At 68.8% G+C, this 57,208-nt stretch carries 44 protein-coding genes and 3 pseudogenes; 26 read left to right on the forward strand and 21 right to left on the reverse strand.

Annotation, left to right across the window (positions count from 1 at the left end):
- Positions 1-205 precede the first annotated feature (205 nt).
- Together A9X04_RS26010 and A9X04_RS26015 are read left to right on the forward strand one after the other, a co-directional pair.
- Positions 206-595: pseudogene (locus tag A9X04_RS26010) on the forward strand (DUF222 domain-containing protein); the annotation flags it as partial.
- A gap of 17 nt (positions 596-612) precedes the next feature.
- Positions 613-1,113 carry a histidine phosphatase family protein gene (locus A9X04_RS26015; protein WP_102416925.1) on the forward strand — a complete coding sequence of 167 codons (501 nt, stop codon included), beginning with the start codon at positions 613-615 and terminating at the stop codon, positions 1,111-1,113.
- A 4-nt stretch (positions 1,114-1,117) separates the two neighbouring features.
- Here A9X04_RS26015 and A9X04_RS26020 read toward each other — a convergent pair whose 3' ends face one another.
- Both A9X04_RS26020 and A9X04_RS26025 read right to left on the reverse strand, forming a co-directional pair.
- Positions 1,118-1,660 carry a DUF3558 domain-containing protein gene (locus A9X04_RS26020; protein ID WP_067927043.1) on the reverse strand — a complete coding sequence of 181 codons (543 nt, stop codon included), beginning with the start codon at positions 1,658-1,660 and terminating at the stop codon, positions 1,118-1,120.
- On the reverse strand, positions 1,657-2,169 hold the full coding sequence (locus A9X04_RS26025; protein WP_156764543.1) for a DUF3558 domain-containing protein: 513 nt from the start codon (positions 2,167-2,169) through the stop codon (positions 1,657-1,659). The genes A9X04_RS26020 and A9X04_RS26025 overlap by 4 nt, the downstream gene beginning before the upstream one ends.
- 181 nt (positions 2,170-2,350) lie before the next feature.
- On the opposite strand from A9X04_RS26025, the gene A9X04_RS26030 reads away from it, so the two are divergent.
- The 4 genes from A9X04_RS26030 (at position 2,351) to A9X04_RS26045 (ending at position 9,105) form a co-directional block, all read left to right on the forward strand.
- A complete protein-coding gene (locus A9X04_RS26030) occupies positions 2,351-4,108 on the forward strand; it encodes an ABC transporter ATP-binding protein (protein ID WP_067927048.1) in 1,758 nt (585 codons plus the stop codon).
- Positions 4,105-6,003 carry an ABC transporter ATP-binding protein gene (locus A9X04_RS26035; protein ID WP_067927052.1) on the forward strand — a complete coding sequence of 633 codons (1,899 nt, stop codon included), beginning with the start codon at positions 4,105-4,107 and terminating at the stop codon, positions 6,001-6,003. Before A9X04_RS26030 ends, A9X04_RS26035 begins: the two co-directional genes overlap by 4 nt.
- A 41-nt stretch (positions 6,004-6,044) precedes the next feature.
- A complete protein-coding gene (locus tag A9X04_RS26040; protein WP_067927055.1) occupies positions 6,045-7,187 on the forward strand; it encodes a BTAD domain-containing putative transcriptional regulator in 1,143 nt (380 codons plus the stop codon).
- 157 nt (positions 7,188-7,344) lie between these two features.
- Positions 7,345-9,105, forward strand: a complete 1,761-nt coding sequence (locus A9X04_RS26045; RefSeq protein WP_067927058.1) for a serine/threonine-protein kinase — start codon at positions 7,345-7,347, stop codon at positions 9,103-9,105.
- Positions 9,106-9,165: 60 nt separating this feature from the next.
- Here the strand turns inward: A9X04_RS26045 and A9X04_RS26050 are convergent, their stop codons facing one another.
- Together A9X04_RS26050 and A9X04_RS26055 are read right to left on the reverse strand one after the other, a co-directional pair.
- Complete coding sequence (locus A9X04_RS26050; protein WP_067927061.1) at positions 9,166-9,750, reverse strand: hypothetical protein; 585 nt, start codon at positions 9,748-9,750, stop codon at positions 9,166-9,168.
- A gap of 313 nt (positions 9,751-10,063) precedes the next feature.
- Complete coding sequence (locus A9X04_RS26055; RefSeq protein WP_067927064.1) at positions 10,064-11,182, reverse strand: adenylate cyclase regulatory domain-containing protein; 1,119 nt, start codon at positions 11,180-11,182, stop codon at positions 10,064-10,066.
- 129 nt (positions 11,183-11,311) lie between these two features.
- Between A9X04_RS26055 and A9X04_RS26060 the strand changes: the two genes are divergently transcribed.
- Positions 11,312-11,806: a DNA-deoxyinosine glycosylase gene (locus A9X04_RS26060; protein ID WP_067927067.1), complete on the forward strand. Its 495-nt coding sequence runs from the start codon at positions 11,312-11,314 to the stop codon at positions 11,804-11,806.
- Here the strand turns inward: A9X04_RS26060 and A9X04_RS26065 are convergent.
- Positions 11,801-13,204 (reverse strand): amidase, encoded by a 1,404-nt coding sequence (locus tag A9X04_RS26065; protein WP_255396503.1) that lies wholly within the window; start codon positions 13,202-13,204, stop codon positions 11,801-11,803. The two genes, A9X04_RS26060 and A9X04_RS26065, sit on opposite strands and share 6 nt — an antisense overlap.
- Before the next feature lie 37 nt (positions 13,205-13,241).
- On the opposite strand from A9X04_RS26065, the gene A9X04_RS26070 reads away from it, so the two are divergent.
- From A9X04_RS26070 to A9X04_RS26080, 3 genes are all read left to right on the forward strand, one after another.
- Entirely contained in the window at positions 13,242-13,670 is a 429-nt protein-coding gene (locus tag A9X04_RS26070) for an HIT family protein (RefSeq protein ID WP_067927147.1), read from the forward strand.
- A 10-nt stretch (positions 13,671-13,680) separates the two neighbouring features.
- Entirely contained in the window at positions 13,681-14,127 is a 447-nt protein-coding gene (locus A9X04_RS26075) for a nitroreductase family deazaflavin-dependent oxidoreductase (RefSeq protein ID WP_067927069.1), read from the forward strand.
- 91 nt (positions 14,128-14,218) lie between these two features.
- Positions 14,219-18,160 carry a bifunctional diguanylate cyclase/phosphodiesterase gene (locus tag A9X04_RS26080; protein ID WP_082975259.1) on the forward strand — a complete coding sequence of 1,314 codons (3,942 nt, stop codon included), beginning with the start codon at positions 14,219-14,221 and terminating at the stop codon, positions 18,158-18,160.
- 4 nt (positions 18,161-18,164) lie between these two features.
- Here the strand turns inward: A9X04_RS26080 and A9X04_RS26085 are convergent, their stop codons facing one another.
- From A9X04_RS26085 to A9X04_RS26095, 3 genes are read right to left on the reverse strand one after another with little or no spacing between them, the layout of a single operon-like run.
- Entirely contained in the window at positions 18,165-19,196 is a 1,032-nt protein-coding gene (locus A9X04_RS26085) for an LLM class flavin-dependent oxidoreductase (protein WP_067927072.1), read from the reverse strand.
- A 57-nt stretch (positions 19,197-19,253) separates the two neighbouring features.
- Positions 19,254-20,384 carry an FAD-binding protein gene (locus A9X04_RS26090; protein WP_067927075.1) on the reverse strand — a complete coding sequence of 377 codons (1,131 nt, stop codon included), beginning with the start codon at positions 20,382-20,384 and terminating at the stop codon, positions 19,254-19,256.
- Entirely contained in the window at positions 20,381-21,208 is an 828-nt protein-coding gene (locus A9X04_RS26095; protein WP_067927077.1) for a uracil-DNA glycosylase, read from the reverse strand. Before A9X04_RS26095 ends, A9X04_RS26090 begins: the two co-directional genes overlap by 4 nt.
- Positions 21,209-21,290: 82 nt before the next feature.
- Here A9X04_RS26095 and A9X04_RS26100 point away from each other — a divergent pair, with 82 nt between their 5' ends.
- From A9X04_RS26100 to A9X04_RS26115, 4 genes are all read left to right on the forward strand, one after another.
- Complete coding sequence (locus A9X04_RS26100) at positions 21,291-22,538, forward strand: MFS transporter (RefSeq protein ID WP_067927080.1); 1,248 nt, start codon at positions 21,291-21,293, stop codon at positions 22,536-22,538.
- 11 nt (positions 22,539-22,549) lie between these two features.
- The gene (locus A9X04_RS26105; RefSeq protein ID WP_067927084.1) at positions 22,550-23,917 is read left to right on the forward strand and encodes an FAD-binding oxidoreductase; all 1,368 of its coding nucleotides are present in this window, start codon (positions 22,550-22,552) and stop codon (positions 23,915-23,917) included.
- Between the two features lie 116 nt (positions 23,918-24,033).
- Positions 24,034-25,275, forward strand: coding sequence for a cytochrome P450 (locus A9X04_RS26110; RefSeq protein WP_197509409.1), 1,242 nt, complete (start codon positions 24,034-24,036; stop codon positions 25,273-25,275).
- Positions 25,275-25,853 carry a TetR/AcrR family transcriptional regulator gene (locus A9X04_RS26115; RefSeq protein WP_067927088.1) on the forward strand — a complete coding sequence of 193 codons (579 nt, stop codon included), beginning with the start codon at positions 25,275-25,277 and terminating at the stop codon, positions 25,851-25,853. The genes A9X04_RS26110 and A9X04_RS26115 overlap by 1 nt, the downstream gene beginning before the upstream one ends.
- A 13-nt stretch (positions 25,854-25,866) precedes the next feature.
- Here the strand turns inward: A9X04_RS26115 and A9X04_RS26120 are convergent, their stop codons facing one another.
- Positions 25,867-27,006, reverse strand: coding sequence for an acyltransferase (locus tag A9X04_RS26120; protein WP_067927089.1), 1,140 nt, complete (start codon positions 27,004-27,006; stop codon positions 25,867-25,869).
- Complete coding sequence (locus tag A9X04_RS26125; protein ID WP_067927090.1) at positions 27,003-28,703, reverse strand: DEAD/DEAH box helicase; 1,701 nt, start codon at positions 28,701-28,703, stop codon at positions 27,003-27,005. Before A9X04_RS26125 ends, A9X04_RS26120 begins: the two co-directional genes overlap by 4 nt.
- A gap of 119 nt (positions 28,704-28,822) precedes the next feature.
- Here A9X04_RS26125 and A9X04_RS26130 point away from each other — a divergent pair, with 119 nt between their 5' ends.
- Positions 28,823-29,422: an LppP/LprE family lipoprotein gene (locus tag A9X04_RS26130; protein WP_067927091.1), complete on the forward strand. Its 600-nt coding sequence runs from the start codon at positions 28,823-28,825 to the stop codon at positions 29,420-29,422.
- A gap of 44 nt (positions 29,423-29,466) precedes the next feature.
- Positions 29,467-32,886, forward strand: coding sequence for a TM0106 family RecB-like putative nuclease (locus A9X04_RS26135; protein ID WP_067927094.1), 3,420 nt, complete (start codon positions 29,467-29,469; stop codon positions 32,884-32,886).
- A gap of 9 nt (positions 32,887-32,895) precedes the next feature.
- On the opposite strand, the gene A9X04_RS26140 is transcribed toward A9X04_RS26135, so the two are convergent.
- Positions 32,896-34,863 (reverse strand): MFS transporter, encoded by a 1,968-nt coding sequence (locus A9X04_RS26140; RefSeq protein ID WP_067927097.1) that lies wholly within the window; start codon positions 34,861-34,863, stop codon positions 32,896-32,898.
- 223 nt (positions 34,864-35,086) lie between these two features.
- On the opposite strand from A9X04_RS26140, the gene A9X04_RS26145 reads away from it, so the two are divergent.
- The 4 genes from A9X04_RS26145 (at position 35,087) to A9X04_RS26160 (ending at position 41,621) form a co-directional block, all read left to right on the forward strand.
- Complete coding sequence (locus tag A9X04_RS26145) at positions 35,087-35,866, forward strand: hypothetical protein (RefSeq protein ID WP_197509411.1); 780 nt, start codon at positions 35,087-35,089, stop codon at positions 35,864-35,866.
- A 188-nt stretch (positions 35,867-36,054) separates the two neighbouring features.
- Positions 36,055-39,789 (forward strand): multifunctional oxoglutarate decarboxylase/oxoglutarate dehydrogenase thiamine pyrophosphate-binding subunit/dihydrolipoyllysine-residue succinyltransferase subunit, encoded by a 3,735-nt coding sequence (locus A9X04_RS26150; protein WP_067927110.1) that lies wholly within the window; start codon positions 36,055-36,057, stop codon positions 39,787-39,789.
- Positions 39,790-39,872: 83 nt separating this feature from the next.
- The gene (locus tag A9X04_RS26155) at positions 39,873-40,700 is read left to right on the forward strand and encodes an SDR family oxidoreductase (RefSeq protein ID WP_067927115.1); all 828 of its coding nucleotides are present in this window, start codon (positions 39,873-39,875) and stop codon (positions 40,698-40,700) included.
- A 69-nt stretch (positions 40,701-40,769) separates the two neighbouring features.
- A complete protein-coding gene (locus tag A9X04_RS26160) occupies positions 40,770-41,621 on the forward strand; it encodes an SDR family oxidoreductase (RefSeq protein ID WP_067927117.1) in 852 nt (283 codons plus the stop codon).
- Positions 41,622-41,628: 7 nt separating this feature from the next.
- Here the strand turns inward: A9X04_RS26160 and A9X04_RS26165 are convergent, their stop codons facing one another.
- The 3 genes from A9X04_RS26165 to A9X04_RS26175 all read right to left on the reverse strand — a co-directional run bounded on the left by A9X04_RS26165 (position 41,629) and on the right by A9X04_RS26175 (position 44,751).
- Positions 41,629-42,492: a glycine betaine ABC transporter substrate-binding protein gene (locus tag A9X04_RS26165; protein WP_067927120.1), complete on the reverse strand. Its 864-nt coding sequence runs from the start codon at positions 42,490-42,492 to the stop codon at positions 41,629-41,631.
- Positions 42,489-43,688: an NADP-dependent malic enzyme gene (locus tag A9X04_RS26170; protein ID WP_067927123.1), complete on the reverse strand. Its 1,200-nt coding sequence runs from the start codon at positions 43,686-43,688 to the stop codon at positions 42,489-42,491. Before A9X04_RS26170 ends, A9X04_RS26165 begins: the two co-directional genes overlap by 4 nt.
- 73 nt (positions 43,689-43,761) lie before the next feature.
- The gene (locus A9X04_RS26175) at positions 43,762-44,751 is read right to left on the reverse strand and encodes a malate dehydrogenase (RefSeq protein WP_067927126.1); all 990 of its coding nucleotides are present in this window, start codon (positions 44,749-44,751) and stop codon (positions 43,762-43,764) included.
- Between the two features lie 190 nt (positions 44,752-44,941).
- Here A9X04_RS26175 and corA point away from each other — a divergent pair, with 190 nt between their 5' ends.
- Positions 44,942-46,045 carry a magnesium/cobalt transporter CorA gene (gene corA / locus A9X04_RS26180; protein WP_067927155.1) on the forward strand — a complete coding sequence of 368 codons (1,104 nt, stop codon included), beginning with the start codon at positions 44,942-44,944 and terminating at the stop codon, positions 46,043-46,045.
- 13 nt (positions 46,046-46,058) lie between these two features.
- On the opposite strand, the gene A9X04_RS26185 is transcribed toward corA, so the two are convergent.
- From A9X04_RS26185 to A9X04_RS26210, 6 genes are read right to left on the reverse strand one after another with little or no spacing between them, the layout of a single operon-like run.
- The gene (locus A9X04_RS26185; protein ID WP_067927129.1) at positions 46,059-46,652 is read right to left on the reverse strand and encodes a suppressor of fused domain protein; all 594 of its coding nucleotides are present in this window, start codon (positions 46,650-46,652) and stop codon (positions 46,059-46,061) included.
- On the reverse strand, positions 46,649-47,827 hold the full coding sequence (locus A9X04_RS26190) for an ABC transporter ATP-binding protein (protein ID WP_067927132.1): 1,179 nt from the start codon (positions 47,825-47,827) through the stop codon (positions 46,649-46,651). Before A9X04_RS26190 ends, A9X04_RS26185 begins: the two co-directional genes overlap by 4 nt.
- 4 nt (positions 47,828-47,831) lie before the next feature.
- On the reverse strand, positions 47,832-48,683 hold the full coding sequence (locus A9X04_RS26195; protein WP_067927158.1) for a carbohydrate ABC transporter permease: 852 nt from the start codon (positions 48,681-48,683) through the stop codon (positions 47,832-47,834).
- Positions 48,673-49,602, reverse strand: coding sequence for a carbohydrate ABC transporter permease (locus A9X04_RS26200; RefSeq protein WP_067927133.1), 930 nt, complete (start codon positions 49,600-49,602; stop codon positions 48,673-48,675). The genes A9X04_RS26195 and A9X04_RS26200 overlap by 11 nt, the downstream gene beginning before the upstream one ends.
- Positions 49,599-51,008 (reverse strand): extracellular solute-binding protein, encoded by a 1,410-nt coding sequence (locus tag A9X04_RS26205; RefSeq protein WP_067927161.1) that lies wholly within the window; start codon positions 51,006-51,008, stop codon positions 49,599-49,601. Before A9X04_RS26205 ends, A9X04_RS26200 begins: the two co-directional genes overlap by 4 nt.
- Positions 51,009-51,034: 26 nt before the next feature.
- Complete coding sequence (locus tag A9X04_RS26210; protein ID WP_067927134.1) at positions 51,035-51,559, reverse strand: general stress protein; 525 nt, start codon at positions 51,557-51,559, stop codon at positions 51,035-51,037.
- Positions 51,560-51,731: 172 nt separating this feature from the next.
- Between A9X04_RS26210 and A9X04_RS26215 the strand changes: the two genes are divergently transcribed.
- From A9X04_RS26215 to A9X04_RS26235, 5 genes and pseudogenes are all read left to right on the forward strand, one after another.
- Positions 51,732-52,361 (forward strand): DUF4190 domain-containing protein, encoded by a 630-nt coding sequence (locus A9X04_RS26215; RefSeq protein WP_082975260.1) that lies wholly within the window; start codon positions 51,732-51,734, stop codon positions 52,359-52,361.
- 70 nt (positions 52,362-52,431) lie between these two features.
- Complete coding sequence (locus A9X04_RS26220) at positions 52,432-53,739, forward strand: magnesium transporter MgtE N-terminal domain-containing protein (RefSeq protein WP_067927137.1); 1,308 nt, start codon at positions 52,432-52,434, stop codon at positions 53,737-53,739.
- Entirely contained in the window at positions 53,736-54,278 is a 543-nt protein-coding gene (locus tag A9X04_RS26225; RefSeq protein WP_067927138.1) for a DUF1003 domain-containing protein, read from the forward strand. Before A9X04_RS26220 ends, A9X04_RS26225 begins: the two co-directional genes overlap by 4 nt.
- Before the next feature lie 106 nt (positions 54,279-54,384).
- A pseudogene (locus A9X04_RS26230) lies at positions 54,385-55,533 on the forward strand (lytic transglycosylase domain-containing protein); the annotation flags it as partial.
- Positions 55,521-55,694: pseudogene (locus A9X04_RS26235) on the forward strand (Sec-independent protein translocase TatB); the annotation flags it as partial. The pseudogenes A9X04_RS26230 and A9X04_RS26235, both read left to right, overlap by 13 nt.
- A gap of 178 nt (positions 55,695-55,872) precedes the next feature.
- Here A9X04_RS26235 and A9X04_RS26240 read toward each other — a convergent pair.
- The gene (locus tag A9X04_RS26240) at positions 55,873-57,018 is read right to left on the reverse strand and encodes an Mrp/NBP35 family ATP-binding protein (RefSeq protein WP_102419852.1); all 1,146 of its coding nucleotides are present in this window, start codon (positions 57,016-57,018) and stop codon (positions 55,873-55,875) included.
- Positions 57,019-57,208: the final 190 nt, after the last annotated feature.

The following is a 57,208-nucleotide window of genomic DNA, read 5'->3' on the forward strand; positions in this document are numbered from 1 at the left end:
GCCTCAAACGACGCCTCTCCGACGCGGTCTACCGACAACTAACCCGCGATGCCCACCCAGACGAGGCGGACCCGGGAGGACACTCGGGGGCGACTCTGTTGTCTCGCGCGATCGGCTAATACCCCGTACACCGACACTTCAGACAAGTCACTTCCCGGGCCCGCAATCACACGCTACAACCAACACCCTTGACACAGAGAGGCGTCACTACTTGGCCGTCTTCGACAACGCCAAACCCCTGGCCCTGTACCACACCAAACGCCTGGCCTCCCCCGGTCAGCGAATTGTGCTGTACGCCAAGGACCGCGGATGTACGGCGCCGGGCTGCACCGTGCCCGGCTACCTCTCCGAAGTCCACCACGTCACCGACTGGGCCCAATGCCGGCGCACCGACATCACCGGCCTCACCTTCGCCTGCGGACCCCACCATCGCATGCTCAAACCCGACGGCTGGACCACCCGCACAAACACCAAGGGCCACACCGAATGGATCCCCCCACCCCACCACGACCGCGGCCAACCCCGCACCAACACCTACCACCACCCCGAAAAACTGCTCCACCACGACGACGACGATGACGACGACGCGGCATAGGGGTTAGCGTGGCTCCCGTGAAAGATCAGCGCACATTGCTGTTGATGCGCCACGCGAAATCCGACTACCCGCCCGGGGTCGCCGACCACGAGCGGCCGCTGGCGCCCCGCGGCGTCAAGCAAGCGGGACTCGCCGGCGATTGGCTGCGCGCCAACGCTCCAGCCATCGACGCCGTGCTGTGTTCCACCGCAACCCGTACGCGGCAGACGTTGGCCAACGCACGAATCGACGCGCCCGTGCGCTACAGCGAGCGGCTTTACGGCGCCACGCCCGGCATCATGATCGAAGAAATCAACACGGTCGGCGGCGAAGTCGAGACACTGCTGGTCGTCGGTCACGAGCCGACGATGTCGGACCTGGCTCTCGGCCTGGCCGGCAGTGGCACCGACTCGGCTGCCGCCGAACGGATCTCGGCGAAGTTCCCGACGTCGGCGATCGCGGTGCTGACCGTGCCGTTCGGGTGGAAGGACCTCGAGCTCGGCCGCGCTGCGCTGATCGGCTTCGAAATCCCGCGCTGAACGGCTACGAGTTCGTGGCCAGCGTCAGCTCCATCAACTTGAGCGCCTGACCGCACGCGTCGATGCCCGGCGCCTGGGGGTTGACCCACCACCCGACCACGCCCGCGGCGTCGCTGGCCACTCCGCACGCGCCGTTCGGGTCATCCGGGCGCATCACGATCGAATCGATCCCGGCGATGTTGCGGGACTCGACCTTGTACTTCAGGAAGTCGGCGACCTTGCGCTCGTTGCTGAGGCTGCCCTGCTCGAACCAGAACCGGGTGATGTCGATCAGCCCGGCGGGGTTGGCCGCCTGCCACCGGCAGATCGCGCCGACGAACGTGCTCTGGATGTCGAGCGGGTCGGCACCCACCGTCTTGGCCAGGATGTCGCTGGTGAGCACCTCACACTCCTTGAGCAGGTTCGGATACTGCTGCTGGGAGTTGTTGTTGCGGGTCGGGCCGCCCGCCTTGACGGCGTTGCCGGCGACGGACCTCGAACAACCCGTGATGACCACCAGGGCAGAGATCAAGATGGCTACAACCGCGCGAACGCTTCTCGTGGTCATTTCGAGTTCGCAATCGACTGACGCGCCAGCTCCTTGGCGATGTCGCACGGCGGCGGGAACGGCTTTTGGCTGAAGCTGATCGACCATTCGAAGAAGTCGTCCTGGAATTGAATGCCCACCTCGCAGAGTGAGTCCCCCAAATTCGGCTCGTTGCCGATGGCGATGAACCCGCTGTGTCCGTTGATGTTGATGTCGTCGACGCTGGCGCGCGACAACTCCTCGGTCTTGCGTTCACGTCCGATCGGGCTGCCGCGATACCAGGAGAAGGAGAAGTGCGGACCAAGGATGCCGCCGCCCGCCAGCCATTGGCAGCCGACCGAGTTCCGGGCGGTGTTGATCAGGCCCGTCACCTTCGTCAGTTCCGCCACGGTCTGATCGGTGATGCCCCCGCACTGGGGGAACATCGGGCCGTGGTGGCCCTCCGCGTTCCCCGGCGCCGACGAGGACGTCGCACCTGGCTTATTGCCGCCCGAGTCGGAGCACGCCGCCACCGTGAGCACCAGGATCATCAAGGCTGACGCCCCAGCGACGAGCGCCCTCGCGTTACGCCGCACCGCTACCCTGCTCTTGCTCAGCCTGCTCCCGGTCCACACGATGCACTGTAGCGGCAGCTCAGCGGGTCAACCACCGACGCGCCTGAGCAGGCGTTTCAGTTACACCGCCGGACGCGCCGTGTGCGACAGTTACGAAATGCTCCTGGCACTGCTGCGCCAGTACATCCGGCCGTACCGGCGGCTGGTCGCGGTGCTGATGGTGTTTCAGGGCATCAGCACCCTGGCGTCGCTGTACCTGCCGACGGTCAACGCCGCGATCATCGACGAGGGCGTGGCCAAGGGCGACACGTCCACGATTGTCAGGCTCGGCATGGTGATGCTCTCGGTCACCGGGCTGCAGGTGTTGTGCGCGGTCGGGGCGGTCTACTTCGGGTCGCGAACCGGGATGGGCTTCGGTCGCGACCTGCGCGCGGCGATGTTCGAACACATCACGACCTTCTCCGAGCACGAGACCGCCCGCTTCGGCGCGCCCACGCTGTTGACGCGGAGCACCAACGACGTCCGCCAGATCCAATACCTGGTTCAGATATCGAGCACCGTGCTGGTCACCGCGCCCATCATGTGCGTGGGCGGAATCCTGATGGCCATCCACCAGGAGGCCGCGCTGACCTGGCTGCTGCTGGTCAGCGTTCCCATCATGGCGTTGGCCAACTACTGGGTGATGGCACACATGCTGCCCCTGTTCCGCAGGATGCAGGGCCTGATCGACGGCATCAACCGGGTGATGCGCGACCAGCTGTCCGGCGTCCGCGTCGTGCGCGCGTTTGCCCGTGAACGCTATGAGCGCGACCGGTTCGCCCGCGCCAACGCCGCGCTGTCGTACACCGCGCTGACCGCCGGGAACTGGCAGGCGGTGATGCTGCCGGTGACCACGTTGACCGTCAACGTGTCCAGCGTCGCGCTGATCTGGTTCGGCGGGCTGCGCATCGACCGGGGCCAGATGCAGGTCGGCTCGCTGACCGCGTTCCTGGCGTACTTCACCCAGATCCTCATGGCGGTGCTGATGGCCACGATGACGCTGGTGGTGCTGCCCCGAGCATCCGTGTGCGCCGAACGGATCACCGAGGTGCTCTCCACCCGGGCCGCGGTGACCGATCCGCAGCGGCCGGTGTTCCCGGCCGGCGGGATCACCGGGGTGGTGCGCCTCGACAGCGCCACCTTCACCTATCCGGGCGCCGATCGCCCCGTGCTGCAGGACGTTTCGTTGACCGCACATCCCGGCACCACCACGGCCATCGTCGGCAGCACCGGGTCGGGCAAGTCGACGCTGGTGTCGTTGATCTGCCGGCTCTACGACGTGACCGGCGGCGCCGTGTTGGTCGACGACATCGACGTCCGCGACTACCACACCGAGCGACTGTGGTCGGCGATCGGGCTGGTTCCCCAGCGCGGCTATCTGTTCTCCGGCACCGTCGCGGACAATCTCCGCTACGGCAAGGCTGACGCGACCGACGAGGAAATGTGGGAAGCGTTGCGGGTGGCCGACGCCGACGGATTCGTGCGCGCACACGACGACGGGCTCCGCATGCGGGTGGCCCAGGGCGGCATCAACTTCTCCGGCGGTCAGCGGCAACGACTGGCGATCGCCCGCGCGGTCATCCGCCACCCCGCCATCTACCTCTTCGACGACTCGTTCGGCGCGCTCGACGTCCACACCGACGCACGGGTCCGCGCGTCGGTGAGGCAAATAGCGGCCGCCGCCACCGTCATCGTTGTCACCCAACGCGTTTCGACCGCCGCCGAGGCCGACCAGGTGATCGTTGTCGACAACGGGAAACTGGTGGGCAGCGGCACCCACGACTCGCTGCTCGCCGACTGCCCCGCCTACGCCGAATTCGCCGACTCGCAGTCGGTGAGCGCGGTGCAATCCGGCCAGGCCGGGGGCACGTCATGACGGCGCCGGCCACCCGCGGCTTGGCCCCGGCACCGGCCGGGCGGTCCCGTGACTTCTGGGGGTCGGCCACCCGGCTGGCGAAAAGGCTTGCCCCACAACGCCGGCTCAGCGTCGCGGTGATCGGCCTCGGGATCACCGGGACGGTGATCGGGGTCATCGTCCCGCGCATCCTCGGCCACGCCACCGACCTGCTGTTCAACGGCGTCATCGGGCGACAGCTCCCCGCGGGCATCACCAAGGCGCAGGCCGTCGCCGCGGCCCGCGCGCGGGGCGAGGGCACCTTCGCCGACCTGCTGTCGGGAATGAGCGTGGTGCCGGGGAAGGGCGTGGACTTCGGCGCGGTGGCGCGAACGCTGGCGCTGGCGTTGGGCCTTTATCTGGTTTCGGCACTGTTGATCTGGGCCCAGGCGCGGCTGCTCAACGTCACCGTGCAGCGCACCATGGTCGCGCTGCGTTCGGACGTCGAGGACAAAATCCACCGGCTGCCGCTGTCCTACTTCGATGGGCGCCAACGCGGTGAGCTGTTGAGCCGGGTGACCAACGACATCGACAACGTGCAGTCGTCGCTGTCGATGACCATCAGCCAGTTGGTGACGTCGATCCTGACCGTGGTGGCGGTGCTCGCGATGATGGTGACCATCTCGCCGCTGCTAGCACTGATCACCGTGGCGGCGGTGCCGCTGACCCTGCTGGCGACACGCGCGATCGCGCGGCGCGCACAGCGCCTGTTCGTGGCGCAGTGGACGAGCATCGGTCGCCTCAACGCCCACATCGAGGAGACCTACAGCGGCTTCACGGTGGTCAAGACGTTCGGCCACCAGGCCGCGGCGCGCGGCCACTTTCGCGACTGCAACGACGACGTCTACCAGGCGAGTTTCGGCGCGCAGTTCTTCTCGGGCCTCGTGGCGCCCGCGACGGGGTTCATCGGCAACCTCGGCTACGTGGCCGTCGCCGTGGTGGGCGGCCTGCAGGTGGCCACCGGCCGCATCACCCTCGGCGGCATCCAGGCTTTCATCCAATACGTCCGGCAGTTCAATGCCCCTCTCGGCCAGGTGGCTGGGATGTACAACACCCTGCAGTCCGGGGTGGCCAGCGCCGAGCGAGTGTTCGATCTGCTCGACGAGCCCGAGGAATCGCCGGACGCCGAGGCCACCCTGGCCCGGCCCGGCGCGGCCCCCACCGGCCGAGTCGAGTTTCAGCACGTCAGCTTCGGCTACCGCCCGAACACCCCGGTGATCCACGACCTGTCGATGGTGGCCGAGCCCGGAACCACGGTGGCGATCGTCGGGCCGACCGGGGCCGGCAAGACCACCCTGGTGAACCTGTTGATGCGGTTCTACGACGTCGATTCCGGCCGGATCCTGGTCGACGGCACCGATATCACGACCGTGAGCCGGCAGTCGCTGCGTTCGCGGATCGGCATGGTGCTGCAAGACACCTGGCTCTTCGACGGGACGATCGCGGAGAACATCGCCTACGGGCGGCCCGACGCCAGCGCTGATGAGGTGGTGCGGGCCGCGAAGGCGGCCTACGTCGACCGGTTCGTGCACACCCTGCCAGCCGGCTACCAGACGCGGGTCAGCGGCGGCGGCGGCAACATCAGCGCCGGCGAGAAGCAGCTCATCACCATCGCCCGCGCATTCCTCGCCCGGCCCCGGCTGTTGATCCTCGACGAGGCGACCAGTTCGGTCGACACCCGGACCGAGGCACTCATCGCCCGCGCCATGTCGGAGCTCCGCCGCGACCGCACGAGTTTCATTATCGCGCACCGGCTTTCGACGGTCCGAGAGGCAGACCGCATCGTCGTGGTCGAGGCCGGACGGATCGTCGAACAGGGCAGTCACGCCGAGTTGCTGGCCAGGCGGGGCGCCTACTACGCCATGACAAGGGCATAGCCACAATGGCAAGCACAATGGGCCGGAAGGACCGATAGTCGATGGTGGACAAGCGTCTCGAACTCGGTCTGCTCGGACCGTTGGAGATGAGCGTTGACGGCACCCCGGTGGCCCTGGGCACCCCCAAACAGCGGGCGGTGCTGGCCATGCTGCTGATGAACCGCAACAGCCCCGTCGGGGTCGACCGGCTCATCACCGCCCTGTGGGACGACGCGCCCCCGTCGGGGGCACGGGCCAGCATCCATTCCTATGTGTCCAACCTCCGCAAGTTGCTCGGCACGGCCGGCATCGACCCGCGAGCGGTGCTGGCCGCGGCGCCGCCTGGTTACCGGCTCACCATCACCGAAAACGCTTGCGATCTGGGCCGATTCATTGCCGAGAAGACCGCGGGCGTGCACGCGGCCGCCAGGGGCGAATTCGAAGACGCCAGCCAGCACCTGACCGCCGCTTTGGCGCAATGGCGCGGGCCCGTGCTCGAGGACCTGCGCGAGTTCGGGTTCGTCGACACCTTCGCGACTTCCCTTGTCGAGGAGAAACTTCAGGTCCACGGCGCGAAGGCGGAGGCCGAAATCGCCTGCGGGCGCGCGTCCGCCGTGATCACGGAGCTGGAGGCGCTGACCGGCGAGCACCCCTACCGGGAACCGCTATGGGCCCAACTGATCACGGCCTACTACCTCACGGACCGCCAATCGGACGCGCTGGCCGCCTACCGCCGGGTCAAGACCACGCTCGCCGACGACCTGGGGATCGACCCGGGGCCGACGCTGCGGTCGCTCAACGAGCGGATATTGCGGCAGGAACCGCTGGACGTGAAGCGCAGCGCCAAGACCGCCGCCGTCGACACCGTCACGGTCCTCGAAGAGCATGCGATGACCTCCGGGCAGCGGGCCATCGCCTACCTGCACGAGGCCTCGGGACGCAGCTACGCGCTGCGAGAGGCGGCAACCCGGATCGGGCGGCTCGGCGACAACGACATCGTCCTCGACAACCCCAAAGTCAGCCGCCACCATGCCGTCATCGTCGACACGGGCACCAGCTTCATCATCAACGACCTCCGATCGTCCAACGGGGTCCACGTGCAACACGAGCGAATCCGCTCCGTTGCCACGCTGCGCGACGGCGATCACGTCCGCATCTGCGACTACGAATTCACGTTTCAGATCGCCGCCGACGGCGAGAGTTAGCAACACCGCGTCCGCCCGGGAAATCGGGTGATTGTCATGCGTCGGGCCGGGTGGAGGCTTACCGTCATGGTTGCTGGGTCAGGGAATTGCGGCTGACCGGTGCGCCCGGTGATTGTCGGGTGGCGATGGTGTGGTGGCTGGGTGTGAAGGATCGGCGATGAGCGATGAGCAGGCCTCGCGGGTGGGTTCGGATTTCGGGCCTTATCACCTGAAGCGCCTGCTTGGACGCGGTGGAATGGGCGAGGTTTACGAGGCCGAGCACACCGTCAAGGAATGGACGGTGGCGGTCAAGCTGCTCTCGGAGGCCTTCAGCAAGGACCCGGTGTTTCGGGAGCGGATGAAACGCGAAGCCCGCACCGCCGGTCGTTTGCAGGAGCCGCACGTGGTGCCCATCCACGACTACGGCGAGATCGACGGCCAGATGTTCTTGGAGATGCGCCTGATCGAGGGCACCGATTTGGACGGTGTGCTCAAACGCTTCGGCCCGCTGTCCCCGCCGCGGGCGGTGGCCATCATCACCCAGATCGCCTCGGCGCTGGATGCCGCCCACGCCGCCGGGGTCATGCACCGCGACGTCAAACCGCAAAACATCCTCATCACCCGCGACGACTTCGCCTACCTCGTCGACTTCGGGATCGCCAGCGCCACCACCGACGAAAAGCTGACCCAGCTGGGCACCGCCGTCGGAACATGGAAATACATGGCGCCGGAACGGTTTTCCAACGCCGAGGTCACCTACCGCGCCGACATCTACGCCCTGGCCTGCGTGCTCTACGAATGCCTCACGGGATCCCCGCCGTACACGTCCAGCAGCGCGGGCGCACTGGTCACCGCCCACACCATGGACCCCGTACCCCAGCCCAGCGCGCTGCGGCCGGGTATTCCCAAGGGCTTCGACGCGGTGATCAGCCGCGGCATGGCCAAGAATCCCGAGGACCGCTACGCGAGCGCCGGCGACCTCGCCCTGGCCGCCCACGACGCGCTCAGCGACCCCGACCAAGACCACGCCGCCACCATCCTGCGCCGCAGTCAGGAAGCCACCCTGCCGGGCACCGGCATGGCCCCTCCCCCCACACCGCCGCCGGCACCGGAGTCGCCGAGACCAGAGTCGCCGACACCCAACCCCGCGCTCGGCTCAACTCCGATACCCGCGCAAAGCGCCCCGACCTGGCGGCCCGACAGCGGCCCCATCCCGGCCGCCGCCCAGCCCCCGGCCACACCGCCCTATTACCAAGCCAGCGCCCATTGGGGCGGCCCTCCACCGCAATTCGGCGGACCGGGTTGGAACCAACCCCCACCCAAACGACGCAACCCCTGGCCCATCATCGCCGCCGTCGCTGCGTTGGTGGTTGTCGTTGCGCTCGCCGCCGTCGGCATCGTCGTGGTCATGGGAGGCGACGACGGTAACCCGCAGGCGAACCGCACCTCGACCACGTCGAGCACCACCAGGGCCGTCACCACCACGACAACGACCCGGGCCGGCAACCCGCAGAGCAAGCTGCTCGGCATGCTGCCCACCGGGTATCCCGGCGGCGCTTGCACGCCCGCGACCCCCAAGTCGAACAGCATCTGGGTGAATGCGCTGGCCATGGTCGACTGCGACCAGAACACCAATCAGGGTGGCCCGTCTCGGGCCGTCTATGGACTGTTCGCCGACGAGGACGTGCTGAAGAAGGCGTTCGACGACGACGTGGCCGCCGTGCAACTGACGAACTGCCCGGGAGCGGGGCAGTCACCGGATGGCTGGCACCACGACAGCACCCCGACGGTGACCGCCGGCACGATCGCGTGCGGAACCTACAAGAACCACCCGAACGTCATCTGGACCAACGAGGCCAAACTCATGCTCTGTGACGTCTACGGGGATCCGCCCGCCCTCGAAGACCTGCACACGTGGTGGACCAACTACGGCGGCTGAGATCTGGTCAAACCCCAACCGGGGCATAGTTTCTCGGTTCGGGGCGGCCGGGGCGCCGGCCTACGACTGAAGGTCCGGGCCCTCCGCGCGCAAGTCGTCGACCGCCGACATGGCGCTACGCAACTTGGCCAACCATTCCTCGGCATGTTCACCGACCAGCTTGACCGACCACGCCAGAGCGTCGGCGCGAGACCGGGCGACACCGGCATCCACCAGCGTGTCGAGCACCTGCCGCTCGGGTTGCTTCAAGCGTGTCATCACCGGAACCGCGATGTGGGTGAACAGGATTCGTTCTGCGCCGGCTTTGGAACCGACCTCGACGCCCCAGGAAACCTTGCGCCCATAGCGATCTTGCGCCTCGTCGGCGATGTGCATTCGCTCCGAACGGGTTTCCTCGCGGAACCGGGAAGCACGTCCTTCCGCGCGGGCCCCGGTCTCCTCGTTCTCCGCGCCCTGCGGTTCCGGCAGCCGCCCGATGACGGTGATTTCCTCGCGGTCGACGATGACCGTCGGGTCGCCGTCGAACCAGCTTTCGGGCAGACGCCCGGCGAACCATTCCGCGGCGTCGCTGGCGTCGGGTTGTTGGGCTTGCTGCCAGCCGCCGGGGCGGCCGTAGCGCCGGCCGTGCGTGTGATGCGATTTCATAATTACATGATTACACCGTTACACGGGTTAGGGAACAGCGTTCACCGGCGGCGAACGCCGCCCGGCGACGGCACGCGCGTCGTGGGCGACGGGCCCGCGAACGGCCGTCCGCGAAAAGGTGTGTTTAAGTGCGGAGAACCCGTTGATATGACCTGCGTCACGTTGTATTTTTGGTAGCGAAGCAGGCCCGGAAACGACCAATTCAAAGCGCCGGAAGTCAGGGTAGAAGACCGGCCGCGTAGGACCCGCGCATGACGGAGCCCAACGCCCCCCAGAGTCGTCCGGGCCTGCCCATGTCGGACGGATGTCCGACTCAGTCCCCGCCGTCGCCCCGGCGAATACGGAAGAGCTTGACCTCGTTCTTGATGCCCTTGAGGCGGCGCGCACCTGCGAACGACCCGTTGAACTCGCCGATGTCCGCAACGGTCTCCCAGGCCGAATCCGCCGCCAGCACGGTGCCCGGACGCGCCACACCGGTGACCCGGCTGGCGACGTTGACCGGGCTGCCGAACCAGTCGCCCGCCCGGCTCACCGCCATGCCGGAGGCCACGCCCGCCCGCAGCCGTGGGAAGTCGTTGTCGGTGTCCACGGCCTCCACCAGCTTCACCACCACGTCGAGCATGGGCAGCGGGTCGGGGCAGACGAACATCACCGCGTCGCCGATCGTCTTGATGAATCGCACCGGCGGGGTGGCGATGTCGCGCGCCAGGACCGCCAGTCGGTTGGCCAGATGCCCCAGCTCCTCTGCCGACACCGCTTCGCCGATCCGGGTGAAGCCGACGAGGTCCGCGAAGGCGACGGTGATCTGGCGCGCACCCGGCAGGGGTTTGCCGGCGGCGCGCTCGGCCGCGTTGACCGCTTCGGTCTCCATCATGTGACGCAGCTGCATGAATAGCATGTGCTGGATCATCGGCCCGAGCTCGGGCGCGATTTCACCCACCAAAGCCTTTGAGGCCTCGGCGATTTCGAGCTCGGTGGCGCCGGGCCGCATGATCGCCGAAAGCGCGGTGTAGCGCATGACCTCGGCGGCGCGTGAGAGCCCTTCGGCGAGCACCCGGACCACGAGCACCACTTGCTCGGGGTCCAGCCCGAGCTCGACGAAACGCTGGGCGTAGGCGGCGGCTTCGCCGTCGGCGCGCATGTGCACGACCGCGTCGGGGTCCTCCACCCGGGCCAGGCCGATCGCGCGCTGCACCCGCTGCAAGAGATCCAGGTCGATGCCGTGGGTCTCGCTGATCTCGCGGGCGGACACGTAGGTGCCGTCGTCACCCATGAGGTGGCGGGTCGCCAGCAGCAGCGGGGGGTTCGTGGCCCTGATCTCGTCGGGGGTGATGCCCTGCTCGAGCAGCCACTCGACCAGCTCCGCCCGCTCAGCGCGTGCGCTGCCCTCTAGTCCGTCGAGCAGGTCCCCGTCCACGTCGCCAACGTACAACGGGCGTCGATCGCGAGCGCGGCGAAGCCGGGCGAAGCGGGTCGGCGCGAATAGGTCCCGTCGATCGCGAGCGCGGCGAAGCCGGGCGAAGCGGGTCGGCGTCGACAGGACACGTCATGATCTGAAGTGATGAGCGCACCGCTGCTGGGGGGTTTTCCACCGGTCGTCGACGAGACTGCCCGGGTGCTGATCCTGGGTTCGTTTCCGAGCGCCCAATCCCTGGCGGTAGGCCAGTATTACGGGAATCCGCGAAATGCGTTCTGGGCGATCACCGGCGAGCTGTTCGGGTTCGACGCGGCGGCGCCGTACGAAAAGCGGCTGGCCGCCCTGCAATCGGCGGGCGTGGCCCTCTGGGACGTGGTGCGCGCCTGCCGCCGCGCCGGCAGCGCGGACTCGGCAATCGAACCCAGGAGCGTGGTGGTCAACGAGTTCGGCGAACTGTTCGCGCGGTACCCCGCCATCGCGCGGGTGTACTTCAACGGCGCCAAGGCCGCCGCGCTGTACCACAGGCTGGCCGAGGCCGATGAGCGCATCGACTACCGACGATTGCCGTCGACGAGCCCGGCCCACGCCGTGCGACCCGGCGTCAAGCTGGCCGCCTGGCGCGAAATTCTTCGCTCATGACACCGGCGGTCGCCGATGCGCCCACGGCCTGGCGGACTCGATCTGCGCGGCCAGCGACAACAACGTCGCCTCCGCGAACGGCCGGCCCACCAGCTGCACGGCGATCGGCAGGCCGTCGCCGTCGAAGTCCCACGGGACGGCCGCGGCGGGCTGTCCTGTCAGGTTCCACACCTGCTGGTAGGGCACGCGCTGCGCCACCGCCAGCAACGTCCACACCGCGCCGCGACGTTGGTAGGCACCGATTCGGGACGGCCCCGTGGCGTTGCCCGGCGTGACGACGACGTCGACGTCGTCGAAGATCGACTGGATCCGGGCACTCGCCGCCGCCTCGGCCTCGCGCAGGGCGACCATCCTGCGATCGGAGAACAGCGAACCGGCGCGCGCCAGGTTGCGGGTGCGCGCTTCCAGGCGTTCGGGATGCGCCAGTGCGTCGGCGTCGTCGCTGATACCCCGCAGATAGCGGGGCAGGTAGTTGGTCATGATGGCCGACGGCGGATAGTCGGGTTCGGCGCGGATGACGTCATGGCCCAGATCGCGCAGCAACGCGCCGGCCTGTTCGACCGCCGTGATCTGCTCCTTGCCGATCCTGACGGGCAACGGCGTGGGAACCTTCGTGCTCAAGGCGATGCGCAGCCGACCGGGGCTACGCGCCGCCGCGGCCGAGAACTCCCCTTCGGGCCCCGGCACGGTGGATGTCGCATCGAGGAACAGCGCGGCGTCCAGCACCGACCGGGCCAGCGGGCCGTTGACGCTGAGCCCGTGCCACGCGTCGTCATGCGGCTCCAACGACACCCGGTCGCGTTGGGGCTTCAGACCGAACAGGCCACACCAGATCGCCGGGATGCGAATCGAGCCACCACCGTCGGATCCCAGCGCCAGCGGAGCCAGGCCGGCGGCCACCGCCGCCGCGCTGCCGCCACTGCTGCCGCCCGGCGTGCGGGTGAGGTTCCAGGGGTTGCGGGTCGCCCCGAAGGCCAGCGACTCGGCGTAGGGAAACATCATCAGCTCGGGCACATTGGTTTTGCCGAGGATGACGGCACCGGCGGCGCGGAGCCGGCGGACCACCTCCGCATCGGAGTTCGCCGCGGGCCGGTGCCCGCCGCTGCCGTACGTCGTCACCTCGCCGGCGACGTCGACGTCGTCTTTGATCGCGATCGGCACCCCGAGCAGCGGCAGCCGCTCACCCGCGTCGAGGCGGTCCTGCGCGACGGCCGCCTCATAGCGCGCGCTGTCGGCCAACACCACGCGGTAGCAGCGCAACTGACTGTCCAGCCGCGCGATCCGCTCCAGATAGATCTCGAGCAGCTCGGGCGCGGTCAGCTCACCGTCGGCCAGCATGCGGGCCTGAGTGGCCGCGCCGGCATAAGCCACATCGCGGGCCGCGTCGCGAGCGTCCACTGCGGCAGCGTATCCCCCGGCCAGTACCGTGGGCGACATGTCCTGCGTGTTCTGTGCGATTGTCGCCGGTGAGGCCCCGGCCATCCGGATCTGCGAAGACGACGAGTATGTGGCCATCCTTGACATCCGCCCGTTCACCCGAGGCCACACCCTCGTGATCCCCAAGCGCCACAGCGTGGATCTCACCGACACCCCGCCCGAGACGCTGGCCGGGATGATCACGATCGGCCAGCGGATCGCCCGTGCCGCCCGCGCAACCGAATTGGCCGACGCGACCAACATCGCCATCAACGACGGCGGCGCCGCCTTCCAGACGGTGTTCCACATTCATCTGCACGTGCTGCCCCGGCGCAACGGCGACAAGCTGTCGGTCGCCAAAGGGATGCTGCTGAGGCGCGATCCCGACCGGGACGCCACCGCGCAGATCCTGCGTTCGGCACTGGCCCGCATCGACGCCAGCCAGTAATACTGGGCTGATGGCATTTCCGTCCTGGGTCGAGCAGCGTCTACTGCCCCCGATGTTGCGCCTGCACGACACCGTCTATCGCAAGACGAACGGCTGGATCGGTCATCGCTTCCTGCTGATACCCAGCCTGCTGCTGCATACCGTCGGCGCCAAGACGGGCCAACCGCGTACCGCGGCGCTCACCTATGCGCGCGACGGCGATGACTACCTGGTGGTCGCTTCCAGGGGCGGCGATCCCCGCGCGCCCGGGTGGTATCACAACCTGCGGAAGAATCCGGACGTGGAAATCAACGTCGGCCCAAGGCGTTTTGCGGTCACCGCCCGCCCCGTGTTACCGGATGATGCCGATTACCCGCGGCTATGGCAGATCGTCAACAAGAACAACGGCGACCGCTACACGGCGTACCAGAAGAAGACGTCGCGGCCGATTCCGGTCGTGGTACTCACGCGGCGTTGACCTTAGACCTGGTGGGGAGGTTTATTCTCCACTAGCGCACGGTGAACTCTTGGACTGCTCACCGCAGGGCGCGGGATGAGCTGGAGTGGGTATGAAGCCGTGGGCGGGAAATCCTTGGCGGCGATTCCGGCTGCCCCCGCGCCTGGGTCGGCTCGTCCTCGGTGTCTACGGTTCGGCGGCCGCGCTGGTGGTCGCGTCTTCGATCGCGAACTGGAGGGGCGTCTACGCGACGCGGCCGGTCGACGAAATCGCTCTCGCGGCGTGCCTGCTGTTCGGGGCGGGGTGCGCGGGCTACGCGGCCTTGTCCGCAGACGGTCGGCACCGGGCCGGGTGGCTGGCGATGGTGACGGCCCTGTTGGGCTGGGCGGCCGGCGAGGTCATCTGGGCCGTGTACGACGTGCGCCCGGAGCTGGCCCACGCCACGCATCCGGCCGCCGCCGAGATCGTGCTGTTGCTCTGGCCGTTCGGCGCCTTCACGTCGTTGGTGCTGTTGTCGCGCTTCTCCCGGCACAGCCCGCGGCGACTGGTGCTGGACGGCCTGATCGTGGCGACGTCGCTGTTCGTGGTGTCGTGGGTCTTCGTCCTCGAGAAACAACTGCGCGAGGACAGCGGCTCCCGGGCGACGACGATCCCCGAAGTCTTCAACGACGTCCTCCTGCTGACGACCTCGATCCTGATGCTGTCCCGGGTCCGTCGCGGCGACCCGCCGAGCCGCAACCTGCTGGCCGGGGGCGTGACGGCGATCAGCGTCGCGGACATCGCGATGGTGTTCAAGAGCGGGATCGGCAGCTATCAGGTGAGCGATCTCGTGGATCTGGGCAGAGTAGCCGGCCTGGGCATGATCGCGCTCGCCGCGCTGTCCAGCGTCCACGAGGTGCCGGTGCCGGGGTCGCGTGACGACGAAATACGGTCACGCACCCGGCTGTGGTTGCCGTACCTGCCACTGCTGGTGGCCGCCGCGGTCGGGCTGACCCGCGCGGTCAGGTTGATGGCGCACGGACCTTTGCTGATGGCGCTGGGGATCCTGGTTGCGGCGGTGCTCATCCGGCAGTTCGTCATGCTGATGGAGAACCAGAGGCTGCTGTCCGAGGTGGCGCGGGAAGCGTTCCGCGACAGTCTGACGGGACTGGCCAACAGGGCGTATTTCCTTGATCGGCTGGAACAGGCCGTCGCCCGGCGGAATTGCGACATCGCACCCATCGGGGTGTTGTGTCTCGACCTCGACAACTTCAAATCGGTCAACGACGCCCTGGGCCACCCCGCCGGTGACGAACTGCTGGTCCGGGTCGCCGGGCGACTCACCGCCACGTTGGGCGACAAGTGCGTCACCGCTCGCCTCGGTGGTGACGAATTTGCCGTCCTCCTCGAGGGCCCCATCGAAGAGTCGCATGTGGCAGCGCATCGAGTCCTCGAGGCGTTCAACACCCCGATCCTGGTCGACGGAGTTCCCATACCGGTCCGGCCGAGTGTCGGCTTCACGGTCGCGACCGCCGCGTCGGAATGCACCGTCGAGCAGCTCCTCCGGCACGCCGACCTGGCCATGTACACCGCCAAACGCGAAGGCGGCCAATGCGTTCGGAGCTTTGTGCCCGATCTGCCGCTCTCCTATTCCTTCCCGGCAATCGCGCCCGCCGAGCCGGCCATCACGCTGGCCGAGCCGGCAATCGCGGCGCCGGTCGTCGCGACGAGCACGACGCAGATGCGCAGGCGCGCCGCCGACGGGGACGTGTCACGACCCGCACGGCCGCAGGACGGGGTCGACGGCGTTCGGTGGCCCCCGACGCCGATCCGGATCGCCTTGGCGGGCTTGATCATCGGCGTGGTCTCCTTCACGGTGACCAGCGTCGTCGCACCGAATGCCGGCCACAGCGTCTTCTTCGCCAAATCCCTGTATTCAGCGTTGAACCTGCTGGCGGCCGGGCTGATCGCCGTTCGCGCGTACCGCCTCAAAGCCGACCGGCTTGCGTGGTCTCTGATCGCGGCGGGCATGGCGCTCTCGGCGCTCGGTGATGTCGTGTACGCGTTGTGGGTGCCGAACGCGCACTCGCCGTCGGTTGCCGATCCCGAATACCTGGCGTTCTACCCGTTCGTCTATGCGGGGATAGTGCTGCTGATGCGATCCCGCCTCAAGCGGGTGCCGATGCCGGTGCGCCTCGATTCCCTGGTGTGCGCGCTGGCCGTGGCCGCACTGGCAGCGGCGCTGCGGGACGGGCCCATGCATGCGGCCGCGCACCGGACACCCGCGACAGTGTTGGTAGGCCTGATCTATCCGTGGGGCGACCTGGTGCTGCTGGCCCTGGCCGTCGGCATGCTGCCAATCCTCGGCTGGCGCAGCGAGTTTCGCTGGGCGTTCCTTGTCGTCGGGCTAATCGGTTTCGCGGTCGCGGACACCGCGTACCTCTTCCAGACGTCGGCGGGCTCGTACCGGGTAGGCACCACGCTGGACGCGCTCTGGCCGGCCTCATCGCTGCTGGTGGCGCTGGCCAGCTGGGCGCGGGGGTCGTCGGCGGCACCGGTGACGCGGCGCGGACTCGACGCCTACGCCGTTCCGGTGACGTGCACCGTCGTGGCACTCGGTGTCGCCATCCTGGGGCACGATTCGCGGCTCGCATCCACGCTCGCCGCGCTGAGTCTGGTGGCGGTCGCCGCCCGATTCTCGGTGACGTTCCGGGATGTCAGCCTGCTGGCCGAAAGCCACAAACAGGCCATGACCGACGAATTGACCACACTGCCCAATCGGCGGTCGCTGGCAACGGCGCTGACCGCGCTGTCGGCGTCCGACTTGCCGGCGAGAACGTCGTCGCGTCGCGCGCTGCTCTTGCTGAATCTGCCCCAGCTGCGGGAGATCAACCATTCGGTCGGTCGCCACTTCGGCGATGAGTTGTTGTGGCGGGTCGCAAACCGGCTCGCGCACAACATGCGTCGCGACGACCTGCTCGCCCGCGTGAGCGACGAAGAATTCGCCATTCTGCTGGGCGAGGGATCGGACCTCGCCGCCGCACGGGCCCAGGCGGGCCGGTTACTCGAGGCCATCAGCATCCCGTTCGAACTGGACGCGATCAGTGTGCAGGTCGACGCCTGCGTCGCCATCGCGTTGTACCCCGATCATTGCGATCACCCGCAGGAGCTGTTGAATCGCGCCGAGGCGGCAATCGCGTACGCCAAGTCCGCCCTCAGCAGGATCGCGGTGTACGAGTCGGGCTTCGAGGTGGATCGCGACCACGACCCCAACCTCATCCGGGAGCTGCGCGCCGCGCTGATCGATGGCGACGAGCTGACGGTGCACTACCAGCCGAAGGTCAACGCCAGCGACGGAAGCGTGCACAGCGTCGAGGCCCTGCTGCGCTGGCAGCACCCCGCGCGCGGGTTGCTGTTGCCCGAAGAGTTCCTCCCGGCCGCCGAACGCGCCGGGTTGATGCGCACGTTGGCCAATCGCACCATCAACCTCACCCTCGAACAGGTCCGGTTCTGGCGCGATCAGGGCATCGCGCTGACGGTCGCGGTGAACCTGTCGACGACGAACCTGCTCGATCTGGACCTCGCGGTCACCATCGAACGGCTGCTGCGGACCCACGGACTACCCCCGGACGCGCTGATCATCGAGATCACCGAGAGCGCCCTGGTCGACTCGGAGCGCTCCCGCAACACCGTCGCCGCCCTGCAGCTTCTCGGCGTTCGTATCTCGCTGGACGACTACGGCACCGGATGGTCGTCGCTGGCCCGTCTGCAGGATGTCTCGGTCGACGAGCTGAAATTGGACAGGAGATTCGTGGCGCGGCTGGCGCAGGATCCCCGATCGGTGGCCATCGTGCAGTCCACCGTGGACTTGGCGCAGAACCTGGGCGCCGACCTCGTCGCCGAGGGGGTGGAAGACGAGGCCACGCTGAGCGCGCTGCGGCGTTACGGCTGCACCATCACCCAGGGGTTCGTGCACAGCCCGCCGTTACCGGCGGACGAACTGCGGCGCTGGATCACCGGCCGCAGTGCGGTCGCCGGCCCCGTCGATTCGCAGCGATCGGGTGTGACGGACTGACCGCCTAGAACAATTCCTTGGCGAGCAGTTCCAGGGTCGCCACCCGCGCCGGCGCGGTGGCCGGCCGGGTGCAGCGGCGAGCCGAGGCCACCGGGTTGACCATCACCTCGTCGACGCCGAACCGTTGGGCGAGTGCCCGTAACTGGTCGGCGGCCTCGGCGGGCGTGCCCAGGACCGCGCGTCGCAACCCGCTCTCCACGATCTGCTGCTGCTGCGGCGTCAGCTCCGCGCCCTGCGCCTCCTCGACGAGCGGCACCGGCCCCAGGGGCTGTCCGGTGCGCAGCTTCGCCATCATCTGCAGATTGGGCAGCATCAACGCCGTTGCCTCGTCGCGGGTTTCGGCCACCGCCGCGTTCACCGTCAGGAACGTCACAGGCTCGGCGGCCACGGCGCTGGGCTTGAACCGGGAGCGGTAGAGCTCGAGCGCCTCCTCGGTCCCCTGCCCCGAGAAGTGGTGCGCGAACACGTAGGGCAACCCCTTGGCGGCGGCCAAGTGCGCCGAGTACATGGACGAGCCCAGCAGCCACAGGCGGGGTTCACCGGCGGCCGCCGGGGTGGCCTTGAGCCGATAGTTCCCCGAGCGCAGCGGCACCACCACGCCGCGCGCGCTCATCAGCGCCGCCACGTCGTCGAGGTATTCCGGAAAGTTCTCGATGTCTTCTTCGCCGCGGCCGCCGCGCAGCGCGTAGGCGGTCACCGGGTCCGACCCGGGCGCCCGCCCGATGCCCAGGTCGATGCGGCCAGGGGCGGCGGCTTCCAGCAGCGCGAACTGCTCGGCCACCGCCAGCGGCGCGTGGTTGGGCAGCATCACGCCGCCGGACCCGAGACGCAGCTGCGAGGTTTGCGCGGCCAGGTAGGCGATCAGGACCGGCGGGCTGGTGGCCCCGACGGAGGGCATGTTGTGATGCTCGGCGACCCAGTAGCGCGTGTAACCCAGCCGATCCGCGGCCTGGGCCAGTTGCACGGTTGCCGCCAGCGCATCGGCGGTCGTCTGATCCGTGCGGACCGGGACGAGATCAAGGACGGAAAGACGCACGTTCGCGTCAACGCCTTTCGGCGTGCGAACGTTCCCTCGGGCGCGCCTCCCCCAGGCTCAGTAGTCCTTCAGCGTGATCGAGCTGACGATCCGGTCGAAGACCTCCTGCGGTATCGGAGCCCCGCCGGGGATGTTGTCAACGACGAGCCATTGGTTGCGCTTGACGTAGTCGTTGAACTCTTTGTGGTAGTTGGCGAAACCGAGCTCGTAGTCGACCGTCCCGTCGTGAGAGGCCGCGGCGAGCTCCCCGGCCAGGATGTAGGCGCCCAGCAGGGCCACACTGGTCCCCTGGCCCGACAGCGGCGAGCAGCAGTATGCGGCGTCGCCGACCAGCGCGACCCGGCCCTTCGACCAGCGGTCCATCTTGATCTGCGACATTTCGTCGAAGTAGAAATCCGGTGCGCTGCGCATGTATTCCAGCAGCTGCGGACGCACCCACCCGTCGCCGGCCATCCGCCGTTCCAGCTCGGCGAACTGCGCCTGGGTGTCGCGGTAGTCGATCCGCAGGTCGGCGTCCATGAAACCGAGCATGGCCCGGGCCTCGGTGTTGTTGCGGGCGCTGTAGACCCCGGCCATGCTGGCGTCCCCGTAATGCCAGGTCTGCCAGTAGTCCAGGTCGAGGAAATTGGGCACGGTGAAGATCGCCGCATGCGTGCCCAGCCGCTCGATGAATTGCTCCTCGGGGCCGAACACCAACCGGCGCACGTTGGAGTGCAATCCGTCCGCGCCGATCACCAAGTCGAAGCTGCGCGCGGCTGCGCGTTCGAAGGTCACGTGGACGGCCGTACCGTCGTCGTCCAACCCGGTGATGGTGTCGTCGAAGATGTATTCCGCCGTCCATTGGCTTGCGCCGTACAGCAATTCGACCAGGTCGTCGCGCAGCAACTCGACGTCGGGGCTGTCGACGGGCCCACCCGTGGGCGTCGACTCGGTGTCGCGGGACAGCTCGTTGCCGTCGCTGTCGACGACGGAGGCGCCGCGGATTTGCGTCTTCCGCTTCTGGGCGGCGGCCAGCAGGCCCATGCGCTCCAGCACGTCCAGCGCCGGCCCGCGCACGTCGATCGCCTGGCCGCCCGGCCGCGGCCCGGGATGGCGCTCCACCACGGTGACCGAATAGCCATGGCGGCCAAGCCAATAAGCGGTCGTCGCACCGGCCACGCTAGCGCCAGAAATCAGAACGTCGGTCACTTAATCCCTGCCAGCCTTTTCGCGTCGCGAAAAACGTCGTCGAGCATTGCTGGTGTCAACCTACCGGTAAACATGTTTTGCTGACTGGGGTGGTAACAGCCGAGTAATCGCACGCCAGGCGCGAATTGCGCCACGACCCCGTGGCCGAACCGCGGCTTGCGCATCGCGGACGCGCCGGGCAGCCGCAGCGCGATTTGCCAGGCGAATCCGCCCAGAGCCACGATCGTGCGCACATGCTCGGCGACCAGCCGCCATTCGGCCTCCAGCCAGGGCCAGCAGGTGTCGCGCTCCGCCGGTGTCGGCGCGTTGGCCGGGGGCGCACACCGCACCGGTGCGGCGATCCGAACGCCGTTGGCCCGCAACCCGTCCGCCGCATCCACGCTGGTCGGCTGGTTCACCAGCCCGGCCCGGTGCAGCGCGGCATAGAGCTGGTCGCCGGACCGGTCCCCGGTGAACATGCGGCCCGTCCGGTTGGCGCCGTGCGCGGCGGGCGCCAACCCGACGATCAACAACCAGGGCCGTTCCGACCCCCAGCCCGGCACCGGGCGGCCCCAGTACGGCTGGTCGGCGAAGGCCCGCCGTTTCAGGACGGCCACGTCCTCGCGCCAGTCGACCAGCCGCGGGCAGGCGCGGCAGACACTGATCAGGGCGTCGAGTTCGGGGATCGACGCGGCGCGGGGCGCCAGCGCGGCGACCTGTGCGGCGTCGGCGGCGACCTCCGTCTCCGGGGTCGCCGGGTCGCCCGGCCATCCGGTGCCGGGGACCACGGGAGAATCGAACGCCTGGCCGGTACGAGGGTGGACGAGCACATGAACATCCTGCAGTCAACCGGTAGGCGACGGCCGAACGCCCCGAATAATCGGTGGTACCGCCGCGGGTCAGCCGTTAAGTTCTCACCGAATACCCATGAGCCATACGAGCCGCGGCCCGGCGTTTCTGATCCTGTTCGCCACACTGCTGGCGACGGCCGGCACCGGCATCTCGATAGTCGCGTTCCCGTGGCTGGCGTTGCAGCACCGCGACAGCGCCAAGGACGCGTCGATCGTGGCGGCCGCGATGACGCTGCCCCTCGTGTTGTCCACCCTGGTGGCCGGGACCGCGGTGGATTTCTTCGGGCGCCGCCGGATATCGCTCGTCTCCGATGCGCTGTCGGGCGCGGCGGTGAGCGTCATCCCCCTGACCGCGTGGGCGCTCGGGGCAGGCGCGATCAACGTCGCCGAGCTTGCCGTGGCGGCCTTCTGCGCGGCGGCTTTCGACCCGGCCGGGGCGACGGCGCGCCAGTCGATGCTGCCTGAGGCGGCCGCCCGCGCGGGCTGGTCGCTGGACCGCACCAACAGCGTCTACGAGGCCATTCTCAACCTGGCGTACATCGTGGGGCCCGGCATCGGCGGTTTGATGATCGCCACGGTCGGCGGCATCAACACGATGTGGGTCACGGCCGGTTGCTTCGGGTTGTCCTTCCTGGCGATCGGCGCGCTGCGGCTCGAGGGTGCCGGCAAGCCGCACCACGCGACCCGACCCGACGGGTTGATGTCCGGCATCGTCGAAGGGCTGCGGTTCGTCTGGAATCTGCGGGTGCTGCGGACGCTCGGCCTGATCGACCTGGTTGTGACCGCCCTCTACCTGCCGATGGAAAGCGTGCTGTTCCCCAAGTACTTCACCGACCGGCACCAGCCCGCCCAGCTGGGTTGGGCGCTGATGGCGCTCGGGGTGGGCGGCGTCGCGGGCGCGCTGGGCTACGCGGTGCTGTCGAAACGCACCCGCCGGCGGACGGCGGTGCTGACGGCGACGCTCACCTTCGGCGCCGCGACGGTCGGCATCGCCTTCCTGCCGCCGCTGCCTGTGATCCTCGTACTGTGCGGGGTGACGGGGCTGGTCTACGGGCCGATCCAGCCGATCTATAACTACGTCATGCAGACCCGGGCTCCGCACCATCTGCGCGGCCGGGTGGTCGGGGTGATGACGGGGTTGATGTACGCCGCGGGCCCGTTGGGCTTGCTGGTGGCCGGGCCCCTGGCCGACGCCGCAGGGCTCAAGGCCACCTTCCTGGCGTTGGCGGTGCCGATCCTGTTGATCGGGCTGGTCGCCTTGAGGCTGCCGTCGCTGCGGGAAGTGGACCGCGCGCCGGAGTTCGCCGGGGATGGCGGGCCCTAGGATCGAAGGCTGTGAGCAGTGATGTCCTGGCCGAGCTGATCTCCGGCCTGCCCGACGGGATGGTCGTGACCGACCCGGCCGTCACCGAGGGCTACCGCCAGGACCGCGCCTTCGACCCGTCGGCCGGCAAACCGTTGGCGGTGGTGCGCCCGCGGTGCACCGAGGACGTACAGACCGTGCTGCGCTGGGCCACCCGCCACCGGGTGCCGGTGGTGACCCGCGGAGCCGGTAGCGGGCTGTCCGGCGGGGCGACGGCGCTGGACAACGGCATCGTCCTGTCGACGGAGAGGATGCGCGACATCGCCGTCGACCCGGTGACGCGCACGGCGGTGTGTCAGCCCGGCCTGTTCAACGCCGAGGTCAAGAAGGCCGTCGCCGAGTACGGCCTGTGGTATCCCCCGGACCCGTCGTCGTTCGAGATCTGCAGCATCGGCGGCAACATCGCCACCAACGCCGGCGGCCTGTGTTGCGTGAAATACGGCGTGACCACCGACTACGTGCTGGGCATGCAGGTGGTGTTGGCCGACGGTACCGCGGTCCGGCTCGGCGGTCCGCGGTTGAAGGATGTGGCCGGGCTGTCGCTGACCAAGCTTTTCGTCGGCAGCGAGGGCACGCTGGGGGTCGTCACCGAGGTCACGCTGCGCCTGGTTCCCAAGCAGAACGCGTCCGGCATCGTGGTGGCCTCGTTCGCGTCGGTGGAGGCGGCCGTGGACGCGGTGCTCGGGGTTGTTGGGTGCCTGCGCCCGTCGATGCTGGAGTTCATGGATTCGGTGGCCATCAACGCCGTCGAGGACACCTTGCGCATGGACCTGGACCGAGGGGCGGCCGCCATGCTGGTGGCCGGCTCCGACGAAAGGGGACGAGCGGGCTCCGAGGACGCCGAGATCATGGCCGCGGTGTTCGCCGAAAACGGTGCGACGGAAGTGTTTTCGACCGACGATCCCGACGAAGGCGAGGCCTTCGTCGCCGCCCGCCGGTTCTGCATCCCCGCGGTCGAGGCGAAGGGATCGCTCTTGCTCGAAGACGTCGGGGTCCCGCTCCCTGCACTGGGCCGGTTGGTCACCGGCATCGCGCGCATCGCCGCCGAGCGTGACCTGACGATCTCGGTGATCGCCCACGCCGGCGACGGCAACACCCACCCGTTGATCGTGTACGACCCCGCGGACGCCGCCATGACCGAGCGGGCCCACCTCGCCTTCGGCGAGATCATGGACCTGGCCGTCGGGCTCGGCGGCACGATCACCGGTGAGCACGGCGTGGGCCGGTTGAAGCGGCCGTGGCTGGCGGGCTACCTCGGCCCCGAGGTGATGGACCTCAACCGGCGGATCAAGCAGGCCCTGGACCCGCAGGGGATTCTGAACCCGGGCGCGGGGATCTAGGTAGCGCTGCTCGAGCGCCCGGCTGGCCGGGCGCGTGATGTCGACCGCCCGGCTGGCCGGGGCGCCCGGCGGTAGGCCACGTTGACATTCTGAGCTGATTGTCGTACCAATGAGACATGGCTGTGGTTATGTCTCATAACGCGCCGGTCACGTTCGAGCTGGCGACCGCCGACACCTGGCCGGATCCCTGGCCGATGTACCGGGCGCTTCGCGACCACGATCCGGTGCACCACGTCGTCCCGGCCAGACGGCCCGAGCACGACTACTACGTGCTGTCCCGGCACGCCGACGTGTGGGCCGCCGCGCGCGACCACGAGACGTTCTCCTCCGCGCAGGGACTGACGGTCAACTACGGTGACCTGGAAATGATCGGGCTGCAGGACAATCCGCCGATGGTGATGCAGGATCCGCCGGTGCACACCGAGTTTCGGAAACTGGTGTCGCGCGGCTTCACGCCACGACAGGTGGAGGCGGTGGAGCCCAAGGTGCGCGAATTCGTCGTCGAGCGCATCGAGAGGCTGCGCGCCGCCGGCGGCGGCGACATCGTCACCGAGCTGTTCAAACCGCTGCCGTCGATGGTGGTCGCGCACTACCTCGGTGTCCCCGAAGCGGATCGAGCGCAATTCGACCGGTGGACGGATGTGATCGTCGCGGCCAACACCGCCGAAGGCGGCGTCGCCGGCGCACTGGAAACGGTTGGCGACGCGGTCGGGTCGATGATGGCCTACTTCACCGGTTTGATCGAGCGCCGCCGAACCGAGCCCGGCGACGACACCATCTCCCATTTGGTGGCCGCCGGCGTGGGCGCCGGCGGCGATATCGCCGGCACCCTCTCGGTGCTGGCATTCACGTTCACCATGGTCACCGGCGGCAACGACACCACCACTGGAATGCTCGGTGGCTCAATGCCTTTGCTGCATCAGCGTCCCGACCAGCGGCGGCTTCTGGTCGACGATCCGGGGTTGATCCCCGATGCCGTCGAGGAATTGCTCAGGCTGACCTCGCCGGTGCAGGGACTGGCGCGCACCACCACCCGTGACGTGACTCTTCACGGCACGACCATCCCGGCCGGGCGGAAGGTGTTCCTGCTGTACGGATCGGCCAACCGGGACGAGCGCCAATACGGGCCGGAAGCAGGTGAACTCGACGTCACCCGCTGCCCGCGCAACATCCTGACCTTCAGCCACGGCGCCCACCATTGCCTCGGCGCGGCGGCGGCGCGCATGCAATCCCGTGTCGCTCTGACCGAATTACTGGCCCGCTGCCCCGATTTCGAGGTCGATGAGTCTGCGATCGTCTGGTCGGGCGGCAGTTACGTGCGCCGCCCGCTGTCGGTACCGATCCGGGTGAAGTCCTGATGCCGAACGACTGGCTGGGCACGCAGCGCACCGAAGCGGCCGCGGACCGGATCCTCGACGCCGCTGAGCGGCTCTACACCGAGCGCGACCACGCTTCGATCGGCATGAACGAAATCGCCAGGGCCGCAGGATGTTCGCGCGCGACGCTGTACCGGTACTTCGAGAACCGCGAGGCGTTGCGGACCGCCTACGTGCACCGCGAAACCCGCAGGCTCAGCCGCGCGATCAAGGAGCAGATCGGCGGCATCGACGATCCGCAGGAACGACTCGTCGCGAGCATCACCGCCACGCTGCAGATGGTTCGCGGCAGCCGCGCGTTGGCGTCGTGGTTCGCCATCACCCGGCCGCCGATCGGCGTCGAGGTGGCCGGGCAGTCCGAGGTGATCACCGCCCTGGCCGCCGCGTTCATCGGCTCCCTCGGGCCGGAAGACCCCGCCGTCGTGGAGCGCCGGGCGCGCTGGATGGTGCGAGTGATCAGTTCGCTGCTGCAGTTCCCGGGCCGAGACGACGCCGACGAGCGGGCGATGATCGAAGAGTTCGTCGTGCCGATCGTGACGCCGGTTTCCGCCCGGGGCTAGGCGCCCGGGCGGCTCAGGTTCGCACGCGCGTGAAGCGGTGCAGCAGCCAGGCCAGCGGAATCGTCAGCACCATCGTCGCGAGGAACAGGTACAGCATCGAGCCGGTGTAGACGTGGGCGCGAACGATGTAGACCATGGCGAATTCCATGGTGATCAGGTGGATCAGGAAGATCTCGTAGGAGATCTCCCCCAGCCACACCATCGGCCGGGTCGCCAGCAGCCGCCAGTACCAGCCCTGGTCCCCCAGGGCCAGCGGCGCCACCGCGAGCGCGGCGATCACGGCATAGAAGCAGGTCTTGAACAGCGCCTCGCTCAGCGTCGCCGGCGAGGTGGTGGGCGCGCCGGCGATGGGCGTGGAGACGATGAAATAGCAGACGATCGCCAGCGGTATGGCCACGAAGGCGTAACCGCGCACGCCCATCGCCTGCAGGACGGCCAGCAACATCCCGGCGAGGAACCAGGCCAGGTAGGTGGGCAGCCACAGCCGCGCGCCGTCGGGAAACCAGTGATCGGTGTGCACCAGGATCAGCCAGGCCGGGCTGACCAAGGTCAAGCCGGCAAGCGCACCCAGCAGGACTCTCGGCTGCCAGCGCCGTCGGCAGACGAGCACCAAGAGCACGTAGGCCAGCAGCGGGAGCAGCACGTAGAACGACGCTTCCACCGCGAGGCTCCACATCTGCGTCAGCCCCTGATGCAGGTACTTGCCCAGGTACCCGTTGCAGTAGATCTGCGTCAGCGTCAGGTTGCGCACCAGGCCGAGCCACGTGTGTCCGGGGTTGGGTCCCGCTTCGCGGAAGTGGTACAGCACGTAGGCGAACAGCACGGTGATCACGTAGGCCGGCATGATGCGTCGAACCCGGTGCCACGCATAGCGACTCAGCGACGGCGGCGGCGCGCCGGTGGCGGCCGATTTGAGCCACGGACGGAACAGCAGGAAGCCGGACAGCACGAAGAAGATCGGCACGCCGATCTCCATGCGAGAGCCGACCAGGCCCCAATAGCCGTGGGTGTACTTGCCGGTGGTGTAGGCCGCGTGCGTGCCGACAACGAGGAGGGCGGCGACGGCGCGTATTCCGGTCAGCGACGCGACCCGGTCGACGTGGGCGGTCTGCTCGAGTCCGCCCTGGGCGTCTTGTTCTTCGGACAGGGTCATCCGGTGTGTTTCCTGCGCGGCTTCCCGCCGTCCCGGCCGCGCGGCTTGGTGGCCGACCGATCCGGCTGAAGATTGATCAGCACCCCCGAAATGCGGGTGCGTTCAAGCCTTTTCAGCGTCGACGGGGACAGCTTGGCCGGCAGCTCCACCAGCGAGAAGTCCGGGCCGATGGCGATGTGCCCGAAATCGCTGCGATGCAGCCCACCCTCGTTGGCGATGGCGCCGACGATCGCGCCCGGGCCGACCTTGTGCCGTTTACCCACCGCGATGCGGTAAGTGGTGAACGACCTTGTCTGCCTTGGTCTTTCGGGACGCTCGCGTTGTTCGGTATGCCGCTCACGGCGTTCACGCGGCGGCTCGGGCGACATCAGGAACTCTTCGCCGTCACGGGACTGTAGCGCCAGCGCCGCGGCGATGTCGGCCAACGGGACATCGTGCTCGCGCTCGTAGTCCTCGACCAGCTTGCGGAACAGGTCGATCCCCGGACGGCCCAGCGCGGCGGTGATGGAATCGGCGAACTTCGCCACCCGCTGGGCGTTGACGTCCTCGATGGTGGGCAGTTCGGCCTCGGTGAGCGTTTGCCGCGTCGCCTTCTCGATCGCCTTGAGCAGGTGGCGCTCCCGCGGAGAAACGAACAACAGGGCGGTCCCCGAACGCCCGGCCCGGCCGGTGCGTCCGATGCGATGCACGTAGGACTCGGTGTCGTGCGGAATGTCGTAGTTGAGCACATGCGATATGCGCTCCACGTCGAGCCCCCGCGCGGCCACGTCGGTGGCGACCAGGATGTCGATGCCGCCGTCCTTCAGCGCGGCGACGGTCCGCTCGCGCTGGCCCTGCGGGATGTCGCCGTTGATGGCCGCCGCGGAAAAGCCTCGGGCCCTGAGCTTCTCCGCGACCTCCTCGGTGGCCTGCTTGGTGCGTACGAAGACGATCATCGCCTCGAACGGCTCCACCTCGAGGACGCGGGTCAGCGCGTCCATCTTGCGCGGGCCGGCGACCTGGATGTATCGCTGCGAAATGTTCTCGGCCGTGGCGGTTTTGGCTTTGGTGGTGACCTCGAGCGGATCGTGCAGGTACTTGGTGGTGAGCTTGCGGATCGCGGGCGGCATGGTCGCCGAGAACAGGGCGACCTGCTTGTACTCGGGGGTGTCGGCCAGGATGCGTTCGACGTCCTCGGCGAAGCCCATGGTGAGCATCTCGTCCGCCTCGTCGAGCACCAGGTAGTCCACCCGCGACAGGTCCAGCGTCCCGCGCTCGAGATGGTCGATGACCCGGCCGGGCGTGCCCACGACCACCTGCGCGCCGCGTCGCAGGCCCGCCAGCTGCACGCTGTACGACGAGCCGCCGTAGATCGGCAGCACATTGACCTTCGGCAGATGGGCCCCGTAGCGGCTGAACGCCTCGGCCACCTGCAGGGCCAGCTCGCGGGTGGGCGCCAGCACCAGCGCCTGGGTCGCGGTGCTGGTGACGTCGATCTTGGACAGGATGGGGATGGCGAACGCCGCCGTCTTGCCCGTGCCGGTCTGCGCCAGCCCGACGACGTCCGAGCCCGCCATCAGCGCCGGGATGGTCGCGGCCTGGATGCCCGTGGGCGACTCGTAACCCACGTCGGCGATCGCCCGCAGGACCGAAGGGTTGATCTGCAGGTCGGCAAATGTGGGAGAGGCAGCCTCGGGCGAGCTGTCCGGAGTGGTCATCGCCCATGGAGTCTAGTGGTGATCGCGAGCTCAGCGGACATGAGCGCTGCGGGTCCGTGATCATGAGCACAGCCGTGCCCGGCCATGCCTGTCACACCTGTGCGCGCGATGACGGTACGGTGCCCGATGTGTGGTCGCCACCCCGCCGTACCGGGCCACTGACCGGCTCGGCCGCCGTCGCGTTGATCGCCATGACGTTGGCCGGCTGTGGTTCGGGGGACTCCACGGTCGCGAAGACGCCGCAGGCCACGACGACCACCGAGACCCCGTCCATCACCGCCCCGGCCCAGCCCTCGGGCGCCGCCGCGCCGCCCGGCAGCAATGCCGCGCCGGCCGACCCGTGCGCGGTCAACCTCGCCTCGCCCACCATCGCGAAGGTCGTCTCCGAGCTGCCACGCGACCCGCGCAGCCAGCAAGGCTGGAACCCGGAGCCGCTGGCCGGCAACTACAACCAGTGCGCCCAGTTGTCGGCGGTGATCATCAAGGCCAACACCAACGCCGTCAACCCCACCACCCGGGCGGTGCTGTTCCACCTCGGGCAGTTCATCCCGCAAGGGGTCCCCGACACCTACGGGTTCAACGGCGTCGACGCGGCGCAGACCACCGGTGACACGGTGGCGCTGACCTACCCCAGCGGCATCAACGGGTTGAACACCGATGTGCGGTTCCACTGGAACGGCAACGGTGTGGAGCTGATCGGTAACGCCCCGGGCCGCTAGCCGGAACCGCCTTTCCGTCGGTCCCCTCCCCTACAGTTGCTGCTGTGTTCGTCACCGGCGACAGCATCGTGTACAGCGCGTCGGATCTGGCCGCCGCCGCCCGGTGCGAGTACGCGCTGCTGCGCGATTTCGACGCGAAGCTGGGCTGGGGACCCGCCGCCCCGGCCGAGGATGACCTGCTCGCGCGGACCGCGGCCCTCGGAAACGACCACGAGCGACGCGAACTGGACCGGCTGCGGGGCGAGTTCGGGAGCGGGGTCGCGGTCATCGGCCGCCCGGCCTACACGCCCGCCGGCTTCGCGGCGGCCAGCGAAGCGACCCGGCGCGCCATCGTGGGCGGCGCCCCGGTGGTGTATCAGGCGGCCGTGTTCGACGGCCGCTTCGTCGGCTTCGCCGACTTCCTGGTGCGAGACGGCGACCAATACCGGGTCATCGACACCAAGCTGGCCCGTTCGGCCAACGTCACCGCCCTGTTGCAGCTCGCCGCCTATGCCGATGCGCTGGCAGCCTCGGGGGTCCCGGTGGCGCCCGAGGCCGAACTGCACCTGGGCGACGGGACGGCCGCCCGCTACCGCGTCCGCGACCTCGTCCCCGTCTACCGCGCCCAGCGCGCCCGACTGCAACGGCTCCTCGATGAACACCACGCCGGTGGCACCCCGGTCCGCTGGGACGACGAGGGCGTGGCCGCCTGTTTCCGTTGCGCGTTGTGCACCGAGCAGCTGCGCGCCTGCGACGACCTGCTGTTGGTCGCCGGCATGCGAGTGGGCCAGCGCGACAAGCTGATCGACGCCGGAATCACCACGGTGCCCGGCCTGGCCCGGCACGCCGGCCCCGTGCCGGACCTCGCCCCCGCCGCGGTCCGCAAGCTGACCGCCCAGGCCGGACTTCAAGTCCGCCAACGAGAAACCGGCACGCCGCTTTACGAGATCGTCGACCCCCAACCCCTGACGCTGCTGCCCGAACCGGACCCCGGCGACCTGTTCTTCGACTTCGAGGGCGACCCGCTGTGGACCCTCGACGGCAAGGAGTGGGGTCTGGAATACCTATTCGGGGTCCTGGAAGCCGGGCCCGCCGGCACGTTTCGCCCGCTGTGGGCGCACAACCGGGCGGATGAACGCAAGGCCCTCGGCGATTTTCTGGCCCTGGTGGCCAAGCGTCGCAAGCGCAGGCCGAACATGCACGTCTACCACTACGCGCCGTATGAGAAGACCGCGTTGCTGCGACTCGCCGGGCGCTACGGAGTCGGCGAGGATCAGGTCGACGAACTGCTGCGCAGCGGGACGCTCGTCGACCTCTACCCCCTGGTGCGCAAGAGCGTTCGCGTGGGTGCGGAGTCGTTCAGCCTGAAGGCGCTCGAACCGCTCTACATGGGCGCGCAGCTGCGGGCCGGCGATGTCACCACCGCCACCGGTTCGATCACCTCCTACGCCCGCTACTGCGAACTGCGGGCCGACGGCCGCGGCGACGAAGCCGCCTCCGTGCTCAAGGAGATCGAGGAGTACAACCACTACGACTGCCGCTCGACCCAGGAACTGCGCAACTGGTTGATGTTGCGCGCCTACGAATCCGGCGTCCTGCCGGTCGGCGCCCAGCCTGTGCGGGACGGCAACAGAGTCGAGGACCGTGACCAGCTGGCGGTGACCCTGTCGAGGTTCACCGGCGACGCCGCCGTCGGTCAACGCACGCCGAAGCAGACGGCCGTAGCGTTGCTGGCCGCCGCGCGCGGCTACCACCGGCGCGAGGACAAACCGTTCTGGTGGGCCCACTTCGACCGCCTCAACTTCCCCGTCGAGGAGTGGGCGGACGACACCGACGTCTTCGTCGCCGAGCACGCGTCGGTCAGCGTGGACTGGAACATCCCGCCCCGGGCGCGCAAGCCGCAGCGACGGGTGCGGCTGCGGGGCGCGCTGGCGCGCGGCGAGTTGATGACCGACGTCTTCGCACTCTACGACCCCCCGACCCCGCCCGGCCTGTCCGACGATCCCGACCGGCGAGCGGCCGGACGCGCCACGGTGATCGAGGCCGACGATCCGGCGCTGCCCACCGAGGTGACCATCGTTGAACGAGTGGGCAACGACGGCAAGCCATTCCACCACCTCCCCTTCGCCCTCACCCCCGGTCCGCCGATCCCGACGACCGCCCTGCGGGAGTCGATCGAGGCCACGGCCGCCGCCGTCGCGGCCGGCCTGCCGCAGTTGCCCCGGAGCGCGGCCGTGGACATCCTGCTGCGCCGCGCGCCCCGGACCCGAAGCGGCAGCGCGCTGCCGCGCGGCGTCGACACGGTCCGCGACATCACCGACGCGGTGCTGGACCTGGACTCCTCCTACCTGGCGGTGCATGGACCGCCGGGCACCGGCAAGACGCACACCGCCGCCCGCGTCGTCCATCGGCTCGCCACCCACCACGGCTGGCGCATCGGCGTGGTCGCGCAGTCGCACGCCACGGTGGAGAACCTGCTCGACTGCGTCATCGACGCCGGGCTGGACCCGGCGCGGGTCGCGAAGAAACGCAACGGCCACAGCGCACCGCGCTGGCGGGAGGTCGACGGCAGCGGGTACGCCGAGTTCATTCAATCTTGGGGGCCCGGCACCGCGGGCTGCGTCGTGGGCGGCACGGCCTGGGATTTCGCCAACGCCAACCGGATAGCGCCCGGCAGCCTCGACCTCCTGGTGATCGACGAGGCGGGCCAGTTCTGCCTGGCAAACACCATCGCGGTCGCGCCTGCGGCCGCCAACCTGGTGCTACTCGGCGACCCTCAGCAGCTGCCGCAGGTCAGCCAGGGAACCCATCCCGACCCGGTTGATACCTCGGCACTCGACTGGCTGGTCGACGGTCAGCGCACCCTGCCCGACGAACGCGGCTACTTCCTGGACCGCTCGTACCGCATGCATCCGGCGGTCTGCGCCGCGGTGTCGGCGCTGTCCTACGAGGGCAGGTTGCATTCCCACGAGTGCACCGGTGACCGACGGCTTGCCGGCTACCCGCCCGGCGTCCAGACGCTCACCGTCGCACACCACGGCAACTCGACGGAGAGCCCTCAGGAGGCCGACGCGATCACCGCCGAGATCGACCGGATGCTCGGGGCGCCGTGGACCGACGAGCACGGCACCCGCCCGCTGACCGCCGCCGACGTGCTGGTGCTGGCGCCCTACAACGCCCAGGTGGGACTGCTGCGCCGACGGCTGGCCTCGGCCGGGCTCGGCGGGATCCGGGTGGGGACGGTCGACAAGTTCCAGGGTGGGCAGGCGCCGGTCGTGTTCATGTCGATGACGGCATCTTCCGCGGAACTGGTACCGCGCGGTATCTCGTTCCTGCTCAACAGGAATCGCCTCAACGTCGCCATCAGCCGGGCCCAATACGCGGCGGTCATCGTCCGCTCGGGGTCGTTGACCGAATACCTGCCCACCACCCCGGCGGGCCTGACCGACCTGGGCGCGTTTCTGGCGCTGACCGAACCGACGTGATGGCCCCGGTTAGTTGCCGGACGAGTGGCGGCCGTAACCGGTGGGGTCGTCGTCGGGATCGCGGCGGTGACGCCGGCCTCGCACCGCGCCGTTCTGCTGGCGTTGCGCCGGCGGCGCGAGCCGGTCGCGCGGCGCGGTGATGGGACGGACGCGCTGGCCGGTGTCGACATGAGAGCCGTTGTGCGCGAACCCGATAGGGCCACCGTGCGGAGTCGGTTCGTCCCGCGGGCCGGTCCCCACGTCGACGCGCGCCGGGCGCGGGTGGGCGACCCGATCGATTGGCGGCTCGCGGCTTTCACGCGCGTACGCCGCGCGCGGGGCGGACACCGGCTCGGGTTCGCGCACAAGGATGCATTCGACGTACGCGTCGTCGTCGTAGTCGTCGTCGTAGTCGTCGTCATAGTCGTCGAACACGTCACCCGCCTCGGCCGGGGCGCCGGCCGTGGCCGACGGTGCGAACCCGATCAAGAACAGCGCGGCCACGATCCCGAACAGCGCGATGAACGCGGGCAGCAACACCGATTGCGCCATGGCGGCCGCGAACGGGTCCCGCAGGAATTCGGGCAATTGCAGGCTGGCGGCCGCCTCACCGCCGACACCTTCCGACGGCTGCGCGGGCATCTCGGCGCCGATCCGTGCCGTCATGAACGCGGCCATGCCGGCGCTGCCGAGCACGGCGCCGAGCTGGCGGACGGAGTTGTAGACGGCCGAGCCCGCACCGGCCAGGCGCGGCGGCAGGTTGCGCGTCCCGGTGGCGGTCAGCGGCGACCACACGAACGCCATCCCGACGCCCGTCGCGAAGAACGGCAACAGCAGCCGCCAGATGGGCGTCCCCGGCGACATCTCGAAGCTGAGCCAGGTCAGCGCGATCGCCAGCACCGAAAACCCGAAGCCGAGGACCGGCCGCGGATGGTATTTGTCGACCATCCTGCCGACGAACGGCGCGAACACACCGTTGGCGATCGCCATCGGCGCGATCAGCAGAGCCGAACGCGTCGGCGACAGCCCGCACACGGCCTGCGCGTAGAACGTCAGCGGCAGCATCATCCCCGTCGCGGCGAACGAGACGATGGCCACCCCGGCGTTGCACAGGCCGAAGTCAAGGTCACGGAAGATCGCCAGCGGAATCAGCGGCTCGTCGGTGTTCATCGACTGCCAGAACACGAATACCGTCATGAACCCGATGCCGGCGACGATCATCGCCCAGATCCAGGGCTCCCAGTGCGCGGCCTGGCCCTGCTGCAGCCCGAACACGATCAGGAACATGCCCGCCCCGGACAGCACGACGCCGACAACGTCGAATCGGTGTGACTGCGTGGGTAGCACCGGGACCAGCCAGTACGCCAGCGCGAGCCCCAGCACGCCGATCGGGACGTTGACGAAGAAGATCCACTGCCACCCCAGCCCGTCGACCAGCACGCCACCGGCCAGCGGGCCCACCAGGCTGGCCACGCCCGCGGTGGCGCCCCACAGGCTCACCGCGACACCGCGCCGCTCCGGCGGGAAGATCCGGGTGATGGTCGACAAGGTCTGCGGGGTGAGCACCCCGGCGCCCACACCCTGGACGACGCGGGCGGTGATCAGCATGGCGGCGCTGCCCGACAGCCCGCACCAGACCGAGGCGACGGTGAACACCACCAGGCCGATCAGGTAGAGGTTTTTCGGGCCGAACCGGTCACCCAGCCGCCCGGCCACCAGCAGCACGACCGCATAGCCCAGCAGGTAGGCGCTGGTCACCCAGACCACGGTGTCGTAGCCGATGTGCAGCCTGGTCATGATCGTCGGGTTCGCGATGGCGACGATGGTCGAGTCGACCATGATCATGAAGAAGCCGATCATCATCGCCCAGAGGGCGTTCCAGGGCTTCTCGGAATGCGGCGAGTTCCGGGTGAGCAAGTTCCACCGGTTGGTGAGGTGGGGCGGGTGGGGCGCCGCGCGCCGGCTGCCCCCGGACGACGGAGGCGTCGCCGTGGTCATCTACCCACCTCGTTTCCGCTCCCGACGATGCGTGCCCGCACGGCGCCGGTCTGATCGACCGGCCCGGACCGTCACGACATCCAGCCTGCATTATTGCCGCTGTCGAAATTGGGGGCGGGCACGGATCCGATCCCGGGTACACCAGGCGGAAGGTTTCGTGTTCGGTCGGTGTTCCGCGGCGGGCACGTTAGCCTGGTAGGACGCCATTTGCAGGAGAGGCAAGATGCGGGCCCGACGGAAGCGGTCTTCGAACCGGTTTTTCAGCATGTCGCATGCGGATGAGGAGCGGCCGCCCACCGACGGCCGGCCCAAGGTCTCCGCGCGGGCGTTGGCCCAGGTCATCGAGCGAAGCTCGCGGATTCAGGGTCCGGCGGCCGAGGCCTACGTGTCCCGACTGCGTAACGCGCACCCGAGCAGCAGCCCGGCCGACATCCTGGCCAAGCTGCAGAAGCGGTACGTGGGCATGGTGACGGCCAGCGGCATGGCGGTGGGCGCGGCGGCGACCATCCCCGGCATCGGCACCCTGAGCGCGCTGTCTGCCGCCGCCGCCGAGACGGTGACATTCCTGGAAGCCACCGCGTTCTTCGTCCTGGCGGTCGCGGTGGTGTATGACATCCCCGCCGACCACCGGGAACGACGCCGGGCCCTGGTGCTGTCCGTGCTGGTCGGCGACAACAGCAGGGACGCGGTCGCCCAGCTGTTCGGCCCGGCACGCACCAACGGCGGCTGGATCTCGGAGAGTGTGGCCGCCGTGCCGCTGTCATCGATGTCGCGGCTGAACTCGCGGCTGCTCAAATCGTGGGTGAAGCGGTACACGCTGCGACGCGGCGCCCTGATGTTCGGCAAGCTGCTGCCGGTGGGCATCGGGATCATCGTCGGGGCGGTCGGCAACTATTTCGCCGGCAAGAAGATCGTCGGCAACGCCAACCGGGCGTTCGGCACTCCCCCGGTGCGCTGGCCCCGCGCCCTGCACCTGGTGCCGCCGCTGCACGAAGCGGGCTGACGGCCGTCCCACCCACCCCCTTCAACCTGGCGAATTGCTGGCGAAAGGTTAGCCTTTATAGGGCGGAGAGGTTGAGCATCGACACTGGTGTGAGGTGCTCCACAATCCGGGGTCGACAAACGTACAGGCGTCACGCACTAGCTGCTTGAAGCGCTTGCAGGACAGAGGAATTGAGGCGAACGGCGGTCGTGAGCAACATAAGTTCACCATTCGGGCAAAACGAGTGGCTGGTCGAGGAGATGTACCGCAAGTTCCGCGATGATCCCTCGTCGGTCGATCCGAGCTGGCACGAGTTCCTGGTCGACTACAACCCCGAGCCGACCGGCGAATCGCCCTCGAGCAAAACGACCACCGGTGACGGCCAGGCCCAAGCAGCCCCGCAGGCGGCCCCGCAAACAAAGGCCGCGCCTTCCGCCGAGCCGTCTCCCCAGCCCTCGCCGCCCGCCAAGCCCGCCGCCGGGAACGGCGCCGCGACCCCCACGGCCGCGCCGGCGAAGCCGAAACCCCCGACTCCCCCGCCGGCCGAGGGCGACGAGCTGCAGACGCTGCGCGGCGCCGCGGCCGCGGTGGTCAAGAACATGTCCGCCTCGCTGGACGTACCGACCGCCACCAGCGTCCGCGCCATTCCGGCCAAGCTGCTCATCGACAACCGGATCGTCATCAACAACCAGCTCAAGCGCACCCGCGGCGGCAAGATCTCCTTCACCCACCTGCTGGGCTACGCGCTGGTGCAGGCGATCAAGCAGTTCCCCAACATGAATCGGCACTACGCCGAGATCGACGGCAAACCGACGGCGGTCACCCCGGCGCACACCAACCTGGGCCTGGCCATCGATCTGCAGGGCAAGGACGGCAAGCGTTCCCTGGTGGTGGCCGGCATCAAGGGCTGCGAGACCATGCGATTCGCGCAATTCGTCACCGCCTACGAGGACATCGTCCGCCGCGCCCGCGACGGCAAACTGACAGCCGAAGACTTTGCGGGCGTGACGATTTCGCTGACCAACCCCGGCACCATCGGCACCGTGCACTCGGTGCCGCGGCTGATGAACGGCCAGGGCGCGATCATCGGTGTCGGCGCCATGGAATACCCCGCCGAGTTCCAGGGCGCCAGCGAGGAACGCATCGCCGAACTGGGGATCGGCAAGCTGATCACGCTGACCTCCACCTACGACCACCGCATCATCCAGGGCGCCGAATCCGGCGACTTCCTGCGCACCATCCACGAGATGCTGTTGTCGGACGCGTTCTGGGACGACATCTTCCGCGAACTGGGCAACCCGTACCTGCCGATCCGCTGGAGCACCGACAACCCGGATTCGATCGTCGACAAGAACGCGCGGGTGATGGAGCTGATCGGGGCGTACCGCAACCGCGGCCACCTGATGGCGGATATCGACCCGCTGAGGTTGGACGGCAGCCGGTTCCGCAGCCACCCCGACCTGGAGATCCTCAACCACGGCCTGACGCTGTGGGACCTCGACCGGGTGTTCAAGGTCAACGGGTTCGCCGGCTGCGAGTACAAGAAGCTGCGCGACATCCTGGGCCTGCTGCGCGACGCGTACTGCCGCCACATCGGGGTGGAGTACACCCACATCCTGGACCCCGAACAACAAGAATGGCTACAGCAGCGCGTTGAGACCAAACACGTCAAGCCCACGGTGGCGGAGCAGAAGTTCATCCTGAGCAAGCTCAACGCCGCCGAGGCCTTCGAGACCTTCCTGCAGACCAAATATGTTGGACAGAAACGTTTTTCGCTGGAGGGTGCGGAAAGCGTGATCCCGATGATGGACGCGGCGATCGACCAGTGCGCCGAGCACGCCCTCGACGAGGTGGTGATCGGGATGCCGCACCGCGGGCGCCTCAACGTCTTGGCCAACATCGTCGGAAAGCCGTACTCGCAGATTTTCAGCGAGTTCGAGGGCAACCTCAACCCGTCGCAGGCCCACGGTTCCGGCGACGTCAAATACCACCTCGGCGCCACCGGCGTGTACCTGCAGATGTTCGGCGACAACGACATTGCGGTCTCGCTGACCGCCAACCCGTCGCACCTCGAAGCCGTGGACCCGGTGCTGGAGGGCCTGGTCCGGGCCAAGCAGGACCTGCTCAACCGGGGCGCACACGACGACGGTGACGAGAAGGCGTTCTCGGTGGTGCCGATGATGCTGCACGGTGACGCCGCCTTCGCCGGTCAGGGCGTGGTCGCCGAGACGCTGAACATGGCGAACCTGCCCGGCTACCGGGTCGGCGGCACCATCCACATCATCGTCAACAACCAGATCGGCTTCACCACCGCGCCGGAGTATTCGCGATCCAGCGAATACTGCACCGACGTCGCGAAGATGATCGGGGCGCCGATCTTCCACGTCAACGGCGACGACCCCGAGGCCTGCGTGTGGGTGGCGAAGCTGGCCGTGGACTTCCGGCAGAAGTTCAAGAAGGACGTCGTCATCGACATGCTGTGCTACCGCAGGCGCGGCCACAACGAGGGCGACGATCCGTCGATGACCAACCCCGCCATGTACGACGTCGTCGACATCAAGCGCGGGGTCCGCAAGAGCTACACCGAAGCCCTGATCGGCCGCGGCGACATCTCGCTGAAGGAGGCCGAGGACGCGCTGCGCGACTACCAGGGCCAGCTGGAGCGGGTGTTCAACGAGGTGCGTGACCTGGAGAAACACGGCGTGCAGCCCAGCGCGTCGGTCGAGGCCGACCAGATGCTGCCCGCGGGCCTGTCCACGGCGGTGGACAAGGCGTTGCTGTCCCGGATCGGGGACGCGTTCCTGGCCCTGCCGGAGGGCTTCAGCGCGCACCCCCGCGTGCAGCCGGTGCTGGAAAAGCGGCGGGAGATGGCCTACGAGGGCAAGATCGACTGGGCCTTCGGCGAACTGCTGGCGCTCGGTTCGCTGGTGGCCGAGGGCAAGCTGGTCCGGCTGTCGGGCCAGGACACCCGGCGCGGCACCTTCTCCCAGCGGCATTCGGTGATCATCGACCGCCACACCGGCGAGGAGTTCACCCCGCTGCAACTGCTGGCGACCAACCCGGACGGGACTCCCACCGGGGGCAAGTTCCTGGTCTACGACTCACCGCTGTCCGAGTACGCCGCCGTCGGCTTCGAATACGGCTACACCGTGGGCAACCCGGACGCCCTGGTGCTGTGGGAGGCGCAGTTCGGCGACTTCGTCAACGGCGCGCAGTCGATCATCGACGAGTTCATCAGCTCGGGCGAGGCCAAGTGGGGCCAGCTGTCCAACGTGGTGCTGCTGCTGCCGCACGGCCACGAGGGCCAGGGCCCCGACCACACCTCGGGCCGCATCGAACGCTTCCTGCAGCTGTGGGCGGAGGGCTCGATGACGATCGCGATGCCGTCGACGCCGTCCAACTATTTCCACCTGCTGCGCCGCCACGCGCTCGACGGTGTGCAACGGCCGCTGATCGTGTTCACACCCAAGTCGATGCTGCGCAACAAGGCCGCGGTCAGCGACGTCAGGGACTTCACCGAGATCAAGTTCCGCTCGGTGCTCGAAGAGCCGACCTACGAGGACGGCATCGGTGACCGCGGCAAGGTCAGGCGGATCCTGCTGACCAGCGGGAAAATCTACTACGAGCTGGTGGCGCGCAAGGCCAAGGACAACCGCGACGACGTCGCGATCGTGCGCATCGAGCAGCTCGCCCCGCTGCCGAAGCGCCGGCTCAGCGAGACGCTGGACCACTACCCGATCGCCGACGAGTTCTTCTGGGTGCAGGAGGAGCCGGCCAACCAGGGCGCGTGGCCGCGGTTCGGTCTCGAGCTGCCCGAGCTGCTGCCCGACAAGCTGACCGGGCTCAAGCGGATCTCGCGGCGGGCCATGTCGGCGCCGTCGTCGGGTTCGTCGAAGGTGCACGCGGTCGAGCAACAGGAGATCCTCGACACGGCGTTCCGCTGATTGCATAGCCCCACCCGCCGATAACGGGGACCGTCGGTACCGGCTAGCCTCGACGCAAACGGGGCCGATTGGGAAGGGTGCTCATGCAAGGGTTCGCCGGCAAGGTCGCCGTGGTCACTGGTGCGGGTTCGGGTATCGGGCAGGCGCTGGCGATAGAGCTGGGCCGCTCGGGCGCCAAGGTCGCGATCAGCGACGTCGATGTCGAGGGCCTGGCGGAAACCGAGGCCAAGTTGAAGGCGATCGGGGCCGAGGTCAAGGCGGACCGGCTCGACGTGACCGAGCGCGAGGCGTTTCTGGCCTACGCCGACGCCGTCCGCGACCACTTCGGCACGGTGAACCAGATCTACAACAACGCGGGCATCGCGTTCACCGGCGACGTCGAAGTCAGCCAGTTCAAAGACATCGAGCGGGTGATGGACGTCGATTTCTGGGGTGTGGTCAACGGCACCAAGGCGTTCCTGCCCCACCTGATCGCCTCCGGCGACGGTCATGTGATCAACGTCTCGAGCGTGTTCGGGTTGTTCTCGGTGCCCGGTCAGGCGGCCTACAACTCCGCCAAGTTCGCGGTCCGCGGCTTCACCGAGGCGCTGCGGCAGGAGATGGCGGCGGCCGGCCACCCGGTCGCGGTGACCACGGTGCACCCCGGCGGCATCAAGACGGCGATCGCCCGCAACGCCACGGCCGCCGAGGGGCTCGACCAGGCCGAGCTGGCCAGCCTGTTCGACAAGCGGTTGGCCAAGACCAGCCCGCACCGGGCCGCCCAGATCATCCTGGAGGCGGTGCGCAAGAAGAAGGCCCGGGTGCTGGTCGGCACGGACGCCAAGGTGCTGGACGCCCTGGTGCGGCTGACGGGCCCGGGATACCAGCAGCTGTTCGGGCCCGTGATGGGCCGGTTGATGCCCAAGCGGTGAGGGAAACCGTAGCGGGGATCGCCACTACCGGCTAGCCTGACGCCGCACGCCACCACGAGGGAGTACTGGATGCACAGCTTCGCTGGAAAGGTCGCCGTGGTGACGGGCGCGGGTTCGGGGATCGGCCAGGCGCTGGCGCTAGAACTTGGCCGCGCGGGCGCCAGGGTCGCGATCGGCGACGTCGACATCGACGGGCTGGCGCGAACCGAGGCGCAGCTCAAGGCGATCGGCGCGCCGGTCAAAGCCGACCGGCTCGATGTGACCGAGCGCGAGGCGTTTCTGGCCTACGCCGACGCCGTCCGCGAGCACTTCGGCAAGGTGAACCAGATCTACAACAACGCGGGCATCACGTTTGTCGGGTCCATCGAGGACAGCCGGTTCAAGGACTTCGAGCGGGTGATGGACGTCGACTATTGGGGTGTGGTGAACGGCACCAAGGCCTTCCTCCCCCACCTGATCGCCTCGGGCGACGGCCACGTCATCAACATCTCCAGCGCGCTGGGCCTGTTCTCGGCGCCCGGGCAGGCGGCGTACGTTTCGGCCAAGTTCGCCGTTCGCGGTTTCACCGAGGCGCTGCGCCAGGAGATGATGCTGGCCGGCCACCCGGTGCGGGTGACGACGGTGCACCCCGGCGGCGTGAAGACGGGATTCGCCCGCAACGCCGTCTTCGCCGACGGCCTCGACCAGGACGGCCTGGCGGAACTGTTCGAGGAGCAGCAGGCCAAGACCACACCGCAGCGGGCTGCTGAGGTCATCTTGGCGGGCGTGGGCAGGAACAAGGCCCGGGTGCTCGTCGGCCCCGACGTCAAGGCCATGGATCTGGTGGTGCGGCTGACGGGTTCGAGACCCGAGCGCCTGCTGGGCGGGCCGATCATGAGCCGGGTGCAGCAGACGGTGCACAGGCTCATGCCCAAACGCTGAGGCTCGTTCACCGCCCCAGCGGATGCTCCGCGAGCCACCCGCCGGCCACCGCCTGCGGGTCGGCCCCGCCGCCCACCTGACGGCGCATGTCGACCAGCGCGGCTGTGTCCAGCACGCCGGCGACCTCGTTGATGGCCAGCAGCTGCCGATCGCTCAGCGCGTTGCGGCGATACAGCGGCACGACGTTCTCGGCCCTGATCAGTGCCGGCTTGCCGTCGGCCAGCGCGACCAGGTCGGCGGGCAGGCCGGGGTCGGCGGTCGTCGTCCAGCCCGCGGTCAGCTGCCCGGCCCGCACCGCGGCGAACATCGTTGTCTGATCGGGGAATTCGCGCGGAACCGGAAGCCGGCACGTGCCCACCGTCGAGGGAGCCGGACGCCCGGCGACGGTGCCGACGACCAATCCGGCGCAGTGTTTCGGCAGCGCGCTCAGGTCCGCGCTGACGTCGCTGCCACCCCACGCCCCGGCGGTGGAACCGGTCACCAGCAGCACGGGTTTGTCTTCCGCCGCCGTCGTGTAGTCACCCGCGGCGACGCCCTCGGGCAGCGCGGCCACCATCGCGCGGTAGACCTCCGCGTCGGACAACGCCGCCGCACCGGGCTGCAGGCTCTGCAGCTCGCGTCCGGTCAGGGCCGGGACGACGGTGAACGCGCCCGAGTCCAGGCGCGCCATCGGATTCTCGGCGGTCTCGGCGCGCGCCGGGAAACCGTATGACCGCAGCGCGGCCACGTACACGCCGGCCAGCAGCGCCGACTCGGGATCCGCCGACGAGCCGACCACCAGTTCCGGACGAGCGGCGTGGCCGCCGGTGCCGCAGCCGGCCACCACGAGAATGGCGGCGAGCAGCGACGCCGCCAGCCGGCCGGTTCTCACCCCGCGATGTCTGCGGGGTCTGCGGCCAGGGCCACCGCCGTGGCGACGGCATCCCCGACGCGCAGGTCCAGCGGGCTGGGGACGATTCGGTCGAAAGCCAGGTCATCGCTGACGACCGAGAAGATGGCCTCGGCGGCGGCAACCATCATCTTCTCGGTGATCCGGCGCGCCCCGGCGTCGAGCGCCCCACGGAACACGCCGGGGAAGGCCAGCACGTTGTTGATCTGGTTGGGGAAGTCGCTGCGGCCGGTGGCAACCACCGCGGCGTACTTGGCCGCGACCTGCGGATGGATCTCGGGGTCGGGGTTGGACAGCGCGAACACGATGGCGTCGGGCGCCATGGTGGCGATCATCTCCTCGGGCACCACACCGCCCGACACCCCGAGGAACAGATCGGCGCCGCGCAGCGCTTCGGCCATGCTGCCCGTCAGACCGTCGGGGTTCGTGCGCTGCGCCAGAACGCTCTTCACGCTGTTCATGTCGTCGCGCCCGGTGTGCAGAATGCCGCGCGAGTCGAGCACGGTGATGTCGGAAACGCCCATCGTCAGAAGGAGATTCGTGCACGCCACACCCGCCGCGCCGGCGCCGGAGACCACCACCCGCAGCGACGTCATGTCGCGGCCGAGCAACTTGGTGGCACCCATGAGCGCGGCCAGCGCAACGATCGCCGTCCCGTGCTGATCGTCGTGCATCACGGGGCAGTCCAGCGCTTCGATGACCCGCCGTTCGATCTCGAAGCAGCGCGGCGCGGAAATGTCCTCGAGGTTGACGGCGCCGAACGTCGGGCGCAGCCGCACCAGGGTTTCGACGATCTCGTCGGGATCCTTGGTGTCCAGCACGATGGGGATCGCGTTCAGGCCGCCGTACGCCTGAAACAGGGCGCACTTGCCCTCCATCACCGGCAACGAGGCCGCCGGTCCGATGTCACCCAGGCCCAGCACGGCGCTGCCGTCGCTGACGACGGCGACCAGCCGGTTCGCCCAGGTGTACCGGGCGGCCTGGCTGCGGTCGGCGGCGATCGCGCGACTGACCTGCGCCACACCCGGTGTGTAGGCGATGGACAGGGCGCGCTGGGTGTCCAGCGGTGCCGTCAGGCCTACCGAAAGCTTGCCGCCTACGTGTGCCTCGAAGATTTCCGCGTCGGTGATCGCACCCGCTTCGACGCGCGTCTGTATCGATTCAATCAACTCGGACACGCGCTTCAGGGTACTGACTACCGATTAGTAGACCTAATGGTGACGTGCGTCTCACCGGCGACGCCGCTGGATCTCAGATGAGACCCAGCTCGGTGACCGCCTTGCGCTCGTCGACCAGCTCGGCGGTCGTCTTGTCGATCCGACCGCGGGAGAAGTCGTCGATCTCCAACCCCTGCACGATCGACCAGTCGCCGTCCTCGGTGGTGACCGGGAACGACGACACGATTCCCTCCGGCACGCCGTAGGAGCCGTCGGAGTACACCGCCATCGACACCCAGTCGCCGTCCGGGCTGCCCAGCAGCCAGGAGCGGGCGGCGTCGATGGTCGCCGACGCGGCCGAGGCGGCCGACGAGGCGCCGCGCGCGTCGATGATCGCCGCGCCGCGCTTGGCCACCGTCGGGATGAAGTCGTTCTCGAGCCAGTTCTGGTCGTTGACCACCTCGGCGGCGTTCTTGCCGCCGACCTCGGCGTGGAAGATGTCGGGGTACTGGGTCGCGGAGTGGTTGCCCCAAATGGTCATCTTCTTGATGTCGGTGACCTTGGCGCCCGTCTTCTTGGCCAGCTGCGAGATGGCGCGGTTGTGGTCGAGGCGGGTCAGCGCGGAGAACCGTTCCTTGGGGATGTCGGGGGCGTTGCTGAGCGCGATCAGCGCGTTGGTGTTGGCCGGGTTGCCGGTCACCCCGATGCGGATGTCGTCGGCGGCCACCGAGTTCAAGGCCTTGCCCTGCGCGGTGAAGATCGCGCCGTTGGCCTCCAGCAGATCGCTGCGCTCCATGCCCGGCCCGCGCGGCCGCGCGCCGACCAGCAGGGCGAGGTTGGCACCGTCGAAGATCTTGTTGGGATCCGAGCCGATCTGCACCCCGGCCAACAGCGGAAACGCGCAGTCATCGAGCTCCATCACCACGCCCTCGAGCGCCTTGAGCGCCGGCTCGATCTCGAGCAGACGCAGCTCGATCGGGCGGTCGGGGCCCAGCAGCGAACCGCTCGCCAAGCGGAACAACAGGCTGTAGCCGATCTGGCCGGCGGCGCCGGTGACGGCGACCTTGAGAGGACTTGCGCTCACGTCGAAATACTCCTTGTGGAGGTAGTCATACAGGATCGGGTCTCGGCTCGAAACTAGCGCACCGTTCCCGGCTGCCGACCCCCGGTCCGATGCCCGGCCGCGCCGGCAACCGGATCGTCGCTCGTCGGCAAGCCGGACCGCGTAGCATGGAGCACCGCCGGTCAGACCTGCGCTGCGATCGGAGGTGGATGTGTTCCAGGGTTTTGACGCATTGCCCGAGGCTCTGCGGCCGCTCGCGCACGAGCCTCGTCCGCCGCAAGCCGACACCCGACCGCACTCCCCCAACGAGACGTTGGTCGACTGCGCCGTCTACGCCGAGGGCCACCGGCTCCCCGGGACATACAGCTACGCCACGGCCCTGGACAAAGTGCGCCAGATCGAGATGCTCGGGCACGAGGCGTTCGTGTGGGTCGGCCTGCGCGAGCCCGACCAGGCCGAGATGCAGGAAGTCGCGGAGGTTTTCGGGATACACCCGCTGGCCGTCGAGGACGCCGTCTGCGCCCACCAGCGGCCCAAGCTGGAACGATTCGACGAGACGCTGTTCCTGGTGCTGAAGACGGTCGCGTACGTGCCGCATGAGTCGGTGGCGGCCGCCCGCCAAATCGTCGAGACCGGCGAAGTGATGGTCTTCGTCCGCAAGGACTTCGTGGTCACCGTCCGCCACGGCGAGCACGGCGGGCTTTCCGATCTGCGCAAGCGGATGGAGGCCGACCCCGAGCAGCTGCGCCTGGGGCCGTACGCGGTGATGCACGCCATCGCCCACGAGGTGGTCAACCACTACCTGGTGGTCAGCCACCTGATCGAATCGGACATCGACAGCATCGAGGGTCTGGCGTTCGCGCCGGGCCGCAAGATCGACGTCGAACCCATCTATCTGCTCAAGCGCGAGGTCGTCGAACTGCGCCGGTGCGTCAACCCGTTATCCGGCGCGTTCCTGCGAATCCAGCAGGAGAACAAAGACCTGATCTCCAAGGAGGTGCGGCGCTACCTACGCGACCTCGCCGACCACCACTCCGAGGCAGCCGAGCACATCGCCAGCTACGACGACATGCTCAACTCGCTGATCCAGGCCGCGCTGGCCCGCGTCGGAATGCAGCAGAACTCCGACATGCGCAAGATATCGGCCTGGGCCGGCATCATCGCGGTGCCGACCATGTTCGCGGGCATCTACGGCATGAACTTCGAGTTCATGCCCGAGCTGAAATGGCACTGGGGCTACCCGGTGGTGGTCGCCATCATGATCACCGCCTGCCTGACCCTGTACTTCAGCTTCCGAAGACTCAACTGGCTCTGACGCGAGCTGACGGTCAGTTCGGTTGCGCCGCTGGGCGTTTCGGGTCGAGCACGTCGACGCCGTCGTTCTGCCACGCCTGCCGCATCGCTTCGGCGCCCTTCAACCGCACCCAGGCCGCCTCGGTCGCGGTGACGGGCGTGGCCAACAGGAACTGCACCGGGTCACGCGGCGGCTCCAACGGCAGATCGTCAATGTCGCTGGGGCCCAGCAACACCGCGGTGAACGGCACGCGTCCCGCGGGTCGCGCCCACAACGGCGATCCCAGGTCCACCAACGCGTCGGCGGTCAGCACCAGACCCTCGACGGCCGGCGTCGCGGCCAGTACCGCCAGGCTGCGGGCTATGCCGGTGACCGGGCCAGGATCTCGCAGGCGCAGCACCACCTCGGCGCGCGGTCCCCGAGTGTGGTCGTCGACGATCTGCGCCGGGTCGGTCATCGGATACCGCGAACAGCCCAGTGACACGTAATGCACCAACCCGTCGCTCCCGCGGAAGCGCAGCACCTCGATGGGTTCGGTGCCCAGAAAGGTCACGCTCGCCGAATCGGGCTCGACATCGGCGAAGTGACGGCGCAGGTACGCGCGCACCTGGTCCAGGACCGGGCTCACTGATCCGCGGACGCCGCGACGGTCAGGTTCGCCCCGGTGCCGGCATCGAATACGGCGAGCTTCGTGGTGTCGAACGCCAGCTCGATGGACTGCCCGATCACCGCTTTGGATTCCGCGGGAACCCTTGCCACGAACTGGTTTTCGTGCGCATCGGCCTGGGCGGCCAGCTCGTCCAGTTGGGCGGAGTGCGCCGCCCAACCCCCGGTGGAGAAGTAGACGAACTTGTCGGCGCCCAACGACTCGACCAGGTCGACCTTCACCTCGAAGGTGAGCGCCCTGATGCGCTGGTACCCGTCGATCAACGCGGCGTCGTGCAGGTGCTCAGGCCGCACCCCCACGATGATGTTCTCCGGCACCGGGTGCCGCGCGATCATCCGTTCGACGTCCGGCGACAGCATGACCTCACCGAAAGGCAGCGTCAGGCCGGTGGTGGTCACCGTGGCGGGGAAGAAGTTCATGGCCGGCGAGCCGATGAACCCGGCGACGAACAGGTTTGCCGGGTGTTCGTAAAGCTCGTCCGGGGTGCCGATCTGCTGCGCGACCCCGCCGTGCATCACCACCACCCGGTCTCCAAGTGTCATCGCCTCGGTCTGGTCGTGCGTGACGTAGACGGTCGTGGTGCCGAGCCGCTTCTGCAGCCGGGCGATCTCGCCGCGCATCTGGACCCGTAGCTTGGCGTCCAGGTTGGACAGCGGCTCGTCCATCAAGAAGGCCTTGGGGTGGCGCACGATCGCGCGACCCATCGCGACCCGCTGCCGTTGCCCGCCCGACAGTTGGGAGGGTTTGCGGTCGAGAAGTTCGGTCAGGTCAAGGGTTTTGGCGGTCTCTTCGACCTTCTGGGCGATCTCCGCCTTCTTCATCTTCGCCAGCGTCAGCGGGAACGCGATGTTCTGCCGGACGGTCATGTGGGGGTACAACGCGTACGACTGGAAAACCATCGCGATGTCGCGGTCTTTGGGCGCCTTCTCGTTCACGCGTTCGCCGCCGATGCGCAGTTCGCCCGACGTGATGTCCTCCAGGCCGGCGATCATGTTCAGGGTCGTCGTCTTACCGCAACCGGAAGGTCCGACCAGGATCAGGAATTCGCCGTCGGCGATGGTGATGCTGAGGTCTTGTACCGCCGTGGCGCCGTCGGGGTAGCTCTTGCTGACATGGTCCAGCACAATCTCGGCCATCGCGCTATCCCTTCACAGCGCCGGAGGTCAATCCGGCGATGATTCGCCGTTGAAAGATTAAAACAAACACGATGATCGGCACGGTGATCACGACGGCACCGGCCGCGATCGACCCGGTGGGCTCCTCGAATTGTGAACTGCCGCCGAAGTTCGCGATGGCCACCGGCGCGGTGATCGCCGCCTTGGTGGCGGTGAGCGACAGCGCCAGCAGCAGGTCGTTCCAGGCGAAGATGAACACCAGGATGGCCGCCGTCACCACTCCCGGCGCGGCCAGGGGGACGATCACCTTGCGGAAGGCCTGCGCCGGCGTGGCCCCGTCCATTTTCGCCGCCCGCTCGAGATCCCAAGGGATCTCCCGGAAGAAGGCCGACAGGGTGTAGATGGCAAGCGGCAGAGCGAAGGTGATGTAGGGCAGGATCAGCCCCGGCCAGGTGTCGAACAGGCCGACGAAGCGTTCGATGTTGAACAGCGGGGTGACCAGTGAGATCGCGGGGAACATGGTGACCAGCAGGGTGGCGCCGATCATGACCCGCTTACCGGGGAAGCGCAGCCGGGCGATCGCGTAGGCGGCCATCGCGCCGAGCACCACCGCGATCGCGGTGGTGATCAGCCCTATGCCGATCGAGTTGACCAGCGCCGCACCGAACAGGTCACCCCGGAAGATGCCGCGGTAGTTCTCGAAGGACACCGACGACGGGATCAGCTTGCCGTCCTTGACCGTTGACGTCGGCTTGAGCGAGAGGCTGAGGATCCACAGCACCGGGACAAGTGCGTACACCACCACCACGGTGTCGATGACGGCCCACCCCACCGCCCGCCGGGCGCCTACCCCGGCCCGCGCGCGTTCAACGGTCATCGGCGTCACCACCGGGCGCCGCGACGCCGAACACCTTGATGTAGACGAGCGCGATGATGCCCACACAGACGAAGATGAGCACGCTGATCGCCGAGCCCAACCCGACGTTGAACCCCTTGAACAGGTTGTCGTAACCGAGGATTGACACCGAGTCGGTGTTGTTGGCGCCGTCGGTCAGCACGTAGATGTTGTCGAAGATGCGGAAGGCGTCCAGGGTCCGGAACAACAGCGCGACCACGACCGCGGGCTTGATGATCGGTAACGTCACGCGCACCAGCCGCCGCCACGGCCCCGCGCCGTCGACTTGGGCGGCCTTCAGCAAGTCCTCGGGCACCAGCGCCAGCCCGGCCAGCAGCAGCAGCGACATGAAAGGCGTCGTCTTCCAGACCTCGGCAAGGACCACGATGCCCAGCGACGGGAGTTGCTGTGTCAACGGAGCACTGCCCTGCGGCAAGAGGTTGGCCAGATAGCCGGTTCCCGGTGTCCACGCGTAATACCAGCTGTAGGACGCCACCACGGTGACGATGCCGTACGGGATGAGCACGGCGGTGCGCACCAGCCCCCTGCCGATGAGCGTGCGGTGCATCACCAGGGCCAGCGCCAGGCCGAGCACGAACTCGACCGACACGGAAACCACTGTGATTCCCAGCGTTACGGCCAGCGCCGTCCACCAATACCGGTCGGTCAAGATCGTTTGGTAGTTGCTCAGGCCGACGAACGCGGTGTCGTTGGGGGTGGCGAGGCTGTTGCGCTGCAGGCTCAGCCACACCGCATAGCCGATCGGGTAGGCCGTCACCGCCAGCATCAGCAGCGCCGCGGGCGCGACGAGGACGAAGGCAAGGCGCCGTTCCGACAGCCGGTTTCGCGTGCTTGTGCGCGGCGCGAAGGCGGGGACATCCGAGGGGGCGGCGCGCGTCACGGCAGCAGCCCCTTGCCGTCAATGGCCTGCTGCGCCTGCGCGGTGAGTTCGTCGGCCGTCCGCTCCGGGTCGATCCGCGTGATGGGGCTCAGCGCCGCGGACAGCCGCAGCGACAACGCCTGATACACCGGGGTCGCGGGCCGCACGGCGGCGTCGGTGAGTTGCCGCCGAATGACGGTGTACATCGGGTACTTGGCCTGAAATTGCGGGTCGGAGTACAGCGACGTCCGCACCGCGGGCAGCCCGCCTTGCATCGAAACGTACTTCTGGCTCGGCAGGCTGCGCAGGCAGCGCACGGCCTCGAACGCCTCCGCGCGATGACGGGTGGTGCTGGCGACGGCCAGGTTCAGCCCGCCGATCGTGACCTTGGCCGGGCGGCCCGGCGCCACACCGGGGTACGGGGCGAACGCGAAAACCTTCTGGCTGGCCTCGTAAGCCAGGCGGAATTGCTCGTCGGTGGGCACGAACGTCCCGACGTCGTTGATGCTGCCGGCCAACGCCGGGTCCCGGTTCAGCGGCAGGAAGGGGACACCGCCCTTCACCGCGTTCTCCAGCATGGAGGCCAGCACATACGGCCAGTTGACTTCCAGCGCGGCCCTGCCCTGTTCGACCGCCAGGCGGGCCGTGCCTTCGTCGGTCCGGGTGATCGACGGGTCGGCGCCCGGAGCGGTGCCCACGGACTTCAGGATGCGCAGCGCGTTGAGCGTCGCGGCCCGGTGCGCGGGCGTGTCCGTCAGGGTGACCCGGCGGCCGTCCTCGGAAAGCACCTGGCCGCCACCGCTCACCAACAGGGTGTTGAACCACACGACCAGGCCCTCACCCTCGTTCGCCTGCACGGCGATCCAGGCGGGCCGGCCCGCGGCGTGCAACCGGGCGGCCTCGGCCACCATCGCGGCCCAGTCCAGCGGCGGCTGGCTCACCAAATCGGGCCGGTACCAGAGCAATTCGGTGTTCGTGGCGACGGGCGCTGCATACAACTCGTGCTTCCACCGTGCCGTCGCCAGGGGGCCGGGCAACGTGTCGGCCCGGGCGTCGCCGTCGGCCAGCCCTGCGGGGTCGTCGGACAGCGGCAGCGCCCAGCCCGCCTCGGCGAACTCCGCGGTCCACACCACGTCCAGCGCCATCACGTCCAGCCCGCGGTCGTGAGCGCTCAGCCGGCGTGCCAGCTGCACGCGCTGCTCCCCGGGACCCCTCGGCAGGCTCACATGCCGGATGGCGAACCGGCCTCCCATCTGTTTGGTGCACTCTTGAGCGACGGCGTTGAAGGCAGTCGAATCGGTGGTCGGGGTGAAGAACGTGATCACCAGTCCCCCGCCGACCGTCCCGCAGGCCGGCACCGCCGCGGCGACGATCAACGACGCCGAAGCGATGACGGCCAGCCGACGCGGGCGCACGCGACTCACCACCGGAGTCACACCCTTCGTGCGTGTCCTCAAATCGCTAAGCGCGCCAACAGATCCCGCGCCTTCTCCGCGTTCTGCGGATCGCAGAGCACGTCGTAGCGGCCGGCCACCAGCTGCATGGTCGAGCTGAAATCCCTTGTGCCACGGGCCATCGCGTAGGGGACCGCGGAGGTGATCAAGCCGAAGAAAACGCCGGCGACCAGGCCGGTGGCCAACGCGGCCCACGGATTCGGGCTGAAGAAGCCGAGCACCAACCCGATGAACAGCCCCAGCCAGGCGCCGCTGAGTACCCCGCCGCCAAGCACCTTGGCCCACGTCAGCCGGCCGGTGACCCGTTCGACCTGCATCAAGTCGACGCCGACGATGGTCACCTGCTGAACGGGGAACTGCTGCTCCGAGAGGTAGTCCACGGCGCGCTGCGCCTCGGCGTAGGTGGGGTAGGACCCGACCGGCCACCCCTTGGGCGGCGTCGGCAATCCGGGTGCGCGACGACCGCCCGCCGCGCCCGCGGGCGTCGCGCCGGGAACTTGACCGGGCTGGAAAGGACTAGTCATCGGCGATCATTCTCCTCCGCCCAGGCCATCGTCACATCTCGGGGCCTTCTAGCCTATCGAGCGGCCGCAAGCCAACCTGCGAAAACAGGGCGCAGGCACCCGCTGCGCCCCCACCGGCCCCGCGGCGATTCACCGCCGATCCGCGACTCGGCCATCGGCTAGGTTGAACACCATGACAGCGCCCGGCGACGGTTTCGGCGAACGCGCCCACGACGACCAAGCCGAACCGGCTCCCGCCGGCGGCGGGGCCCCGGAGCAGCCAGAGGCGCCGTGGGAACCGCCGGCCCCGGCCACGCCATCCGAATATCCGCCCCCGGCCTATCCCCCGCCCGGCTACCCCACGGAGTACCAATCCGGGTACCAATCCGGCCAGGGCGCCCAATACCCGCCGCCCCCAACCGGATACGGGCCGCCACCCGGGTACGATCAGCCGCCGGGCTATGGCACACCGCAGTACCAGCCGGGCCCACCGCAATTCGGCGGGCCGCCCGCCGGCTACGGGCCGCCACCCTATTCGGGTGGCTATTATCCCGCACCGGACTACGGGGGCTACGGGCCGCCGAGCGGGGTGAAACCGGGGACCAACAAGCTCGCCATCGCATCGCTCATCTCGTCGTTCACCGGGGTGTTCTGCTGCTGCCTCGGCTCGATCGTGGCCATCGTGCTGGGCGCCGTCGCGATCAATCAGATCAAGCGCACCCAGCAAGACGGCTACGGTCTGGCGGTCGCCGGCATCGTCATCGGCATCGCCACGCTGGTGGTCATGACGATCATCGTCTTGTTTGCGATGCACTCGCGGTAGCAGCCTGCGCGCGCCGGGGCCGGCACCGCCGCCGTCGGCCGCGCCATCCGCGGCTGCCTAGGCTTTCCCCATGGCATCGGTCAACAGGGTGTACATCGCCCGGCTCTCGCGAATGTTGGTGCTGGGTCCCCTCGGTGAGTCGTTCGGCCGGATCCGCGATGTCGTCGTCAGCATCAGCATCGTGCGCCAGCAGCCCCGCGTCCTGGGACTAGTCGTCGATCTGGCGACACGGCGCAGCATCTTCATTCCGATGCTGCGGGTCGCCGCGATCGAGCCGGAGGCCGTCACGCTGAACACCGGCAGCGTGTCCCTGCGCCACTTCGAACAGCGCCCGGGCGAGGTGCTCGCGATCGGTCAGGTGCTCGACACCCAGGTCAGGGTGAACGATCCCGCGCTGCCCGAGCTGGCCGGCCTCGACGTCGTCATCACCGACCTGGGCATCGAACAGACCCGCACCCGTGACTGGATGGTGAGCCGGGTCGCCGTGCGCACCCAGCGGCGGCTGGGCCGGCGCGGGCCGGTGCACGTGGTGGATTGGCAGAACGTGCAGGGCCTGACCCCGTCGGCGCTGGCGATGCCGGGCCAGGCGGTGGCGCAGCTGCTGGACCGGTTCGAGGGCTGGAAGGCGGTCGACGTGGCCGACGCCATCCGCGGCCTGCCCCCCAAGCGGCGCTACGAGGTGCTCAAAGCCCTCGACGACGACCGGCTGGCCGACGTCTTGCAGGAACTGCCCGAGCTCGACCAGGCCGACGTGCTGTCCGAGCTGGGCACCGAACGCTCCGCCGACGTGCTCGAGGAGATGGATCCCGACGACGCCGCCGATCTGCTCGGCGTGCTCAATCCGACGGACGCGGAGATGCTGCTGACACGAATGGACCCCGACGAGTCGGCCCCGGTGCGCCGGCTGCTGGCGCATTCCCCCGACACCGCGGGGGGTCTGATGACGTCCGATCCGGTAGTGCTGACGCCCGACACGTCGGTCGCCGAGGCGCTGGCCCGGGTCCGCGACCCCGACCTCACCCCCGCCCTGTCCTCCATGGTGTTCGTGGTGCGCCCGCCCACGGCGACCCCCACCGGCCGGTACCTGGGCTGCGTGCAACTGCAGCGGCTGCTGCGCGAACCCCCGGCGGAACTGGTCGGCGGCATCGTCGACACCGACCTGTTCACCCTGACGCCGGAAACGCCGCTGGCGGCGGTGACCCGCTACCTGGCCGCGTACAACCTGGTGTGCGGACCGGTGCTCGACGACCAGAACCACCTGTTGGGGGCGGTGACGGTGGATGATCTCCTCGATCACCTGTTGCCGCACGACTGGCGGATGGATGTGCAGGCCCTCGACGCCACCGGTGAGCCCCAAGGACTGGGAGGTTCGCGTTGAGCAGGTCCTCGGCACCGCGTCGCCTCTACACCCCGCGGACGTCGCGCAGGTATTCGCCACGGCTGGACCCCGAGGCCGTCGGCCAGGTCACCGAGTCGATCGCGCGATTCTTCGGCACCGGCCGCTACCTGCTGGTGCAGACGATCATCGTGGTGGCGTGGATCGCGGTGAACCTGTTCGCGGTGGGCCTGCGCTGGGATCCCTACCCTTTCATCCTGCTCAACCTGGCTTTCTCGACGCAGGCCGCCTACGCGGCCCCGCTGATCCTGCTGGCGCAGAACCGTCAGGAAAACCGGGACCGGGTCGCGCTGGAACAGGATCGCCATCGCGCGACGCAGACCAAGGCCGACACCGAGTTTCTGGCCCGCGAACTCGCCGCGGTGCGGCTGGCGGTCGGTGAGGTGGTGACCCGCGAATATCTGCGGCACGAGCTCGAGGATCTGCGCTCCCTGCTGGCGAATCTGGACGCCGATTCCGACGGCGCCAACCCGGTCGAGGGCGGCGACGGCGCGGACCGAAAGGCTAAGAAATCGGGCTGAGAACCAGTTCCGACCATTGCGCCACTCTGGTCACAAGAGTTATGTATGGTGATCTAGTTCACGGCTACGAGAGCAGTTGACCTGCTCACATACCTAGGACGGTCGAGTGCGCATTGGGGGACGCCGGGGTGCACGCCCGGCCGCCGCGGTGGAGCGGCTGCGAGCACTTCAGGTTTCACGTTCGCGTGCGTTCGGCGTAGCCACCATCACCCCGTTGGTCTTCGCCGGCGCGGTCAGCGGGGCGGCGCCGTCGCTCCCCGTAAAGCTGCCCCCCGTGCATGCGAACGTCGCCCCGGTGGCCGCGGTCTCCCCCGCCATCCCCGACCTCTCGGGACCGGCTGTCGTTTCCATCGACCGTTCCCCGGCCGCCTTCCACGTCGCCGAACCCGCCCTGTCCGCACCCCCGCCGGCGATGATCGTGAATGCGCCTGGGGCACTTGGCATTCCAAGCATTGCGCTGGCGGCCTACCGCAGCGCCGAGCAGAAGATGGCCGTGGCCGCCCCGAACTGCGGCGTGAGCTGGAACTTGCTGGCCGGGATCGGGCGCATCGAATCCGGTCATGCCGGCGGCGGCGCGGTCGACGCGCGCGGCACGGCGGTCGTCCCGATCTACGGCCCCGCGCTGGACGGCACGCTGCCCGGCAACGAGATCATCCTGCAGAGCAGCGCCGGCAATCGCCCCACCTACGCCCGCGCGATTGGGCCGATGCAGTTCCTGCCCGGCACCTGGGCGCGCTACGCCTCCGACGGCAAAGGCGACGGCGTCGCCGATCCGCAGAACCTGTTCGACTCCACGCTGGCCGCGGCCCGGTACCTGTGCAGCGGCGGCCTCAACCTCCGCGATCCCTCCCAGGTGATGGCCGCGATCCTGCGCTACAACAACTCGATGGCGTACGCGCAGAACGTGCTGGGCTGGGCCTCGGCGTACGCCACCGGTGTGGTGCCGGTCGACCTGCCTCCGATGACGGGTCCGCCGCCCCCGCTGGCCGACGCGCACCTCGAGCACGCCGAGGGACTCGGCCCCAACCTGCCGATGAACGTCAACGGGCTGCCGTTGGACGACCCCCTGGCGCGGATGCCGCTGATCGACCTCTCCCAACCACAGAGCGCGGGTCCACCGCCGATGTTCCCGTGGATGACCCCGACGCCGCAGCAGGCCCCGGCCCGGCTGCCCGGCTGCACGGTGATCTGCGTCGGCCCCCAGAACCCGCCGCCGAACGCCGCCCCGCCGTGGGCCCCGCCGATGGCGCCGCCCTGACCAAGCACCTGCTCGACGGCGACGATTCCTTCCTCACCGGGAACTTCGACAGACCGGCCAACGGGGCGGCGGTCACGCCGCCGGAGCCGTCGGCGCCGCCACCGCAACCCCAACCACACATCCCCGGACAGACGCCGTTCGACGCCGACGCGACCTAAGCGCGGCGATCGCAAGCGCGGCGGAGCCGGGCGAAGCGGGTCGCCGCCATCGGATAGCGGCGATCGCAAGCGCGGCGGAGCCGGGCGAAGCGGGTCGCCGCCATCGGATAGCGGCGATCGCAAGCGCGGCGAAGCCGGGCGAAGCGGGTCGCCGCCACCGGGTCTCGCGGGGTCTCGGTTAGCGCCGCGTCGGATCGAGACCCAGCGACACGCCCGCCAGCCCGCGGCGGCGCGACGACAGCTTGTCGGCCACGCCGCGCAGTTCCTTGCCCGCCGGGGAGTCGGGGGCGCTCAGCACGATCGGCGTGCCGGAGTCGCCGGCCGCCACCAGCGCGGGATCGAGCGGGATCTGGCCCAGCAGCGGCACATCGGCACCGACCGCGCGGGACAGGCGTTCGGCCACCTGTCGGCCGCCGCCCTCGCCGAACACCTGCATGGTCGAGCCGTCGGGCAGGGTCAGGCCCGACATGTTCTCCACCACCCCGGCGATGCGCTGCCGGGTCTGCATCGCGATGCTGCCCGCCCGCTCGGCGACCTCGGCGGCGGCCAGCTGCGGCGTCGTGACCACCATCAGCTCGGCGCTCGGGATCAGCTGAGCCACCGAAATGGCGATGTCGCCGGTGCCCGGCGGCAGATCCAGCAGCAAGACGTCCAGGTCACCCCAATAGACGTCGGCCAGGAACTGCTGCAACGCCCGGTGCAGCATCGGCCCCCGCCACACCACCGGTGTGTTGCCCTCCGTGAACTGGGCGATGGAGATGACCTTCACCTCGTGCGCGATGGGCGGCAGGATCATCGACTCGACCTGGGTGGGCCGGTCGGTGGTACCCATCATCCGGGGAATCGAGTGGCCGTGGATGTCGGCGTCGAGCACGCCGACCGACAGGCCGCGGGCCGCCATCGCCGCGGCCAGGTTGACCGTGACGGTGGACTTTCCCACCCCGCCCTTGCCGGACGCGACCGCATAGACGCGCGTCAGCGAGTTCGGCTGGGCGAAGGGGATGACGGGCTCGCGGGCGTCGCCGCGCAACTGCTTGCGCAGTTCGGTGCGCTGCTCGTCGTTCATCACGTCCAGGGTGACCTTCACGGCCCCGGTGCCCGGCACGTCGGAGACGGCCTGGGTGACCCGTTCGCTGATCTCGGTCTTCTTCGGGCAGGCGGCGGTGGTCAGGTAGATCGCCACGTGCACGCCCCCGTCGGGCTCGGTGTCGATGCTCTTGACCATGCCGAGTTCGGTGATGGGGCGCCGTAGTTCGGGGTCGATCACTTTCCCCAGTGCGGTGCGGATTGCCGCGCTCAAGTCGGCAGCGTCATGACGGGACATCACCGCCGAGTGTAGGTGCGCGACGCTCGCGCCGGTTCGGGGGCGACCCGCTACGCCCGGCTTCGCCGCGGTTGCGATCGCCGCTGGAACGGTCAGCCGCCCGCAACGGGGCCGGGCGGCTTGGGCGTGGCCGCGTTCGGGGGGCCGGCCGGCTTCGGCGCCGGCGATGCAGCGGGCGCCTGCACCACCG

The organism is Mycobacterium sp. E3247 (assembly GCF_001667785.1).
In the GTDB taxonomy this organism is placed as follows: domain Bacteria; phylum Actinomycetota; class Actinomycetes; order Mycobacteriales; family Mycobacteriaceae; genus Mycobacterium.

What these genes read in the sequence shown, in the direction of transcription:
- A9X04_RS26020 (WP_067927043.1), bottom strand. Translation starts at nt 1,660, where the DNA reads ATGACCACGAGAAGCGTTCGCGCGGTTGTAGCCATCTTGATCTCTGCC.
- A9X04_RS26025 (WP_156764543.1), bottom strand. Translation starts at nt 2,169, where the DNA reads ATGATCCTGGTGCTCACGGTGGCGGCGTGCTCCGACTCGGGCGGCAAT.
- A9X04_RS26030 (WP_067927048.1), top strand. Translation starts at nt 2,351, where the DNA reads ATGCTCCTGGCACTGCTGCGCCAGTACATCCGGCCGTACCGGCGGCTG.
- A9X04_RS26035 (WP_067927052.1), top strand. Translation starts at nt 4,105, where the DNA reads ATGACGGCGCCGGCCACCCGCGGCTTGGCCCCGGCACCGGCCGGGCGG.
- A9X04_RS26040 (WP_067927055.1), top strand. Translation starts at nt 6,045, where the DNA reads ATGGTGGACAAGCGTCTCGAACTCGGTCTGCTCGGACCGTTGGAGATG.
- A9X04_RS26045 (WP_067927058.1), top strand. Translation starts at nt 7,345, where the DNA reads ATGAGCGATGAGCAGGCCTCGCGGGTGGGTTCGGATTTCGGGCCTTAT.
- A9X04_RS26050 (WP_067927061.1), bottom strand. Translation starts at nt 9,750, where the DNA reads ATGAAATCGCATCACACGCACGGCCGGCGCTACGGCCGCCCCGGCGGC.
- A9X04_RS26060 (WP_067927067.1), top strand. Translation starts at nt 11,312, where the DNA reads ATGAGCGCACCGCTGCTGGGGGGTTTTCCACCGGTCGTCGACGAGACT.
- A9X04_RS26070 (WP_067927147.1), top strand. Translation starts at nt 13,242, where the DNA reads ATGTCCTGCGTGTTCTGTGCGATTGTCGCCGGTGAGGCCCCGGCCATC.
- A9X04_RS26075 (WP_067927069.1), top strand. Translation starts at nt 13,681, where the DNA reads ATGGCATTTCCGTCCTGGGTCGAGCAGCGTCTACTGCCCCCGATGTTG.
- A9X04_RS26080 (WP_082975259.1), top strand. Translation starts at nt 14,219, where the DNA reads ATGAAGCCGTGGGCGGGAAATCCTTGGCGGCGATTCCGGCTGCCCCCG.
- A9X04_RS26100 (WP_067927080.1), top strand. Translation starts at nt 21,291, where the DNA reads ATGAGCCATACGAGCCGCGGCCCGGCGTTTCTGATCCTGTTCGCCACA.
- A9X04_RS26110 (WP_197509409.1), top strand. Translation starts at nt 24,034, where the DNA reads ATGGCTGTGGTTATGTCTCATAACGCGCCGGTCACGTTCGAGCTGGCG.
- A9X04_RS26115 (WP_067927088.1), top strand. Translation starts at nt 25,275, where the DNA reads ATGCCGAACGACTGGCTGGGCACGCAGCGCACCGAAGCGGCCGCGGAC.
- A9X04_RS26120 (WP_067927089.1), bottom strand. Translation starts at nt 27,006, where the DNA reads ATGACCCTGTCCGAAGAACAAGACGCCCAGGGCGGACTCGAGCAGACC.
- A9X04_RS26125 (WP_067927090.1), bottom strand. Translation starts at nt 28,703, where the DNA reads ATGACCACTCCGGACAGCTCGCCCGAGGCTGCCTCTCCCACATTTGCC.
- A9X04_RS26140 (WP_067927097.1), bottom strand. Translation starts at nt 34,863, where the DNA reads ATGACCACGGCGACGCCTCCGTCGTCCGGGGGCAGCCGGCGCGCGGCG.
- A9X04_RS26145 (WP_197509411.1), top strand. Translation starts at nt 35,087, where the DNA reads ATGCGGGCCCGACGGAAGCGGTCTTCGAACCGGTTTTTCAGCATGTCG.
- A9X04_RS26155 (WP_067927115.1), top strand. Translation starts at nt 39,873, where the DNA reads ATGCAAGGGTTCGCCGGCAAGGTCGCCGTGGTCACTGGTGCGGGTTCG.
- A9X04_RS26160 (WP_067927117.1), top strand. Translation starts at nt 40,770, where the DNA reads ATGCACAGCTTCGCTGGAAAGGTCGCCGTGGTGACGGGCGCGGGTTCG.
- A9X04_RS26190 (WP_067927132.1), bottom strand. Translation starts at nt 47,827, where the DNA reads ATGGCCGAGATTGTGCTGGACCATGTCAGCAAGAGCTACCCCGACGGC.
- A9X04_RS26195 (WP_067927158.1), bottom strand. Translation starts at nt 48,683, where the DNA reads ATGACCGTTGAACGCGCGCGGGCCGGGGTAGGCGCCCGGCGGGCGGTG.
- A9X04_RS26210 (WP_067927134.1), bottom strand. Translation starts at nt 51,559, where the DNA reads ATGACTAGTCCTTTCCAGCCCGGTCAAGTTCCCGGCGCGACGCCCGCG.
- A9X04_RS26215 (WP_082975260.1), top strand. Translation starts at nt 51,732, where the DNA reads ATGACAGCGCCCGGCGACGGTTTCGGCGAACGCGCCCACGACGACCAA.
- A9X04_RS26220 (WP_067927137.1), top strand. Translation starts at nt 52,432, where the DNA reads ATGGCATCGGTCAACAGGGTGTACATCGCCCGGCTCTCGCGAATGTTG.
- A9X04_RS26240 (WP_102419852.1), bottom strand. Translation starts at nt 57,018, where the DNA reads ATGTCCCGTCATGACGCTGCCGACTTGAGCGCGGCAATCCGCACCGCA.